The following is a 43,117-nucleotide window of genomic DNA, read 5'->3' on the forward strand; positions in this document are numbered from 1 at the left end:
CTCGCGTGTGGTTTTGTTTTACTTTGGTCCCCCCCCCCCCGGGGGCCCCCGCCCCCCCCCCCCCCCCCGCCGGGCCCCCCCCCCCCCCCCGGGCGCCCCCCGGCCCCGGCTTCGTGCTGTCCGGCGGTCCCGCGCTTCGTGCCGTCCGGTGGTCCCGTGCTTCGTACCGCCCTGGTTCCGTGGGGTGGCGGCGCACTGGGAGGATAGGAGTTCAGGAAGTTCAGCCGGTCGAAGTCGGCCGGACGGGGCCACGGGGGCATAGAACCTGAGACGCGCCCCGGGACCAGAGGGAGGAAAGGACAGCCATGAGTGTCACGCTCGCCAAGGGCGGCAACGTCTCGCTCACCAAGGCCGCGCCGAATCTGACGCAGGTGCAGATCGGCCTCGGCTGGGACGCCCGCTCGACCACGGGCGCGCCGTTCGACCTCGACGCGAGCGCCCTGCTCAGCTCGGGGGGCCGGGTGCTCGGCGACGAGTACTTCGTGTTCTACAACAACCTGAAGAGCCCCGAGGGTTCGGTCGAGCACCAGGGCGACAACCTCACCGGCGACGGGGACGGCGACGACGAGGTCGTCGTGGTCAACCTGGAGCTGGTCCCGGCCCAGGTCGACAAGGTGGTCTTCGCGGTGTCGATCTACGACGCCGAGGCCCGGATGGAGAACTTCGGGCAGGTCCGCAACGCCTACATCCGGGTGGTGAACAACGTGGACGGGCAGGAGATCGCCCGCTACGACCTCACCGAGGACGCCTCCAGCGAGACCGCCATGATCTTCGGCGAGCTGTACCGCTACGCCGGCGAGTGGAAGTTCCGCGCGGTGGGCCAGGGGTACGCCTCCGGCCTGCGCGGGATCGCCCTCGATTTCGGCGTCAACGTACAGTAACCGCCAAAAACTGAATCGAAAGGTAACCAACTCCCGTGCTCCTGCGCACATTCGGCTGGTCGTTCGCGGTCACGGCCGTCGGTCTGATCGTCTCCTACATCCTCTGGGGTGCCGAGGGATTCGGCATCGTGCTGATCCTGTCGATCCTGGAGATCTCGCTCTCGTTCGACAACGCGGTGGTCAACGCCACCGTGTTGAAGCGGATGAACCCGTACTGGCAGAAGATCTTCCTGACCGTCGGCATCCTGATCGCCGTCTTCGGCATGCGCCTGATCTTCCCGCTGCTGGTCGTCGGGCTGACCGCCCACCTGTCGCCCGGCACCGTCATCGACCTGGCGCTGCACGGCGACAAGACCTACGAGGGCCAGACCTACGCCCAGTACCTGGAGGCCGCCAACCCGGCCATCGCGGCCTTCGGCGGCATCTTCCTGCTGATGATCTTCCTGGACTTCATCCTGGGGGAGAAGGACTTCCACTGGCTGCGCTGGGTCGAGCGCCCGCTGGAGAAGGTCGGCAAGCTGGAGGCCTTCTCCACGGTCGTCGCCCTGGTCACGCTGGCCCTGGTGGCCAACTTCTTCGCCGGTGACAACGCCGAGACCGTGCTGCTGGCCGGTCTGCTGGGCCTCGCCACCTACCTGGCGGTCAACGCCCTCTCCAGCGTCTTCGAGGACCGCCTGGAGGAGGACGCCGAGGCCGAGGAGGAGGCCGAGAAGGGCGGCAAGTCGATCGTCCAGGTCGGCGGCCGGGCCGCGTTCTTCCTCTTCCTGTACCTGGAGGTCCTGGACGCCTCGTTCTCCTTCGACGGTGTGGTCGGCGCCTTCGCCATCACCAGCGACATCTTCGTGATCACCATGGGCCTCGGCATCGGCGCCATGTACATCCGGTCGCTGACGGTCTTCCTGGTCCGCAAGGGCACCCTGGACGACTACGTCTACCTGGAGCACGGCGCCCACTACGCGATCGGCGCGCTGGCGCTCATCCTGATGGTGGGCATCGAGCACCACATCCCGGAGATCGTCACCGGCCTGATCGGCGTCGGCTTCATCGCCCTCGCCCTGGGCTCCTCGATCCTGCGCAACCGCCGGATCGCCGCCGAGGGCGGCGAGGGCGGCGAGGAGGAGAACGAGCCGGCCTCGCTGGCCAAGTAGCCTCCGCCGCCCCCGCGGCCCGCACGACGAAGGCCGCCCCCGCACGATGCGGGGGCGGCCTTCGCGTTGTCGCTCGGGCGTCTCAGCCGAGCTGCTGCTCGATGGCGCGCAGCTTGCGCTCCAGCGAGTCCAGCTTCGGCATCGACAGGGTGTCGTCGTCCGCCGTCAGGTCGACGGCCGAGGAGCTCCGGTAGGACGAGGAGCCGTACGAGGAGGACGATCCGCTGTCGTACGAGGAGGACGAGCCGTACGACGAGGAGGACGAGCCGTACGAGGACGAGCCGCTGTCGTACGAGGAGCGGTAGGAGCTCTCCGAGGAGGAGCGGCCGGAACCCGTGGCCGAGGACGAGGAGGAGCCGACGGCGGCGCGCGGACGGCGGCCGGCCTCCAGGGCGCTCAGCGGGGCGGCTTCGAGGGCGGGGGCGGCGTCGGAATCCGCGGCTAGGGCAGGCTCCGTAGCGCTCTGGCCGTCTCCGGCAGACGTGAGGGCGGGCACCTGGCGGCCGCCGCGGGCCCGGGCGAGCATGCCGCCCTGACGGGCGATGGCCTTCAGCTCGGCGCGCTCGCGGCGGTCGGCGGTACGGGCGCGCAGCTTCGCGTCCTGCTTGGCCTGCCGCTCCTCGCGCACCTCCTCGACCGCCTCGTCCAGGCTGCGGACGTTCTCCAGCAGCATCAGCGACCAGGCCGCGTAGGTCTCGCGGGGGGCGCGCATCCAGCGCACGATGCGGATCTGCGGCAGCGGGCGCGGCACCAGGCCCTGCTCGCGCAGGGCGGCCTTGCGGGTCTGCTTCAGCGCGCGGTCGAACAGGATCGCGGCCGAGATGGACATACCGGAGAAGAACTCCGGGGCGCCGTCGTGGGCGAGACCGCGCGGCGCGTGCACCCAGTTGAACCAGGCCGAGGCGATCGCGAACACCCAGACCAGCAGGCGCGAGCCGAGTGCGGCGTCACCGTGGCTGGCCTCGCGCACCGCGAGCACCGAGCAGAACATGGCCGCGCCGTCCAGGCCGAACGGGACCAGGTACTCCCAGCCGCCGGAAAGGCCGAGGTTCTCCTTGCCGAAGCCCACCAGTCCGTGGAACGACAGCGCGGCGGCGACGCCCGCGCAGCAGAACAGCAGGACGTAGGAGGAGATCCCGTAGATCATCTCCTTGCGGCGCCGGCGCTCCTCGCTGCGCTCCCAGGAGTCCGTGATCTCCTCGGACTTGTTGTTGCTCTTGAAGCGCAGGGTCGCCACCAGGATGGCGGTGAACAGCAGGGCTGCGCCGCCGACGACGGTCCAGACCAGCTGTATGGAGGTCAGGTTCATTGCGGGTCGGGCCTCGGCTTTCCGCAGGGACAGGGCTGTGGTGCGACACAGGAGCGGTCAGGTGCCGTCGGGGGCGGCGGTCCTGACGGAGCGTCGCCGCCGTCGGGGCGCGCCCACCGTACCCGTCCGGGGTGAACGGGACACCTGTGCGGCAAGACGATATCGCGTCCGAGGAGGCGGCATCGTACGGGAGGGAAGTTCGGTCCGCCAATCGCCCCGCCGGGGTGGCCGGGATGCGTCGCCGGGGTGGGGTGGGGTAGGGGATCCGGGTACCGGTCGGCGGGCTGATGACCGATCATGGATCGGCGGACCGCCGGAGCGCCCGGCGGTGCTGGGGGAGGACTGGATGGCCTCGATTTGGGAGTACCTGCGCGGGGATCGCAACGCCTTCGACTCCGGCGGGCAGTACAAGATCACGCTCACCAAGTCGTCGCCGCAGCACGCGATCACCGGCGCGGCGGCCACCACCGGCTTCCTGTACATCAACCTGTACTGGCAGAACCGGGTCTCGGGCCCGGCCCCGACCGCGGGCGAGTCGCTGCGCCGCTGGTTCAGCCCGCGCATCCTCAGCCCCCAGGAGCCGGACGCCCAGCCGGGCCAGGTCAACGTCGACCTCGACCTCGCCTGCATGTACGAACTCGCCGACGGCTCCCGGGGCGTGGTGCAGCCGCTCGGCGGCTACTTCGGCGACCTCCAGAAGCCGCCCTTCGTCAAGCTCAGCGGTGACGACCAGTACGGCGCGCCCTCCGGCGAGACGATGTACGTCAACCTGGAGAAGAAGGACCAGTTCAAACGGCTGCTGGTGTTCGTCTACATCTACGACGGCACGCCCGCCTTCGAGCAGGCCAACGCGGTCGTGACGATCGTGCCGCAGACCGGTCCGCGGATCGAGATCAAGCTGGAGGAGCGGGCCAGGGCGGCCCGCTCCTGCGCGGTGGTGCTGATCGAGAACGTCGGCGACAACCAGCTGCGGGTGCGCCGCGAGGTGCGCTACGTCAACGGCTTCCAGGCCGACATCGACCGGCTGTACGGCTTCGGCATGCAGTGGCAGCGGGGCTACAAGGCGGAGTAGCGGCCCGACCGTGGCCGGTCACCACTCGGGGACGGGCGGTGGCGGGTCACGGTCCGGGTGGGGGCGGCCGGTGCGGGAGGGATCAGCGCGGCTGGAACTGCGGTCCCTGCGGCGGCAGCGCGAACTCCTCCGCGCCCGGCGACGGCTGCACGGGCGGCGGGGGCTGCTGGGTGTGCTGCTGCTGCGGGTAGCCGTAGCCGGAGTGCTGCGGAGCCTGCTGCTGCGGCGGATAGCCGTACGAGGGCTGCGGCTGCTGGGGCTGCGGCTGGGGGTACGGCGGCTGCTGGGGCGCCTGCTGCGGCGGGTAGCCGTAGGAGGGCTGGGGCTGCGGCTGGGGGTAGCCGTAGCCGCCCTGGGCGGAGGTGGGCTGCGGCTGCGGCCGGGGCGGGTAGCCGTACGAGGGCTGCGGCGCCGGCGGGGCCGGGGGAGTCGGCGGCAGGGTGGGCGGCAGCGAGGGCGGCGGGGGCGTGGTGGTGGGCACCGCGGACGGCGCCTGCTGGGGGGCCGGCGGCTGGGCGGGCGCGGCCGGCTGCGGGGCGGACTGCGGGACGGCCGGGGCCAGGGTGTACGTGCCCGGCTCGGGCCGGGCGGCCGGCATGGGGGCCGGGGTGCTGCGCGGGTCCACGGGGGCCCGGGTCGGGGCCCGGCCGGCGTCGGTGGCGCCGTCGCTCTCGTCGTCGACGGTGATCCCGAAATCGGTGGCCAGGCCGATCAGGCCGGAGGCGTAGCCCTGGCCGACCGCGCGGAACTTCCAGGCGCCGGCCCGGCGGTACAGCTCACCGGCCAGCAGCGCGGTCACGTCGTCGGCGTCCGTCATCGCGAACTCGGCCAGCGCGGGCGCGCCCTCACCGGCCGCGGTGTCGTACAGCAGCACCCGCAGCCCGGTCACCGAGCGGAACGAACCGCCCTCGGAGGAGCCGGCCAGCACCACCCGGTCGATGTCGGCGGGCAGCTTGCCCAGCTCCACCTCGACCGTGTCGGCGATCTCGGCGCCGCCGGCGGTCTGCTGCTTGGGCAGGTGGCGCACCAGGCCCGACGGGTGCCGGGGCTGGTTGTAGAAGACGAAGTCGGCGTCCGACCGGACCCGCCCGTCGGGTCCGAGCAGCAGCGCCGAGGCGTCCACGTCCGGCGAGCCGGGCGCTGCGCTCCAGCGCAGCACGGCGCGGACCGCCGCCACCGGCAGTGCGATGTTGGCGCCCTTGGCCATCACGTGCGTCATAGCCGACCATCCTGCCTGTTCGCCACCCCTTCGGACAACGTGACCGAAGGTGGCGGAAGCGTGGGGGACTTTGCCAACGCTTGCGCTTTGTGAAGCGGACGGTAACCTTCCGAGAATTCGACGTTTCGGAGGCGCGTTCGGCCGGACGCGGTCCGTACGATGGCGGCCGGAAGGCCCCGGGGGGCGCGGGCGGGGGGTTCGACGATGCACGTCCCGGAGCGCGGCGCGGGAACCACCGCGCGCGGCGGATTGTTCCTCCTCGTGACACCCCCCTGGTCCCGGGACCGGCCCCGCCGTCGCGGCCGCCACCCCGATCCCCGGCATCCCGTCCGTCCGTCCGCGTACCAGCGAGCCGCCCCCGCGGCCGCCAGCACCCCCTGAGGAGAGCACCATGCGCCACTTCGGCCACCTCCCCGACTCCGTGCGCGACCGGCTCTTCCACGAACAGCCCCGGGCCTTCACCCCGGGCAGCGAGGCCGCCGTGCTGTCCACGGCGCTCGGCGCGACCCTCTACAGCCCGGCCACCCGGACCACCCTGGCGGCCGACATCCGCAAGCAGGCCGCGCGCGGGGTGGTCTCCATGGTGCTTTGCCTGGAGGACGCGATAGCCGACCACGAGGTGCCCGCCGCCGAGGCCAACCTGGTCGCCCGACTGGGTGAGATCCACGCCGAGAATACCGACCGCGGCGGTGAAATCTCCACCGGTTGCGCACAGGATCTGCCCCTGCTCTTCATCCGGGTCCGCGCCGCCGGGCAGATCACCGACCTCGCCGAGCGGCTCGGCCCGGCGATCGGCCTGCTCACCGGGTTCGTGCTGCCCAAGTTCACCGAGGACAGCGGCGGCGCCTTCCTGGAGGCCCTGGCCGCCGCCGAGGACGCCACCGGCCACCGGCTGTTCGCCATGCCCGTCCTGGAGTCGCCCGAGCTGGCCCACCTGGAGACCCGCCGCGATCAGCTGTTCGGCGTCGCCCGGCTGCTGGACAAGTACCGCGAGCGGATCCTCGCCGTACGCCTGGGCGTCACCGACCTCTGCTCCGCGTACGGACTGCGCCGCTCGCCCGACCTCACCGCCTACGACGTGGCGCTGGTCGCCGCCGTGATCGGCGACGTGGTCAACGTGCTCGGCCGCGCCGACGGCACCGGACACACCATCACCGGGCCGGTCTGGGAGTACTTCCCCGTCCAGGAGCGGATGTTCAAGCCCCAGCTGCGCCGCACCCCGTTCGCCGAGGCCGAGCCCTCCGGCGAGGCCGTCCGCCAGCGGATCATCGAGCACGACCTGGACGGCCTGATCCGCGAGATCGAACTCGACCGCGCCAACGGACTGCTGGGCAAGACCTGCATCCACCCCAGCCACGTGCCCGCCGTGCACGCCCTCTCGGTGGTCACGCACGAGGAGTACAGCGACGCGCGCGACATCCTCGACCAGGAGCGCGGCGGGGGCGGCGTGCTGCGCTCGGCGTACACCAACAAGATGAACGAGGCCAAGCCGCACCGGGCCTGGGCCGAGCGGGTGCTGCTGCGGGCGGAGGTGTTCGGGGTCGCGCGCGAGGACGTCAGCTTCGCCGAACTGCTCTCGGCCTGCCTGTGCGCCTGAGCCCGCCCGACCCTTCCGGCCTCGTCGACCTACCGATGAAGCAGCGCCACCCAGTACCACCGAAAGCGGGACCAGTAGTGACAGCACAGCGAGAGTGGACCGGCCGCTGGGTCGCCGACCGGGCCGGCATCGCCCTGACCGGGTCCGACCGGCTGCCCGGCCTGGTCGGCCTGGCCCTGCGCGAGAACCGCAAGCGGGCCCACCTGCTGGTCTCCAACGTGCTCGGCAAGCACGTGCCGCAGCGGCCCTCGGTGGTGCACGGCGCCGGCCTCGAACTCGGCCGCCGCGTACGTGAGTTGCTGGGCGCGGAGGCGGCGGCGCGGGCCGTCGTGCTCGGCTACGCGGAGACCGCCACCGGCCTCGGCCACAGCGTCGCCGACGGCCTGGATGCCCCGTACCTGCACTCCACCCGGCGCCCCGTGCCCGGACTGGACCCGGTCGGCGGCTTCGAGGAGGAGCACTCGCACGCCACCTCCCACCTGCTGCTGCCCGCCGACCCCCGGCTGCTCGCCGGGGACGGGCCGCTGGTGCTGGTCGACGACGAGTTCTCCACCGGTAACACCGTGCTCAACACCATCCGCGCCCTGCACGCCCACCACCCGCGCGCCCACTACGTCGTCGTCGCACTGGTCGACCTGCGCGCCGACACCGACCGGGCCCGCCTCGCCGACGCCGCCGCCGAACTCGGCGCCCGGCTCGACCTGGTCGCCACCGCCGCCGGCGGCGTCGACCTGCCCGCCGACGTCCTCGACCGCGCCGAGCGCCTGATCGCCGAGATCGGCCCGGCCCCCGAGCCCGCCCCCGCCGCCGCGCCCGCCCGGGTCGTCCGCGTCGAGCCCGACTGGCCGGCGGACCTGCCCGACGGCGGACGGCACGGCTTCACCGCCGAGCACCGGGCCGGGCTCGAAGCCGTCCTGCCCCGGGTGGCCGGGCGGATCGCCGAGGCCCTGGACGGCGCCGAGCGGCGGATCCTCGTCCTCGGCTCCGAGGAGCTGATGTACGCCCCGCTGCGCCTGGCCGGCGCGCTCGCCGACCACCTCGGAGACGGCGGCGAGGAGCGCGTCCGCTTCTCCACCACCACCCGCTCGCCGGTCCTCGCGGTGGACGACCCCGGCTACGCCATCCGCACCCGGCTGGCCTTCCCGGCCCACGACGACCCGGCCGACGACGCCTCGCGCGAGCGCTACGTCTACAACGTGGCCCCCGGCGCCGACCCGGGGCGCCGCTTCGACGCGGTGGTCCTCGTCGTCGACAGCCACGGCGACACCCCCGCCCTGCACGAGGGCGACCGGGCCCTGCTCACCCAGCTGCGGCAGGTCACCGACCGCGTCGTGCTCACCGTCCTGCCCTCGCACCGGCCTGTCCCGCCACTCCTGGAGCCCGCTGTGCCGACCTCGCCGACCGTGACGCCTCCGGTCGTCCCCTCGACCGTGACTCCTCCGGTCGCTCCGCCGACCGTGACCCCTCCGAGCGCCTCTCCGTCGGGTGCGCCCCTGAGCGGCGCGCTGCCCACCCCGCTGCCCACCCCGCTGCCCACCCCGCTGTACGGCCCCGCGTTCTCCTCGTACGCCGCCGAGGAGGTGGCCTGGCTGCTCAAGGACCTCTCCGACGTCGCCCTGGAGGCCCCCACCGAGGAGCGCGAGGAGGCCGTGCAGAACGGCGGCGCCCACTACGCCGAGTCGCTGCCCGTCGAGTACCAGCCCAGTCCCGAGTACCAGGAGCTCTTCCACCAGGCGCTGCGCACCTCCGCCCGCCGGATCGCGCTCGCCGTCGGCACCGTCGCCGAGACCCTGCTGCGCGAGCGCGGCCAGGGCCTGGTGCTCGCCTCGCTCGCCCGCGCCGGCACGCCCGTCGGCATCCTGATCCGCCGCTACCTCCGGCTGGCCCACGGCCTGGACGTCCCGCACTACGCGGTCTCCATCGTCCGCGGCAAGGGCATCGACCCGGTCGCCCTGCGCTACCTCGCCGCCCACCACCATGCCGGCGACGTGGTGTTCGTCGACGGCTGGACCGGCAAGGGCGCGATCACCCGCGAACTCGCCGAAGCCCTGGCCGGCACCGGCTTCGACCCCGACCTCGCCGTCCTCGCCGACCCCGGCCGCTGCGTGCGCACCTACGGCACCCGCGACGACTTCCTCATCCCGTCCGCCTGCCTCAACTCCACCGTCTCCGGCCTGGTCTCCCGGACCGTCCTGCGCGACGACCTGATCGGCCCCGACGACTTCCACGGCGCCAAGCACTACACCGAGCTGGCCGGCGCCGACGTCTCCGACGCCTTCCTGGCCACCGTCGCCGACCACTTCCCCGACGTCCGCGACCTCGCCGTCGAGGCCTGCGCCGACCTGTCCGGCGCCGCCGACCGCGAACCCGACTGGGCCGGCTGGGCCGCCGTCGAGCGCATCAGCGCCGAGTACGGCATCGACAACGTCAACCTGGTCAAGCCCGGCGTCGGCGAGACCACCCGCGTGCTGCTGCGCCGCGTCCCCTGGCGGGTGCTCGCCCGCCGCGGCAGCGGCGCCGACCTCGACCACGTCCGTCTGCTCGCCGCCCAGCGCGGCGTCCCCGTCGAGGAGGTCGACGACCTGCCGTACACCTGCGTCGGCCTCATCCACCCCCACTACAGTCGGGGAGCGACCGGTGCCGACGGCACCGCCGTCCCGCTGAAGGAGTTCTGATGACCGGCCCGGCCGCCCCGCGATTCGTGGTCGCCAGCGACCTCGACCGCACCCTGATCTACTCCAACCGGGCACTCGCCCTCGACGTGCCCGACCGGCTGGCCCCGCGCCTGCTCTCGGTCGAGGTGCACGACGGCAAGGCGCTCTCGTTCATGACCGAGCGGGCCGCCGAGCTCCTGGTCGAGCTCTCCCGCGAGGCCGTCCTCGTCCCCGCCACCACCCGGACCAGGACCCAGTACGAGCGGGTCAACCTGCCCGGCCCGACGCCCGGTTGGGTCCCCGCGTACGCGATCTGCAGCAACGGCGGGCAGCTGCTCGTCAACGGCGTCCCCGACGAGGACTGGCGCGCCGAGGTCACCGGCCGGCTGACCGCCGCCTCCGTGCCGCTGAGCGAGGTCGTCGAGCACCTCGCGCTCACCGCCGACCCCGAGTGGACCCACAAGCGCCGGGTCGCCGACGACCTGTTCGCCTACCTGGTCGTCGAACGCGCCGAACTGCCGGCCGGCTGGCTGGACGAGCTCACCGGCTGGTGCGCCGAGCGCGGCTGGACGGTCTCCCTCCAGGGCCGCAAGGTGTACGCGGTGCCGGCGCCGCTCAGCAAGAGCGCCGCCCTCGCCGAGGTCGAACGGCGGGTGGGCGGCGCGACCGTGCTCGCCGCCGGCGACTCGCTGCTCGACGCCGATCTGCTGCTCGCCGCCGACGCCGGCTGGCGCCCCGGGCACGGCGAACTGGCCGACAGCGGCTGGACGGCCCCCGGGGTCACCGTCCTGGACCTGGTCGGCGTGGCGGCCGGTGAGGAGATCGTCCGGTGCTTCCTGGACCGGGTGCGCTCGGGCGTCGGGGAGAGCGTGCCGGTGGCGTAGCCCCGGTTCCTCGTTCGGCTCCCTGCTTCCTCCTGGTTCAGCCGCAGCAGCCGCCCCCGCAGCAGCCCCCGCCACCGCCGGCGGACTGCTGTGGGGCGGCGGCCGCACCGCCGCCGACACCGGTGACGGCGACGGTGGAGAGCAGCTTCACGGTGTCCTCGTGCCCCTGCGGGCAGACCGCGGGGTCGTTGGCCTGCGCCATCGCGCGGCGGAGTTCGAAGGTGGCCCCGCAGGTGCGGCAGCGGAAGTCATAACGTGGCATGCCCCGCAGCGTACCCGCGTCGCCGGGCCGGCGGACCTACGCCTGCGCGGGGGTGCGCTCCTGCCGCTCCTGCTGTCCGTTCTGCTCGGTCACCCGGCGCTTCTCCCGGACGTACACCTGCTTGCGCACCCGGGCGACCACCGAGCCGTCCGCGGCCAGGACGTCGGTGTCGAACCAGACGAGGGCCTTGCGACCGTCCCGGGTCAGCTCCCGGATCTCCTCCAGGCGCTCCTCGGTGAGGGTGAAGTCGGCGAAGACGTCGCCGCGTCCGGGCGCCACGAAGTCGATCTCGCCGGCCGAGTCCCAGACCACGTAGTCGCGGCCGAGGTTCTGCATCACCAGCAGCATCCAGAACGGGTCGGTCATCGCGAAGATCGACCCGCCGAAGTGCGTACCGACGTAGTTGCGGTTGAACCGTCCGAGCCGGAGCCGGACGCGGGCGTGCCGGTAGTCCTCCGAGAGGGACAGCACCCGGATGCCGGCGAACAGGAACGGCGGCCAGAGGTTGATCCCGCGACGGAAGGTGGCGGCGGACATGCTGCGCTTACGAGCCATGGCGGTGACTCTAGCCGAAGATGTTACCCGTGAGTAGCTTCTGCTTCCGCGGCCCTTCTCTTGGCCCGCCTTTTCCCTTCCCCGCCCTTCCCCGTCGTTCTCCTGGCCGCCCTTCCCCTGGTCCGTCCTTCCCTTCCCCGTCCTCCTCCTGGCCCGGCTCCCGCTACGGCCGGTGACCGCCGAGGTCCTCGCGGATCAGCTCCACCACCCGCGCCGACGTCTCCCGCACGGCCGCCAGCTCCGACAGGAAGCGCCAGTAGTCGGGATGCCGTCCGGCCGCCTCCAGCTCCGCCACCGCCCGGTCCAACCGCTCCACCGCGGCGTCCAGCGGGGCGGCGTGCCGGGGATCCGGTGCCTGCCGGCCGGACATCGCCAGCCGCTGCGCGTCCCGCAGGGCGAAACGCGTCCGCTCGACCTCCCGCTGGGGGTCGTGCTGCACCTCGTTCAGCTGCCGCAGCCGCTCGTTCACCGCGACCACCGAACCGTCCGCCGCCTCCAGTAGCGCCCGTACCGTTCCGATCGCCCCGGTCGCGTCCGCCCAGCGCTGCTCGTCCCGCGCCCGCGCCGCCTCCACCAGCTTCTCCTGCGCGGCCCGCCCGGTCTCCGCGACCTGATCCGGCACCCGCTGGAGGTCCTGCCAGCACGCCGTGCTGAACCGTCGGCGCAACTCGCTCAGCGCCGGCTCCACCGTGCCCGCCTTGGTCTCCAACGCCTGGATCCGGGTCCGCAGGCTCGCCACCCGCCGGTCCAGCTCCCGCGCCCGCTCCGGCAGCTGCCCGGCGTCCGCCGCGATCGCGTCCGCCCGCTGCGCCACCCGCTCCGCCCGCTGCAGCGTCTCCGCCACCCCGTGCCGCGCCGCGCCCTCGTTCAGCCGGGCCAGCTCCGGCGCCAGCTCGGCCAGGCGGGACGCCAGCTCGTCCGCCCGCAGACCTGCCGCGCGGACCGCCTCCAGCGCGTTCGTCGCGGCCAGCAGCGAACGCTTCGCCCCCTCCACCGCCGGCGTCACCCGCATCAGCTGCGACTCCGCCTGCTGGATCGCCGGCTGCAACCGCTGCAGGAACGCGTTCAGCTCCCGCTGCGCCGCCCCCAACTGCCCGGTCACGTCCTCCAGCCGGCGCCGCGCCCGCGCCGCCACCCCGGACTCCAGCTCCTCCGCGTCCAGATCGTGCGCGTCCAGGGCCTCCAGGTAATTCACGCTCACCTGGTCGACCCGCCCCGAGATCTCCCGGAAGTCCGCCAGCGCCCGCTGCGCCGTCGGCCCGTCACCCGCCGCGCGCACCGTCTCCACCGCCAGCTGCACCTCGCGCTGCGTCGAGTCCAGCTCGTAGAACGCCTGCTGCGCCGTGTCCCGCGCCGCCTTCGCGTCCGCCCGCTGCCCCTCACCCCGCCGGAACCAGCCGCCGCGGCCGCCCCCGAGCCCGCCCAGCGCCGACGCCCCCGCCGCCCCGAGCATCCCGGCCACCACCAGCGGCAGCACCAGCGCCTCGACCGCAGCACTCCCCGGCCGCCCCCGCCGCCGCCCGCTCCCGCCGGACACCCTCACGCCGCGCTCCCTGATCCGACCGCCACTCCACCGCCCATTCTTCCCGATCACCCCCACCCCCCGGCACCCCACCCGTCCCACTCCCCGACCACCTGCGCCCGACCACCCACCGGACCAGGTACTCTTGGCACTCGTCGTGCCCCCACCGGGCCACGCCGAGGGCGCGTAGCTCAGCGGTAGAGCGCTGCTCTTACAAAGCAGATGTCGGCGGTTCGAAACCGTCCGCGCCCACCAGCACAAACGCCCCGGACCGATGTCGGTCCGGGGCGTTTGACATCTCAGACTGACATCAGTGACGACGCTTGAGCAGCCGGTCCATGTTCCCGAGGGCCTCACGCTGGGTGTCCTGCGCGACGTGGGTGTAGACGTTCATCGTCAGCCCGATCTGGCTGTGGCCGAGGATCTCCATCACCACCCGCGGCGGCACCCCGCAGGCCACCAGCAGCGTCGCGCACCCGTGCCGGGTGTCGTGCAGCCGGATCGCCGGGACGTCGGCGGCCTTGGACACCCGGACGAACGAGCGGTAGAGGTTGGTCGGCTCGATGGGCCGGCCGGACCGGGTGGTGAAGACGTAGCCGGTCTCCTCCCACTTCTCGCCCGCCGCGCGCCGGGCCTCGTCCTGCCGCATCCGGTGCCAGCGCAGGGCCGCCACACAGATCCGGGGGAGCGGCACGGGCCGGCGCTTGCCGCTCTTCGTGGTGTCCGCGTACAGCTCGCCGCGGACCCGCTGCACCTGCTCGCGGACGACCAGGACCCGGTAGTCGAGGTTGACCTCCGACCAGCGGAGCCCGACGATCTCCCCGCGCCGCATGCCGAGCGCGATGGCCAGGACGAACGCGGCGTAGAGCGGGTCGGTGCGGGCAGCCGAGAGGAAGGTGAGCGTCTGGTCGAGCGTCCACGGCTTGACCTCACGGCTCGTCACCCGGGGCGGCGGGACCAGCATCGCGACGTTCCGCACGATCAGCTCGTCCCGGCACGCGGCGCTCAGCGCCGACCGGAGCACCCGGTGCGACTCCTTCGCCGTGGCGGCGCTGGACTGCGCGGTGACCTTCGCCAGGAACGTCCGCACGTCGCGCGGGCTCAGCGACTCCAGACCCTTGGAGCCGAGCAGCGGGACGAGGTAGAGGCGTACGTGCGTCTCGTACTTGGCGGCGGTGGTCCGCTTCCTCTGGGGGGCGATGAAGTGTTCCAGCCAGTACGGCAGCCACTCGGAGAGCTTCGCCGACCGGGTCGGGGTCGCGATGCCCTGCTTGGCGCGCTCCACCAACTCCTTGCGCTTGCTGTCGCACTCGGTCCAGGTCGACCCATAGGCGAACTTGCGGGCCCACGTCCCGTCGGGCTGCGGGACGTATACGGCGGCCTGGTAGCGCCCGTCCTTGCGCTTGGTTACGGTGCCGGCGCCGTTCGGGTTGCGCTTGGCCATCAGGCGTTCTCCTCCATCTTGGTGCGCAGGTAGTCGTGCAGGGCGGTCACGGGGATGCGGCGGAGGCGGCCCTCCGTGAAGCTGTCGAGCTTCTTGGTGCGGATGAGGTCGTAGACCTTGCTGCGGCTCATCCGCAGGGCCGCCATGACTTCGGGGACTTCCAGGACGAGGGGCGGGATGGTGGTCACGGTGGGGCTCCTCCCGGGTTCACAGGTGGGGTGCTCGGTGGCGCCGGTCGTCAGGTGTGTGGTGGCTTCTCGCGATGCGCGCGTGTCCGAGGCGGGGATTTCTGCGTCACCGCGTCATCAGCGTCATCCAGGTCTCTGACCTGCGCTTTTGGGTGACGCGACGGTCGGCGGGTGCGTCACCGCTGTGTCATGGGCTGCGTCATCGGATGACGCAGGTGACGCAGGATGACGCAGAAGCCGCCGTCTGCGTCACCGGTCCCGACGCAGGTCAGGGGCTGTTTTCTGGCCCGCGTGACGCAGGTGACGCAGCGTCTTCCTACTTAGGACAAAGGCGGGGGTGTCTGTGGTGGTGAGGTGCGCCTCAGAGCGTGAAAGGAGCCGCGCGCGGCGCGGCCCTCTCGCGGCTTCGCCGAACAGCAAGAGGAGCACCCGGTCCCGCCGACGGGTGCTCCTCTTGCCGTTCGAACGCACGGCAGGTCAGTGCAGCCGCGGCTCCTCGTGCGGGGCCTTGGCGGCCGGGCGGGCCATTTCGAGGTAGCGGCCCTCTTTCGTGCGGCCGGTGTCGATGAGGACCCCCCGGGCCGCAAGGGTGGGCTGCAGACGCTTGAGCCGGTCGGAGAGGACCTTGCCGGTGGTCGGCCAGCCCTTGGGCAGGGAACGGAGTTCGTCGCCGCTGTAGAGGCGGCTGAGGCAGTTCAGCCACTCCGTGGACGTCATGCGCTGCGCGGTGCCCGGGGCGATGGTCTCGGCGTGCTTGAGGACGGTCTGCGCGAGGAGGTCACCCTCGATGACGTCGTCGTTCAGGTCGTCCACACTGGCCCGGTACGCGGCCAGAGACCCCCAGCCGGTCGCGATGTCCAACTGCGCGCACAGGTGGGCGAAGTCCGCCATCCGCAGGTCGGTCGGGGTCTCCGCCTCGGCGGCGCGGACCGTGACCGTCAGGTCCAGCAGCGACCCGAGCACGACGGGGAGCACGTCCGCGTACTCGGCCCACAGTTCCGCTTCTGTGCGGCGGACGCGGGGCCGCTCCAGCCGCAGGGGCAGGAGGCGTTCGGCGAGGTCGGGGCGGATGACGCCGACGTCGATGCCGGTCAGGAGCAGGGGGCGGCGGTAGGCGGAGCGGTGGACGTCGCCGTCGGTGAACAGGGCGCGCTTGACGCTCTCGGCGCCGGTCACGATGCAGCACATGGCGTCGGACAGGTCGGGGGTCATGTGGGAGAGGTTGTCGAGGGCGGTGACCCATCCGGCCGCGACGGCGGCGATCAGACTGTCCTCGTCCTTCGGCGGCCTGCGCAGGTCGCCGCTCATGCCTTCGATGATCCGGGTCAGCATCCGGCCGGCGGTGGACTTGCCGGCGCCCTGCGGGCCGGTGAGGAATGGGGCCGGGACCGGCACGGACGGCCCCAGGCAGCCGATCAGCCACGCGATGGCCAGGCACTCGGAACTGGCGCTGGCGAAGTTCGTCAGCCGCAGCAGGAGGTCGATGCCCTTGCCGTCGGTGTCCTTGGCCGGCACCGGGAGTTCACCGGTGAGCTGGGTGCGCCGCCAGCACACTTCCCGCGGGTCCGGGACGACGGTGTCCCAGCCGGTGGGGTGGATGCGCACGGACAGGCCGTCCGCGCGGCCCAGGTCCAGCCACGTCGCCCCGTCGAACCCCGGGGCGACACGGATGTGGACGGGCTGCACGTCCTCGTGCAGGGCGAGCGCTTCGATCAGGTCCAGCGCCTCCTTGAGAGCGGTGCCGTTGAACACGCCGACCCCGTCGCGGTACAGGCCGACGATGAGTTCCTGGCGGTGGCTCCCGGTGGTGCCCTGCGAGCGGATCGGACGGGCCACCGGGTGCCCGGTGCGCTGTGCGTACACGGTGCCGTCGGCGGTGCGGAAGTACCGGAAGTGCGCCTGGGCGTAGTCGGTGATGATCTCGCGGGCCGGGGTCTTCTCGTCCTCGGCCACGACTACACCCCCAACCGGGTCAGGGCGTTGGCCCACGCTTCCGTGCAGTGCCGGGCGGATTCGCCCTTGGCCTGCGCCGCAGCGAACAGCCGCTCCGTGTGCGCCTCGGTGAGGCACCCGCATCGGCCGTGCGTCGAGAGCACCGCGAGGAACGCCCCGAACACCGTGGCGTGCACCGCGCCGGTGGCCTCGGTGATGCGCTGCTCGGCCATGGCGATGCCGCGCTCCAGGAAGGTGGGCGTGCGGTGGGGGCACTTCCCGCCCCCGGCCGGTGCGGGCACCGCGACGGCCGTCGGCCGGACCGGGGCGGGCTCCTTCACGACCAGGGCCCGGACGACGTCCGGCAAGGCCGCCCAGGTGCCGGTGCCCGGTCCGAGCCACCGCGCATAGGCCATGGCGGACTTGATGTCCACGCCGGGCCGCACCGCGTTGGCGGAGGACATGGCGCCCCGGTAGAGCCAGTGCTCGCCCCGGGTGGTGGCGACGGTCCGGGTCGCGGGCAGGTTGGCGTGGGCCCACGCGATGGCGTCCGCGTCGTCGAGGTCCACGACGGTCACGCCCGCGCCACCGGGGTGGTAGGCCACCGCCGCCGCCTCCCGCCACGCCGATGCCCACGCGGGAGACGCGATGACGCTGGGGTCGGTGGTGGCGGCGGCCCAGCCGTGGCACGGCGCCGGGCAGGTGCAGGGGCCGGGGGTCTTCATGTTCGGCCGGCCGCCGCACGCGTTGCTGGCGCAGTGCCGGCAGTTGCCGAACGGCAGCTTCCCGGCCCGCAACGGCAGCACGGGCACGCCGCCGGCCGCCAGGGAGAGCGCGGCGGACAGGTGCTCTCCCCGGATCTCGGTCGGATGGGTCATGCTGGGCGTCTCCTCGTCTCGATGGGCGGGGGACCGGAGCGGCCGGGTTCCTTGGCTGGGTATGCCGGCCGCTCCGGAGCGAAGTCAGTTCTTGTCGGGTCCGCAGAGGCAGTGCTCGGGGTCGGCGCCCTGTCCGATCCGGCAGGCACAGGCGATGAGCCCGATCGGGGTCTCGACGGGGTCGCCGCCGGTGCAGTGGTCGCACTCGCCGGGCTGCCAGTCCCCGGAGTCGTCGCTGTCGAAGTCGTCGTACTCGTCGGGGTCGTAGTTGTCGTAGTCCACGGTGTTCTCCTGTGGTGGTGTCAGGCGGCGCGGCGGTCGCGCTGGGCGGGGAAGGGAATGACGGTCGCCAGCCGCGCGGCCTGCTCGGCGACGGGGGCGGGAGCACCCTCGCCACCGTCCGGCGGGGCCGCGCCGTCGACGGCCACGCGGGCGGCGCGCTCGGCGGCGGACTCGGCGAGTACCTGCTGAATGGCGGCGGAGTCGGTGGCGGCGCCGCGCCAGGTGTGGGCGATGGCGGCGGCGCCCGCGATGCCGGGGCCGAAGAGGACGGCGGCGGTGATGAGGTCGGTGGTGGTGCTCACGGGGTACCCCCTCGGGCGGCGGTGGCGAGCAGGTCGATGAGGTCGGCGCCGAGCAGCGCGGCGCGCTGCTCGATGGCGGTCCAGGACTCGGCGTCGATGTGGAGCAGGGCGGCGAGCGCGGCGGCCGGTTGCTGTTCGGCGGCGGCGGTCAGCGCTTCGCGCAGGTGCACGGCGGCCAGCGGCCGGATCGCGGCGGGGGTGGTCATCGCGGGCGCCGGGTCAGTGGTTGCTGACGGCGGTGGCGACGGCGGCGAGGAAGCCGTTGACGGGTCCGGCCAGGCCGGTGGAGGCGGCGGTGAGGCCGGAGAGCCAGATGACGGCGGCGGATCCAGCGCCGACGCGCTTGGTCCACACGAGGACGACGGTGACGACGCCGGCGATGAGGGCGACGGACAGGGTGACGGCCATTGCTGTTCTCCCGGGTTCGGCGGTGCGGGGGCGGATTAGTTGGTGCCGGAGTGCCAGGTGCGGTTGGCCACGTTGTAGAGGTGGCGGCCGACGCGGATGCGCTTGCCGACGCCACGGCAGCGGCGGCAGTGCTTGCCGCGCTTGGGCTTGCCGCGCCGGTCGGTCTTGAGCTGGAAGCCGAGGCCGTCGCACTTGCGGCAGTCGCCGAACGGGCTGGCCGCACACAACGCGGCGTAACCGAGCGTGGCCAGCAGCAGCGCAGCCATAGCGGCCGGTATCAGGGGGGTCAAGGCGGTCTCCAGAGCAGGTTCGGGGCGCGCGAAGACCAGGGCGCTAGCCACTAGCGCCCTGATCAGGGCATGTTTGGTGTGCTAGCGGGGGTGCTAGGTCTAGCGGGGGTGCGCGCTAGACCTAGCACCGGTGCTGGGCTATCCGGCGGGCCGGTTGCGGTCGCGCTCGGTGACGGCGCGGATGATGTCGGCGCGCGTGATGCCGCGCCGGTTGGCGCCCTTTCCGTCGCCGGTCGTGCCCCAGACCTGTCCGGTGGTGATGCCGTAGGGCCGCAGCGCGCTCACCAACTGGTCGGCGCGCGCCCGGCCCTCCAACTCGCCCCACGGGCCGTAGGCGTCCGGGCGCAGGTCGGCCAGGCGGGTGACGATGGTCTCGGACCAGAGCTTGGGCTCGTCGGGGCCGATGACGGCGAGGATGTCGGCGAGCAGGTCGTAGGCGGGGGCAGCCGCGGCGGCCGTCTGGTCGCCGCCGGCGGCGTGGCCGGTCAGCAGTCCTGCGTGCTCGCGCGCGGTGCGCCCGCGCTGGGCGATGGCTTCGGCGTTGGGGGCGTCGACGAACACCGAGCGCACGATCTGCGCGTCCGCGCCCTCGCCGCCGATGTAGTAGGCGATGCCCCGGTCGGTGCGGGCGAAGCTGGTGGCCTTGATACCGCGCTTGTAGGCGCCAGTGCCCAGCACCATGTCGTTCTCGATCTGGCCCATGACCTTCAGGCACAACCGCAGGATCGCGTTGGCGCTGATGCCGGTCGGGAGGGACTTGGAGTCGGGGCGCTGGGTGGCCAGCAGCAGCACGATGCCGGTGGCGGGTCCGCGCTTGACGAGGTCGGTGCAGATCTCCTCGAACTCGGCCCCGTACTTGGGGTGTTCGAACCAGACCTGGCACTCGTCGACGCCGACGACGACCGGGTGCAGCCGCAGGGACGGGTTGTTGGCCAGGTCGCTGGTGACCTTGGACTCGGGGCAGATGTCGCGGGGCAGGGAGCGGATGACCTTGGTGCGACGGCGCAGTTCGGCGCGCAGTTCGCGCATGTCGGCGATGGCGTACTCGATGTCCTCGTCGTCGTCGCCGGCGCGGTGGCGGTGGGAGACCTTGTCGCCGACGGGGTCGAGGTCGCCGGTGCCCTTGAGGTCGTAGGTGTGCAGTTCGGCGCGCGGGTCGAGGGCGGCGATCAGCAGCAGCAGACGCAGCAGGAACGTCTTGCCCATGCGCGGGACGGCACCGATCACCCCGGCGATGAACATCAGGGTGACGGTCACCCAGGTGCCGCGTTGGTCGGTGGCGAAGGGGATCGGGTTGAACAGGTCGACGGCGCCGGCCTTGGCGAGCGGCCACGCGGGCTGCTTGGCCTTGGCCATGTCCTGATCGCCGACCCACAGGATCATGCGGCCGGTGTGCTCCCCGGGCGCGGCCTCGGGCCACACCGTGCCCAGCGGGCGCCGCAGACCGGAGGCGAGGCGATCGCGGCGGTCCATCACGTCCGCCACGGTCACGCCGTGCGGCAGCTCCACGTCCGCGCGCCAGCCGGGGCCGTCGCGCATGATCGGGGCGGCGAAGGTGATGGCCGACCCCTTCGACTTCGCGGAGGTGATCCCGCCGATGCCCAGCGCTTCCAGGGCTCGGATCACCATGTCGCTGGTGAGCTTGGGCGCCTTGGCCTTGACCACAGCGCGGGTGATCAGCGGCTCGTCGGCCGGAGCCCCGGCGAAGCCGAGGGCCAGCACCACGGCCGAGGCCAGCGCGACCAGCGTCGCGGTGCCGGCCATCACGAGCAGGACGATGACGGCCGCGAGTCCGAACACCGAGGCGCACATGGTGATCAGGCCGCGCAGCCGCACCCGCGCGTCGCGCTGGCGGCACAGCTTCAGGTAGAGCTCGGCGTCCTCGCGGCGGGCGGCGGCCGCGCGCAGCGGCTGCCCCTCGGCGTCCGAGGTCCATCGGCCCAGGAAGTTCATCGTGCGGGCGGCGCCGCGCGGGGCCCGCAGCGCCAGGCGCCCGGCGTACAGCGGGCAGCGGATCGCGTGGTAGGCGACCGTGTGCCCCACCAGATCGGCGGTGTAGGTGAGTTGGGTGCGCAGCTCCTCGCGCGAGAGCAGCCACACGGGCAGGATCGGGCGGCGCGTGCCCACCGGCAGCGGCAACGGCAGTGCGGTGGGGGCGGGCGGCAGGTCGACGTAGAGGGGCGGCTCGTCGTCGCCGTCGCCGTCGGCCAGCGAGGTGGTGGCGCGGCGCTCGGCGCGCGCCTTGCCGAGGTCGACCACATCCGCGCCGTCGGCGGCCATCTCGGCCGCCAGGCGCTCGAACAGGTCGTCCTCGGCGTCGTCACCGGGCACCGGGCCCGGGGTGTGGTGGTTCACTGGTGCTTCCTTCCTCACAGGTCATGCGGGGCAAGGGAGTCCCGGGGCGGCCGTCGTGCCGGCAAGCTGGGCAGCCGCCCCGGGGCATGGGTTGTGGTCAGCGGCCCGTGGGCCGCAGCTCGTACGGGTGGCACAGGACCGGGGCGATCAGCCACCCGATCCGGCCCACGGTCCAGCGGCCCTGCGTGAGCGGGCCCGGCGGCACCTCATCGACGATCCGGCCCGTGCGGCCGACCGCACGCGGGTCGTCCTCACAAGCCACGATCAGCACCTCTTCACCGGCGACGAACGTCACGGCGTGAACTCCTTCGTTCTCGGGTCAGGCCGCGAGCGCGGCCGAGTCGGAACAGGGCAGGCAGACGCCCAGGTGCGCGGGCAGCACGTACCCGGCATCCCGCCCGCAGGCCGGGCAGGTGCGGCGGGCGGCGTTCGCCTTGGCGAGCGCGGCGGCCCGTCCGGGTGTCATGGGGCGTACGGGCTTGGCGTGGGTGAGGCGGTAGAGGTAGGCGGTGCGCACACCCCGGCGGGTGCTCCACAGGATCTGCGCGGCGACGTCCTGTCCGCCGGGCCGCAGGCCCCGGGCGCGCAGTTGTCGGCGGGTGAGCAGGCCGGCCGGGGCCATCCGCCACGGGTAGGTGGGGGTGCCCCCGAACCGGCTGCCGTCGGGGTTTCAGAACCGCGGGCGGCCCACGGCTACTTGCCGTCGCTGTCGGCGGGCTCGGGCAGCTCGAAGAAGCCGTACAGGGCGATGGGGACGCCGCTGTGCGTGCCGGAGACCGTGAGCCAGGCCGTGGTGCCGTGGACGGCCTGCTTGCTATCGACGGCGGCGGGGTCCAGGCCGAGGGCGGCGCGCCACTGCTCGAACTGGTCGAGGCCGTCGTGCAGCGAGATGTTCACACCCCACGCCATGTAGTGCGGCTCGGGGGCGTCCAGCAGCTGGAGCCTGACGTCCGGGGTGGGCAGGGCGGCGTGGGCGGTCAGGATGGCCAGCAGCGTGCCGGCGGCGCGGATCTGTCCGCCGGCGGTTGCGGTGGCGGTGTCGATGATGGTGGTGGTCATGATGCCTCCTTGGTCGCGCCGCTCTCGGCGGCGTCCGAGGTGCTGGTGTCGGTGGTGTCGGCCGGGCCGTCCTGCTCGGCGACGGGGGCCGGGGCGGGGGTGGGGTCGGGCACGGCGTGCAGCGCGGGCCGCTCGGCCACCTCGGCACCGGCGACGCGTTCGGCCTTGAGCGCGTCGCGCAGGGTCCGGGCCTTGTCGGCGGACGTGCGCACGGCCGAGCGAATGCGGTCGGCGGTCAGCTGCTCGTCGGGCCAGTCGGTGGTGGCCGACCGCGCCTCGTTGAGCAGTTGCTCCGGCGTGCGAGTCGGTCGGGCGGCGCGGGCCGACTGCGGCACCGGCCGGGTGGGTCGAGCGGCCCGACCCGACCGCGCCGCCACCGGCTGCACGGCGGGGATGGTCGGTGCCGTCTCGGCGGGCGGTTCGGTCGGCTCCACCAGCAGCGTGACCGGCGCCGGGGCGGGCGGAAGGTCGGCCGACTCGTACAGCGGCCAGTCGACTTCGCCGACCTCGGGTTCGGGCAGGTCAGACCCCGACCGATTCACCCGACTATCAGCCGTTTCATTCGCCTCGGGTCGGTGGTGGAGCACCTTGGCGACCAGTTCCGACCCGTAGTAGATCGAGCCGACCGGCAGGCTGCTGGCGAGCAGGACCAGGGCCCAGTGGGCGGGCGCCCAGTCGGCCAACCGTCCGCCGTCGCTCTCGTGCAGAGTCGGCACCAGGCCGTGCACGTAGTTGAGCACCAGAGAAGCGGCCGTGTACCCGGCCAGGACCCGCAGTGCCAACCGGCGGTCCCGACCAGTCAGCACCAGCGCGGCCACCAGGGCCAGCGCCATCAGTCCGTCGACCACCAGCGGATAGACCGTGGCGGCGGTCGGGTCGGCCCCGATCGCCCCGGCCACGTCCTTGAGCGCGTTCCAGGAGACCCGGAACGCCAGCGCGACGACGGCCAGCAGCGCGGCCACCATCCAGAACTTCGCCCACCGGCTCACCCGGCACCCGCCGTCCTGCGGCGCATGCCGCCGGCCGTGCGCCGCTCCGACTCGTTCCCGGCGGTGTCCACCACCAGGACCGCGACGACCAGCACCCCCAGCGCCACCCGCACGGCCGCCCCGGGCTGCCAACCCAGCAGCCAGCCCAACCCCGCCGCAGCCAACGCCAGCCGCACCCGGGCGACCAGCACCAGCACCACATCCGAGCGCTTCACGCCGCAACCCCCGAACGCGGCCGGCGCCGGACGCCCACCGCGCGGTGCAGCGGCACCGGGGCCGTCCGCAGCAGCTCGGCGGCGACCTCCGCCGACTCCGGGTCCACCTCGTACAGCTCCGCCAGCACCTCCCGCGCCACGTCCGTGCGGGCCGCCCACTCCTGCGCGCTCTCACCGGCCACGCCGCCGAACAGCGCCCCGAACGGGTCGCTGTCGACGCCGAGCGCCAGCTCCGCGTACTCCAGGGCCGAAACAGCCCTCTGTCCTGCGACAATCAGCTTCACGGGTTCACCTCTTCACTCGTTGGTGGGTGGGCCCCAGGGTCGCCGCGCTCCGGCCAAGGACTGCGCGGCGGCCCGACTCATGCGGGCCCGGGGCAACTCGTCACGTCGCGAGAAGCCATGGGCCCCGACCCGCGCCCGCAGTCATGGATGCGGAGGCGGATCGGGGATCAAAGACGCTCGAAACAGGGCTTCGCCGAACCGTCGTTGCGCGACGGCCGGCCCCGAGCCCTCGATCGGGTGCGCCATGGTCACTGCTCTGGCGCCAGCAGGGCGACGCGCAGCGGGTGGCACCCCGCGAGCGGGGTGTTCTCCAGAGCCGGTGCGCCGAAAGTGGTCGCCGACGGCATCACCCGGCCGCCACGGGGGCGGGGTCGAGCCCCGCCTTCAAGTCACTCTGTTCAGTTCTCAAGGACCGCCGGTTCCGGTGATCCGTGGGCGTGCGACAACGTCGCCTTCCCCTGCAATCACCGGCCGCTGGGCATAAAGGACGGAGCCTCATTGCTCATAATGAGGTCTTGTCCTCAACTCCTCTTTAGGAGCTGTGGAAGACTATGACGGGTTCTCAGGTAGTCGTCAACTCCTCTTGAGGACTTATGCTGAGCGGGCCAACAATCAGGGACGGTGGAGCCACCATGGCGAAGGTGTACGAGCGGATCGCTGACGGACTGCGGCAGGACATCCGCGCAGGTCAGCTCAAGTCCGGCGAGCGGCTGCCCCCCGAAACGGCCCTGGCGCAGCGGTACGGCAAGAGCGTCCCCACCGTGCGGCAGGCTCTCGGCGTGTTGGAGGCTGAGGGGCTGATCGAGAAGGTGCACGGGCGTGGCAACTTCGTCCGCCGGCCGCGCAAGCGGGTCGAGCGCACCAACGAACGCCACCAGTGGGAGAAGGACCGGGCGCGCCAGCCGGAGGCGGCTCGCCGGGCGACCGGCGCCACCGAGCACGACACCGGCCTGACCATCGACGACCTGGAGTTCAGCGCGAAGTACCAAGAGGTGGCGGCCTCTGCAGACCTGGCAGAGGTCTTTGGCGTTCCGGAAGGGACGAAGATGCTTGAGCGGCTCTACCGGACGAGCTACCGGGAGGAGGGATTCCCGTTCAACTTGGTCCGCTCCTACCTCGTACATGACGTTGTGGCGGCCAATCCTGATCTCCTTGATGAGGAACAGGAGCCGTGGCCGGGCGGCACGCAGAACCAGCTCTACACCCTGGGTATCGAGCTGGGACAGATCACCGAGCGGGTCACAGCTCGTCCGCCAACGGCCGAGGAAGCCGAGGAACTGGGCATCAAGGCGGGCGTGTCGGTGCTCGTTCTCCGGAAGACTTCGATCGACACCAGCGGGCGTGTGGTCGAGTTCTCCGAGGTCACGTTGCCGGGCGACCGAACCGAGATGGTGTTCACGACTCCCCTGGACAGGTGGTGAGCATGACCAACGTCATCTCCGTCATCACGGCTGTGCACGGCCCTGCGGCCGAGTACCTGCCCGATGCGTACAAGTCGCTGCTGGACCAGCAGCTTCCAGCTGGCTGGGACTGGCAGTGGGTCATCCAGCAAGACGGGGAGACGGACGACGTCGCCCCCCACGTCCCGGACGACGCGCGAATCAGCTTCGGTCAGGGACGGCACGGCCGGGCGGGCATGGCGCGAACGATGGGCCTCTCCCGGGTCACGGGCCAGTTCGTGAAGGTGCTCGATGCCGACGACATGCTGCCGCCAGGGACTCTCGCCCGCGATGCCGCCGTGCTTTCCGCGCGGCCGGACGTGGCGTGGACGACATCGCGCGTGCTGGATCTTCTCCCGGATGGGAGCACCGTCGGGTTCGACCAGGACCCGCCGGCCGGGCCCATTGAGCGTGGTGAGGTGCTTGCCCACTGGAAGGCGCACGACTTCCGTGCCCAGGTGCACCCGGCGACGCTCTGCGTCCGACGGGACCTGCTGATTGCCCTCGGCGGGTGGATGGCGCTGCCGGCCTCCGAGGACACTGGCCTCCTCATGGCGCTCAACGCGGTGAGCCGCGGGTGGTTCTTGGCGGAGACGGGACTGCTCTACCGGAAGTGGCCGGGGCAGAGCACTCACCATGCAGCACACAGCCACGAGGTTGAGCGTGAGGCCCGCATGGCGGTCGTCCAAGCCCGGGCGGAGGCGCTTCTCGCTCTGGAGAACTGGCGGCTTGACGTGGCGTGATGCGCCCAAATGTGGTCGGCCCCGGCGGACTTCCGCCGGGGCCGATCGCGTCAGCTCAACTCTGATCCGCCGATGCTTCAGCGGCGCGGGAGCCTGGCAGCAGGAGTCCGCGAGCGGTGTGTTGGTCACCCTCAAAACGGCCTCCGACTCCGAGGTCGGCTCTTGCGGCCTCATGGAATCGGTTGATCGCCTTGAAGGCACTCGCGTGAAGTGCTCGCCACTCCTCCAGCGTGCCCTCCACAAGCCCGCGAGCCTGCCAGCCGATCGCGGCGGCGGCTTCCTGGACAGCATGAGCCGCCTCAATCACGTCGTCCCCGCCAAGCAGCATGACCCGCTCGAAGGTCATCGCTTGAGTGCCGCCAGCGTCCGCGAGATCCATCAGTAGCTCGTGTTCGGCGCGTGGCATCCGCCGGAGGTCTTCGCGCACCTCGTACAGCATGATCGCCGCATGGAGCGTGGTTCGAACCTGCCCCACGTACTCGGCGTAGGCATCGAGCTTCTTCTCGTCCCAGCGAACCCGTAAGCCATCCTTTCGCCGGCTCCGCTCCATAAGGGCGTTCGTGGCGTATGTCGTCAATGCGCCGAGGACCACCGCTGCGATGGTCACAAGCTGGGCAGTTGTATCCATGTCCCCCACGCCGATGAGATGAGCAGTCCTTATCTTGAGCTGCTGATCATAGACCGCGGAATGGCGCGGCGAGCGCCGTCATGGCATGCCTTCTGGTGCGCAAGACTACTCGGTGGAGTCGAACAGCGATGGCTGGTCAACCTGGGGGCGGCGTCTCTTTGTCTTTTTGGGTTCTAGTTCTTCGATTGGTCCGAGAATTCGCATTACAGTAGCATTGTAAAGCCAGCTGAGATTCCCCTCCTTCTCCAGCCGGCCGCTCACCTGCAGAGCCAAATCTTCCTCATGCGCGCGGATGGCCGCGTGGTAGTCCTCTTCGTCGGCGAGCCTGACTCGGACCTTTCTGGGGCTTCCTGTGGAGATTGACTCCACGCCGAAGACCCCTGGGCTACCCGCCTGCTTCTTTGCAAGGAGGTGGACTCGGCCGACTACTGTTGCATATTGCGGTCCGTCATCCTCTGCCAGATGCTGGGCGGCCTTGCTCAGGACTTCGGCATCGGACCCCTGCAGCTCGAATCGGAGAGACGCCGATCCCGCTACTGGCACAGCCGGGTCCCAGTCGACAGTTATGTCTGCCCCATCTGACATTGAAGTCATTTCAAGTAGGGCGCTCGTCATCTCATATGAAACACCATTTGGGACTCCGTCGAGGAATCCCGAGAAGCTTCCCTGGCTCTTGAAGTGGTCTACAGCTTCAATCGTCGCCTCCACCGCCCTGACCACTGCCTGGCTGACAGAGCGCGAGGAGGCTGCCCCAAGGCCCTCCAGTGCCGGTTCGACATGAGCCTTCAGTGGCACGTCAACAGACGGAGGAACGAATGCGGTGACGATGTAGCTGCCAGGCGCTGTTTGCCCCATTAGGACTTGATCTAGGTAGCGGTTGGCAAATCGGCCATGCCGGTTTACGAAATGACGCTCGGGGCCTAGGTAGAACTTCGCGCCAGCTAGCATGGCGCGGCGCGCGGAATCGATGAGCCGCTCACCGCTTCGCCAGTGAATAAGCCCGCTGGGTGCGGCTGACTCGCGTCGAAATCGGAACTCGTCGGAACTGCTTACCGCGAGCTTAGGAAAGACCACCCGGCTCCAGAAATCGTGATTCTGGGCGATTTGCTCAAGGGCGGCAGCCATTACTTCTAGGAAGTCGGGATCCTCTTGGTCTAGCGGTAGGAGAAGGCCGGCCGCGCGAGACCAGATCGGGTTATCGCCCGGTGGGGAAAGTCGAAGGTAGACCCCTCGGCGGCCCCCAGCGAGCTTCCAGCCCGAGTCTTCGAGGAGGACAGCGAGCTTTTCGGGGTCAACTCGCTCCGCCAGGGCGGCGGCAGAAGGCTCAGCCATGAAGCGGATCACCCCTATCAACTCGGTCCATAAGCTTAATCAGGGTCTGTGCGTCGAAAATATCGCTGGTTGAGATCCTGATGCTGGGCTTCTTCACCCCAGGATCAACCTGCATTCCTTCCAGGTGCTTCCAATAGCAAGCCCGCCTCGTCAGCAAGCCGCTATGTGTCGCTTCCGTCCACTCGGCTTGGGTGGTCGGTGCGGTCATAACGACCAGGATCGACTTGAAGTTACGGCGAGGCTTGGCCAGGTGATCGAAGTACTGGCGCTTGGTGAACTGGTAGCTGAAGGTGTCCTTCGTCGCGTCAGGCACCAACTGAGTAGTGCACTTGAGCTGAGCCAGGAGCATCACCTCCTCTTCCAGTGGGGTGGCAGGCGGCCTCACGAAGGTGACGTCCATGCCCCAGAGGTCGGCGCCCACGCGCTCGATGGTGCATCCAGCAGTAGCGGCCACGCTCGTCACATACCCGAGCTGGAGCAGCTCCATCATGTCTGTGACCGTCTTGGGGTCGATGGCCTGAATGTGGCTTTCGCGCGGCTTTCTGGTGCTTCCCGCCTTGCTCGCCGTCGCCATAGGCCCACCTCCCGGCGGAAGCCTAGATCACGGGGGGTGCGCGGTAGCTAGCTTTTCCGATATTCGCCATGGTCGAACACTAGTGCGGTCCACTGACAGTGGCCAGACCTGGAGTCTGGCTTCTGGAGTGGGGCTGGACCGTTGGCCAGCCGTGCGTGACGGGCACCTGGATGGAGTCAGGCTTGAGCGGCGGTCTGTGTAGCTGTTGCTTGCTGGAGTGCGAGATGGCGGTGGCTTCGACATCAGTGGCTGACATCAACGGTGACGGACGCGAGTGATCGGCGTGAGTCACTTGGGGACCGCCGAGCCCGCAGTCTGCCGGTGAGCCGCTCGTGTGAGCGTTTGCTGATCGAACTTACAAAGCAGATGTCGGCGGTTCGAAACCGTCCGCGCCCACCAGCAGGGAAGCCCCGCAGCGATCACGCTGCGGGGCTTTTGGCTGCAGCGATTGACGGCAACGGCTGATGTCGGCCGGGTGGCCCTCGCCGCCTCAGCGCGTGGTCTGCGCGGGGCGGATGGCGAGGGGCGGGCCGGGGTTCGAGGGGCGGGGGGGCGGGAGCTGTGTTTGTGTGGGGCCAAACCGTCCAGGAGAGGTGATCCCACCGTGACGATGCCCCCGTTCGGATCGAACGATCCGTTCTCCGATCTGTTGAGCCGGTTCTTCGGGATGAGCCCGGTGGCGGCCCCGCCCGCGGTGCAGCGGGTGCCGATCGGACGGCTGCTCAGCGAGTCCGCGCAGGAGCTGCTCGCGCTGGCCGCGCAGCGGGCGGCCGAGGACGGGAGCACTGACCTCGACACCGGGCACCTGGTCTGGGCCGCCACCCGGGTGGACCCCTCCCGGCGGATGCTGGAGCGGGCCGGCGTCGATCCGGACCGGCTCGCCGACGACCTGCGCAAGGCCCTGCCCGCCGCCGATCTGGCGGAGGGGCCGGGGCGCCGTTCGGCGCTGACCCCGTCCGCCAAACGCGCGCTGCTCGACGCGCATGCCCGTTCCCGGGCGGCCGGCGCCTCGTACATCGGGCCGGAGCACATCCTGGGCGCGCTGCTCGGTGCGGAGCGCTCCGGGGAGGGTGGGGTCGACAGGGCGGGCGGCGCCGGCGGGGCGGGCGCGGTGCTGCGCGACGCGGCGCCCTCGCAGGAGGCCCTGCGCACCGTGCTGGACGGGCGTGGCGCGGGCGGCGGGCGCGGCGCCGCCGCGGCGCGTCCGAGCGCGACGCCGACCCTGGACGCGTACGGCCGCGACCTCACCGAGGACGCCCGGGCGGGCCGGCTGGACCCGGTGGTCGGGCGGGCCGAGGAGATCGAGCAGACGGTGGAGATCCTCTCCCGCCGCACCAGGAACAACCCGGTGCTGATCGGTGAACCGGGTGTCGGCAAGACCGCGATCGTGGAGGGGCTGGCGCAGCGGATCGTCTCCGGTGACGTGCCGCGCAGCCTCAAGGGCAGGCGGGTGGTCACCCTCGACCTGACCGCGCTGGTGGCCGGCGCCAGGTACCGGGGCGAGTTCGAGGAACGGCTGAGGAGCGTGATCGACGAGGTCACGGCCGACGGGCGGGGCGTGGTGCTGTTCCTGGACGAGCTGCACACCGCGGTCGGCGCGGGCGCCGGCGGCGAGGGCGCGATGGACGCCGGCACCGTCCTCAAGCCGGCGCTGGCGCGGGGCGAGCTGAGCGTGGTCGGCGCGACCACCCTGGACGAGTACCGCCGCCACGTGGAGAAGGACGCCGCTCTGGAACGCCGTTTCCAGCCGGTCCTGGTGCCCGAGCCGGGTGTGGAGGAGACCGTCGGGATTCTGCACGGGCTGCGCGACGCGTACGAGGCGCACCACCAGGTCCGTTTCACCGACGAGGCGTTGGACGCCGCGGCCGCGCTCTCCGACCGCTACGTCGGTGACCGCTTCCTGCCGGACAAGGCGATCGACCTGCTCGACCAGGCCGGGGCGCGGGTGCGGCTGCGCAGCCCGGGTTCCTCCGCCGAGGTGGCTCCGGTGCGTGACCGGATCACCAAGCTGCGCCGGGAGCTGGAAGCGGCGGTGGCCGACGAGGAGTTCGTGCGCGCGGCCAACCTGAAGTCCGAACTGCGGCACACTGAGGCTGAGTTGGCGGCCGTCGGGGAGGAGCGCGAGGAGGTGGCCGCGGTCACAGCCGACGACATCGCCCAGGTGCTCTCGGGCCGCACCGGCATCCCGGTCGCCGAGCTGAACGCGACCGAGCGCGAGCGGCTGCTCCACCTGGAGGAGCACCTGCAGGAGAAGGTGATCGGCCAGGACCGGGCGGTCGCCGCGGTCGCCCGGGCGGTGCGCCGGGGCCGGGCCGGGATGGGCGACCCGGAGCGTCCGACCGGCTCGTTCCTCTTCCTCGGCCCGACCGGCGTCGGCAAGACCGAGCTCGCCAAGGCGTTGGCCGGCCGGCTGTTCGGCGGCCCGGACCGGATGATCCGCTTCGACATGGGCGAGTTCCAGGAGGGGCGCGCGGTCTCCCGGCTGGTCGGCTCCCCGTCCGGTCACGTCGGCCACGAGGAGGCCGGGCAGCTGACCGAGGCGGTCCGCCGGCGCCCGTACGCCGTGCTGCTCCTCGACGGGGTGGAGAAGGCCCACCCGGACGTCCTCGACCTGCTGCTCCAGGTGCTGGACGACGGCCGGCTGACGGACTCCCGGGGCCGGACCGTGGACTTCCGCCACACCGTGGTCATCATGACCAGCGACGTCGGCTCGCAGCGGATCCTCGACCACCGGGGCGACGTGGACGGGATCCGCGACGAGCTGATGGCGGACCTCGGCCGGAGGTTCAGGCCGGAGTTCCTCGACCGGATCGACGAGGTGGTCGTCTTCCACGCGCTCACCCGTACGGACCTGCTCCCGGTGGTGGACCTGCTGCTGGAGCGCGGCCGGCGACGGCTGAAGGCGCAGGGCGTCCGGCTGGAGGTGACCGACGGGGCCCGGGAGTGGCTGGTGGACCGCGGTCACCGGCCGGAGTCCGGGGCCCGGCCGCTGCGCCGCGTCATCCGGTCGGAGCTGGACGACCGGATCGCGAACCTGCTGCTGGACGGCACCGTCCGGGAGGGCGACACGCTGCTCGCCGAAGTGCGCGACGGCGAACCGGTGGTGACGGCGGTCCGCCCGGAGTCCCCGGCCGCGATCACGGCGGCGGACGCCACCTGACACCCGCCCCTGTCAGAGCCCCCGCCGGAACACCCGTAGACGCCCCGGCCGAGCCGAAAGGCCGGCCGGGGCGTCGGCCGTCAGGCCCCCGGGAACACCTCGCGCAGCAGCGGCTCGGGCAGCCCGCGGCGGCGCCACTCGCGCGGGTAGCCGAGCGACACCTCCTCGAAGCGGACGCCGTCGTACTCGGTGACCCGGGGGATGTGCAGGTGCCCGTAGATCATCGCGGCGGTGCGGAACCGCCGGTGCCAGTCGGCGGTGAGCTCGGTGCCGCACCACTGGGCGAACTCCGGGTACCAGAGCACCTCGGTGGGGTGACGGACCAGCGGGTAGTGGTTCACCAGCACCAGCGGCACCGCCGGGTCGCACTCCGCGAGCCGCCGCTCGGTGATCCGCACCCGCTCGCGGCACCAGGAGTCGCGGTCCGGGTACGGGTCGGGGTGGAGCATCCGCTCGTCGGCGCAGACGACCCCGCTCTCGTACGCGGCGGCCAGCGACTCCTCCTTGGTGGTGGTGCCGGGTGCGCGGAAGCTGTAGTCGTACAGCAGGAAGAGCGGGGCGACGGTGACCGGGCCGCCGGCGCCCTCCCAGACCGGGTACGGGTCCTCGGGGGTGATCACGCCGAGGGTGCGGCAGAGTTCGACCAGGTGCTCGTAGCGGGCGACGCCGCGCAGCTGGACCGGGTCGGTCGGGTGGGTCCAGAGCTCGTGGTTGCCGGGCGCCCAGACCACCTTGGCGAAGCGGTCGGCGAGCAGGCCGAGGGCCCATGTGATGGAGGTGGTCAGCTCGGCCACGTCACCGGCCACGATCAGCCAGTCGTCGGGGGAGGAGGGCCGTAGCCTCTCCACCAGCTCGCGGTTCTCCTGGTACGAGATGTGCAGGTCGCTGACGGCGAGCAGACGGCCCGTCCGCTCCGGCTCTCCGGTCGTCGTCATCGCGTGCCCGTTCCCGTCCCTGTCCTCGTCGCCGTCCCGGTCCGGTGCCGTCGCGGCCCGGTGTTCGCGCGTGTGTGCGGCCGAGGGGGCCGCTGCCGCCACAGTACGTGTGCGGGTGGGGCGTGCGGGGCAGGATGGCGGGATCGACGGCCTGTCCGGAACGAATTCCCGCGATCGGCCCGGATCCGTACGACTATTGACTTCTCGTCATGTACGCGCCAGCTTTGACGCACCCCCACGACGAGAGGTCTCTCATGAAGAAGCCGCTCATAGCCACGTTCGCCACGCTCCTGTCCGTCGGGGCGACCGCCCTGGCCGGAGCCGCCCCCGCCACCGCCGCACCGGCCCCCGAGGGCCCGGACCAGGCGTCGGCGGCGGCCGCGGTGAGCTTCGCCGGGACGGTCGCGCTCAGCAACTGCTCCGGCTCGCTGGTACGACTCCCGGCGTCCGCCCCCAACGACCCCGCGCTGGTGCTCTCCAACGGGCACTGCATCGAGACCGGGATGCCCGGTCCCGGGCAGGTGCTCGTCAACAAGCCGTCCAGCCGCACCTTCTCGCTGCTGAACGCCTCCGGCGGCAAGGTCGCCACGCTGCGCGCCTCGAAGCTGGTCTACGGCACCATGACCGACACCGACGTGTCGCTGTACCAGCTGAACACCACCTACGCGGCCGTCCAGTCGCAGTACGGGATCGCGCCGCTCACCATGTCGGCCACCCATCCGGCGCAGGGCACCGCGATCAAGGTGGTGTCCGGCTACTGGAAGAAGATCTACTCCTGTTCGGTGGACGGCTTCGTCTACCGGCTCAAGGAGGGCGACTGGACCTGGAAGGACTCGCTCCGCTACACGTCCAGCTGCAACACCATAGGCGGCACCTCCGGTTCGCCGGTGGTCGACGCCTCCAGCGGCCAGGTCGTCGCCGTCAACAACACGGGCAACGAGGACGGCCAGTCCTGCACCGTCAACAACCCGTGCGAGGTCGACCAGAGCGGCCGGGTGACGGTCCGCAAGGGCATCAACTACGCCCAGCAGACCTACCACATCCCGGCCTGCTTCGCCCCCGGCAACAAGCTCGACCTGACCCGGGCCGGCTGCACCCTGCCGCGCCCCTGACCGGTACCGATTCCTGACCGGTACCGATCCCTGATCCGTACCGGCCGATCCGTACCGATGCCCTCGGTGGGCCACCCGCGACCCGCGGGTGGCCCACTCGGCCGTCCACCGGCGGCCGGAGATCCCCGACACCGTTGACACGATGGAGAGTCGATGCCCACCAGGCTCAGGCGGCTGCTGACCACGACACTGCTGATACCGATGCTCGCCCTCGGCCTCGCGACGCCCGCGCTCGCGGCGCCCGCCCCCGACCGGCCGCAGGCGCCCGCGTCCGCCGCGGTGGGCGACGTCAAGGACCGCCTCGCGGCGATCCCCGGGATGGCGGTGACCGAGGAGAAGCCGACCACCACCGGCCACCGCTACTTCCTGCTGACCTACACCCAGCCGGTCGACCACTTCCGCCCCTGGCTGGGCACCTTCCAGCAGCGCCTGAGCGTGCTCCACCGCGGTGAGGACCGGCCGACCGTCTTCTACACCAACGGCTACACGCTCGGCACCAACCCCTCGCGCACCGAGCCGACCCGGCTGACCGACGGCAACCAGGTCTCCATCGAGTACCGCTACTTCACGCCCTCCCGGCCCGAGCCGGCCGACTGGTCCAAGGCCGGCATCCGCCAGGGCGCCGCCGACGCGCACCGGGTGATCACCGCGCTCAAGCGGATCTACCAGCAGGAGTGGATCTCCACCGGCGCCAGCAAGGGCGGCATGTCCTCGGTCTTCCACCGCCGCTTCTACCCGGACGACGTGACCGCCACCGTCGCCTACGTCGCGCCGAACGACGTGGACAACCGCGAGGACTCCGCGTACACCGAGTTCTTCGCCACCGTCGGCACCCCGGAGTGCCGGGCCGCGCTCAATGCCGTGCAGCGCGAACTCCTGGTCCGCCGCGACCGGTTGGCCGCCCGCTACGCCGCCGACAACACCGCCGCCGGCTCCACCTTCACCACCGTGGGCAGCGCCGACCGGGCCTACGAGGCCGGTGTGCTCGACGTGGTCTGGGCGTTCTGGCAGTACAGCACCGTGGCGGACTGCGCGGGCGTTCCGGTGGCGGCCACCGCGACCGACGACGCGCTGTACGCCTTCCTCGACGCCCAGGTCGGCGTCACCGGCAACAGCGACCAGTCGCTCGCCCAGTACACCGCGTACTACTACCAGGCGGCCACCGAGCTGGGCGCCGGCACCTTCGACGTCTCCCACCTGGACGGCGTGCTGCGCTACGACTACGCCGAGCTGTACGCGCCGCGCAACTTCGTGCCGAAGTCGATCCGCACCAGGTTCGACCCCTCCGCGATGCGGGACATCGACCGCTGGGTGAAGCGCTCGGCGGAGCGGATCCTCTTCGTCTACGGCCAGAACGACCCGTGGGGCGCCGAGCCGTTCGCCCTCGGGTGGGGCAGCGAGGACAGCTACGTCTACACCGCGCCGGGCGCCAACCACGGCGCCAAGATCGGCTCGCTGAAGGCCGACGAGGCCGCGGCGGCCACCGCCAAGCTGCTGGAGTGGGCGGGCCTCGGTGACAGCGCCCGCTCGCTGGCGCCGACGCACGTCATCCCGCCGTTCGGCGAGCTGGACGCCGAGGGGCTGAAGCTGGAGCGGCACCGGCTGTAACCGTCCGGGCCCGCGGGTACGGGGGCCGTCCGCCGGGTGTCGGCGGGCGGCCCCTCGCCGTGCCCTTGCCCCTCGCCGTGCCCTTGCCCCTCGCCGTGCCCTTGCCCCTCGCCGTGCCCTTGCCCCCTGCCGCGCCCCTCGCCCCCGTCCGAGCCCCGCGCCGTCCGCCGGTCGTCCGTACGCGCCCCCTCCCTGAAGCGGTGAATCTCTGCTTCAATGCTTGCCATGGCCTACCGCCGCACCCCCGCCGTGCAAGCCCGCCTGGACGCCCAGCGCGAGGCGGTCCTGCAGTCCGCCGTCGCCCTGCTCGCCGAACGCGGCTACGGCGGCTGCTCGATGGCCGCGGTGGCGGACCGCGCCGGGATCGCCACCGGCAGCCTCTACCGGCACTTCGCCAACAAGGCCGAGCTCTCGGTCGAACTGTTCCGCCGGGTGGTCACCCGCGAGATCGCGGCCGTGCACGAGGCCGTCGCCCGCCGGGACACCCCGCAGCAGCGGATCGCGGCGGTCGTCGAGACCTTCGCGGGCCGTGCGCTGCGGGCCCCCCGGCTCGCGTACGCGCTGCTCGTCGAACCCGCCGACGCGGTGGTCGACACCGAACGCCTGGTGTTCCGACGGGCGTTCCGCGATGTGATCGCCACCGAGATCGCCGCCGCCGTCGCGGCCGGCCGACTGCCCCGGCAGGACCCGGAGTTGACCGCCGCCGCAGTGGTCGGCGCGGTCGCCGAGGCGCTGGCCGGCCCGCTCTCGGCGGCCCCGGCAGCCATGTCGACAGCCGCACCCGCACCCGCCACATCGATAGCCGCACCCACGGAAGCACCCGCACCCGCACCGATTCCCGTACCCACGGCCGACGGCACCGCGCCGGCCCCCGGGGACGACCCCGACGGAGTGGTCCCCGCCCTGGTCTCCTTCACCCTGCGTGCCCTGGGAGGACGCGATGACAGCGACGCATGAGGTCACCAACCAGGTGCCCCCGCCGTACGGCCACGACACCGCCGCCGACCCGGCCCTGCTCGCCGCCCTGGAGCGGGCCGGCGCCGGCTGGGCCGAGCCGGAGCTGCGCGGGCTCGGCCGCCTGGCCGGCTCCGAACAGGCCGCCGAGTGGGGCCGGTTGGCCAACGAGAACCCGCCCGTGCTGCGCACCCACGACCGCTTCGGCCACCGGATCGACGAGGTCGAGTTCCACCCGTACTGGCACGAGCTGATGCGCACCGCGGTCGGCCACGGTCTGCACGCCGCGCCCTGGCGCGACACCCGGCCCGGCGCGCACACCGCCCGGGCCGCCAAGTTCTACGTCTGGGGCCAGGTCGAGGCCGGCCACACCTGCCCGGTCTCGATGACCTACGCCGCGGTGCCCGCCCTGCGCGCCACCCCGGAGCTGGCCCGCGAGCTGGAGCCGCTGCTGGCCTCCACCGAGTACGACTTCGGGCTGCGCGAGCCGCACACCAAGCGCGGGCTGATCGCCGGCATGTCGATGACCGAGAAGCAGGGCGGCTCCGACGTCCGCACCAACACCACCGCCGCCACCCCGAACGCCGACGGCACCTACCGGCTCACCGGCCACAAGTGGTTCACCTCGGCACCGATGTCGGACCTGTTCCTGACGCTCGCCCAGGCGCCCGGCGGGCTCAGCTGCTTCATGCTGCCGAGGGTGCTGCCCGACGGCAGCCGCAACCGCATCCACCTCCAGCGGCTCAAGGACAAGCTCGGCAACAAGTCCAACGCCTCCGCCGAGATCGAGTACGACGAGGCGGTCGGCTGGCTGGTCGGCGAGGAGGGCCGGGGCGTGCCGACCATCATCGAGATGGTCAACATGACCCGCCTGGACTGCACCGTCGGCGCCGCCTCCGGGATGCGCCTGGGTGCCACCCGGGCCGTTCAGCACGCCCTCCACCGGCGGGCGTTCGGCGCCGCCCTGGTCGACCAGCCGCTGATGCGCAACGTCCTCGCCGACCTGGTGGTCGAGTCCGAGGCCGCCACCACCGTGGCGATGCGCCTCGCCCAGGCCACCGACCTCGCCCTGGCCGGGGACGCGACGGAGACCCTGGTGCGCCGGCTGGGCCTGGCCGTCGCCAAGTACTGGGTCTGCAAGCGCGGCCCGGCGCACGCCGCCGAGGCGCTGGAGTGCCTGGGCGGCAACGGCTACGTCGAGGAGTCCGGGATGCCCCGGCTCTACCGCGAGGCGCCGCTGGTCTCGATCTGGGAGGGCTCCGGCAACGTCGCCGCCCTGGACACGCTGCGCGCCATGGCCCGGCGCCCGGAGAGCGTCGAGGCCTTCCTCGGCGAGCTGGACGCGGCCGCCGGCGCCGACCGCCGCCTCGACGCGGCCGTCGCCGACCTGCGCAAGCAACTCGGTGACCACGGCGAGCTGGAGTACCGCACCCGCCGGCTGGTCGAGTCGATGGCCCTCGCCTTCCAGGGCTCGCTGCTGGTCCGGTACGGGCACCCGGCGGTCGCCGACGCCTTCTGCGCCTCCCGGCTCGGCGGCGACCACGGCGCGGCCTTCGGCACCCTGCCCACCGGCGTGGACGTCGGGGCGATCATCGACCGGGCCCGGCCGGTGCCGGCGTGACCGGGCCCGCGGCGCCCGCGGTGGCGGGCGCCCCGGCGGGGGAGGCGGCCGCGGTCCGGGCGTTCTGGCAGGGCCTCGGACTGCCCGGCCTGGTCGACGTGCACACCCACTTCATGCCGCAGAACGTCCTCGACAAGGTGTGGGCGTACTTCGACGCGGCCGGCCCGCTGGTCGGCCGGCCCTGGCCGATCGTCTACCGCCAGGCCGAGGCCGAACGCGTCGAGCGGCTGCGGGAGTTCGGCGTCCGGGCGTTCACCGCGATGCTCTACCCGCACCGGCCGGGCATGGCCGCCTGGCTGAACGGCTGGGCCGCCGACTTCGCCGCCCGCACCCCCGACTGCCTGCACACGGCGACCTTCTTCGCCGAGGCCGGGGCCCGGGACGACGTCGAACGGGCCCTGACCGCGGGCGCCCGGGTGTTCAAGGCCCACGTCCAGGTCGGCGGGTACGATCCGGCGGACCCGCTGCTGGACGGGGTCTGGGGCCTGCTCGCCGACAGCGGCGTCCCGGTGGTCACCCACTGCGGCTCCGGCCCGGTGCCCGGCAAGCACACCGGCCCCGGCCCGGTCGCCGAGGTGCTGGCCCGCCACCCCCGGCTCACCCTGGTGGTCGCCCACCTGGGCCTGCCGGAGTACGGGGACTTCCTGGACCTCGCCGAGCGGTACCCGAACGTCCATCTGGACACCACCATGGCCTTCACCGACTTCACCGAACGGGACTCGCCGTTCCCGCCCGCCGAACTGCCCCGGCTGGGCGCCCTGGGGGAGCGGGTGCTGCTGGGCAGCGACTTCCCCAACCTCCCCTACCCGTACCTCCACCAGCTGGAGGCACTGGCCGGCCTCGGCCTGGGCGAGGACTGGCTGCGCGGGGTCTGCCACCACAACGCGGCCCGGCTGTTCGGCCTCGGCTGACCGCGGCCGCCGTGCCCGTTCGGCGACTGCGGGGGTCGATTACCTGAGGGGTAATCGACCCCCGCCCCGCCGCCCGGCAGAGTGGGGTTCACCGGGAGGGGCGGCTTCGAGCGGCCCCGGACCCGGACCACCCCACCACGCCCCGGAGGTTGATCCGCCATGTCCGTGAACGCCCTCGCCGCCACCGCCGCCCCCCGCACCGCCGCGCAGACCCTGCTGCGCCGCTGGCTCGCCCTCGACGCGGTCGTCACCGGCGGCAACGGCCTCGCCTACCTCGCGTTCTCCGGCCCGCTCGGCGACCTGCTCGGCGTCGACGCCGGCGCGCTGACCGAGATCGGCGCCTTCCTGCTGCTGTACGGCCTGGGGGTCGGCCTGCTGGCCGCACGCCGCCGGCCGCCGGTGCTCGGGGTCCGCGCGGTGATCGACGCCAACCTGGTCTGGCCGGTGCTGAGCATCGTCGCGATGGAGCTGTGGCTGGAGCCGACCACCGCCGGGCTGGTCTGGATCCCGATGCAGGCCGCCACCGTGCTGGGCTTCGCGGTGCTGCAGTTCCTGGCGCTGCGCAGGGCCCGCGAGGCCTGAGGGCCGACCGGGGGCCCTATGGCGCCGTCGCCTCCTGCAGGAACGCCATCGTCTCCGGGTCGGCCGGGAGGAACGTCTCCATGGCCAGCTCGGAGACGGTCACGTCCATGGGCGTGTTGAAGGTCGCGATGGTGGAGAGGAAGGACAGCACCCGCCCCTCGTGCGCGACCAGCATCGGCAGTGCGAACGGGAACAGCTCGAAGGCGTCCTCGCTGACCTCCGGCAGTGCCGGGTTCTCCGGCGCCGGGTAGACGCTGACCTCCTCGTACAGCGCGCGCAGCGGCTCGGAACGGACCAGCGCGATCTGGCGCTCCATCTGCTCCAGCAGGTGCCGGCGCCACTGGCGGAGGTTGACGATGCGCGGGGCCAGGCCCTGCGGGTGCAGGGTGATCCGCATCGCGTTGAGCGGCGGCTCCAGCAGGTGCGGGGCGACCCCGGCGAGCAGGATCGCGATGCTGCGGTTGGTGGCCAGTACCCGGTAGGTGCCGTCCACCACGATCGCCGGGTACGGGTCGTGCGCCAGCAGCAGCCGCTCGACGCCGGCCCGCAGGGCGTCCAGCGCGGGGTCCTCCAGCGGGGTCTCGGCGTAGTGCGGGGCGTACCCCGCGGCCAGCAGCAGGGTGTTGCGCTCGCGCACCGGGACGTCCAGGTGCTCGGCGAGCCGCATCACCATCTCCTGGCTGGGCCGGGAGCGCCCGGTCTCGATGAAGCTGATGTGCCGGGCGGAGGAGTCCGCCTGGAGCGCCAGTTGCAGCTGGCTCAGCCGCCGCCGCTCGCGCCATCCGCGCAGCAGTGCCCCCACGCCCGCACCCGTGGTCGTACCGGTGTCCGTCCCCGCGATCGTCATACCGCGACGGTACCGGCGATCATGCTCCGGTGGTGGACCCGGGACGGATGACCATGAGGACCGTGACCACCGCCCAGAGCAGGTTGAACAGCCCGGCGGTCATCGGCAGCGTCTTCAGCCCCCGGACGGCCTTGGCGTGGTCCGGCTGCTCCGCGTCCAGCTCCAGCGCGTCCACCGCGGCCTGCTGCGCGGGCAGGACGAACAGCAGCAGGGAGAGCGCCGCCAGGGCGGTCAGCACCATCGAGGCGATCAGCCAGGCGTCGCCCATGATGTCCATCACCTGAGCGACGCCTATGCCGAGGATCGGCACGGCGAGCCCGAGCATCGCGTAGACCTGGGTGATCCGGTGCAGCAGCCGCAGCATCCCGGCCTCCGAGGCGCGCTCCGCCCCGCCGGCCAGGGCCGCGGCGGCCCGGCGGGGGAACATGCTGACGGCCACCGCGACCGGGCCGATGAACAGCACCGCGGCGAGGACGTGCAGGCTCAGCAGGAACTTGGCCATGGTTCGGGGACACCCTGTTCTCCGTCGGGGCCGCCCGTGCGCGGACGACCGGGGCGTCCGGTTCCGGAACCCCGAGCGAAGCTAACACCGCTTACGGGGCCGCCCCGGGGCCGGGTGCCAGGTCCGCCACCCCGACCACCCGCGGCGCCGCGGTGCTCACGGCCGCCACGGCCGCGTACCGCTCCGGGCCGTCCGCCGGCGCCTCGGGCGGGGCGGGGACAACCGCAGTCCAGTCGAGCACGTACAGGTCCTGGTGGCGGCCGAGCAGCGGCGGGCCCGGTGGGACGTCGAGGGGCAGCGCGGAGAGGTCGGTCTCGGTGAGGTGGTCCAGGTCGGTGCGGCCGATCTTGATCAGGGCCTCCTTGCGCACCCACAGCCGCAGGAAGGCGGGCCCCGGCTCCGGGTGCGCCTCGATCAGCGCCCGCTCCGGTCCGGCCAGCACCCGCCGCATCACCTGGGGCGAGCCGCCGCGTCCGGCCAGCTCCACGTCCACCCCGACCGGGTGGAGCCCGGCGGCGGCCGCGACCACGCCGCGGGTGTGCGAGAGGCTCACGTGGACCTCCGGGTGGTCCGGCAGGTACGGCTTGCCGTGGTCGCCCTTCCCGCAGTCGGGGCAGTGCTGGGCGAGCTCCAGCCGGGCGGCCGGGACACCGAGCAGGTGGGCGGCGCAGAGCCGGACCAGGACGTGCCCGGCGATGAAGTCGACCCGCCCGCTCTCGTGGCGGAAGCGCGCGGCGCGCTCGCGTTCGACGGCGGTCAGCAGGTGCTCGCCGGCCCCGGGGTGCCGCAGGACGTCGTCGGCGGCCGCGACGGTGGCGAGGGGCCCGTCGGATCGGGCCTGGTCGGAAGTCATGCCCCCAACCTAATCGGCGCGGCGGGGCCCCATCCGCTCGCCCGGTCGGATGACTTTCCGATCGGAGCCCGGCTCCCGGGGCGGGCCGGCGGGCCGATCTGGGATTGGATGACCCGGATCGACCGACAAGTGATGGATTGTCCGTTACGGGTTGATTCGGGACTGCTCCACGCGTGGAGGGAAGTGGCGATGGGTCAGGGCGGCGGCATGCCGGAACAGAGGACGACCGCCGAGGGGCGGCGCGCCCGCCGGCGCGGCGCCGTACGGCTCGCGGTGGCCACCGCGGTGGCCGCGCTGCCGATGACGGCGGTCCTGGCCGCCGGCTCGGCCGCGCCGCCGGCCCCGCCGCTCGGCCCCTGCGGCGGCCCGGACTGCCCGGGCGCCTGGCCCCCGGTGCACAACGGCGACTTCTCCGGCCGGGACGCCACGATCAGCGTGTTCACCGGCGGCGACCTCACGGTCAAGGGCCGTGCCGCCGAGGCCGAGGGCAAGATCGTCGTGCTGGGCCGGGTGACCGTCGACAAGGACCTCTCGGCCGGCCCCGGCGGCGCGTACGCCATGGCCGTGGTCGGCGTCGGCTCACGGGTCGTCCCCCCGGACGGGACCGACTTCGTCACCGTCGGCGGCCCCGTGGACGTCAGGAGCGGCAACACCCTGTACGTCGGCGGCCGGGACTCGCGGGGCACCGCGTACGGCAACCTGCGGCACGGCGGGACGCTCACCGGCGCCGCCGACATCGCCCCCTCCGGCCTGGCGATCCGGGACGACGGGGCGGCCGCGCCGTTCCGGTCGGTGCTCACCCGGATCGAGGAGCTCTCCGCCTGCGTCGGCCGGGCCCCCGCCACCGGCACGGTCACGGTGACCGACCGCGACGCCACCTTCACCGGCGACGGGATCGGCATGCGGCAGGTCTTCGAGGTCACCGGGAACCTCGGCGAGGCCGGCCGGCAGATCGGCCTGAACTTCGACGGCATCCCCGCCGGGGCCACCGTCGTGGTCAACATGCTGGCGGACGACCCGGTCATCAGCACCTACACCGGGACGGGCCTGCCCGGGGACCCGACCACCGAGCTGCGCCCCCGGCTGCTGTGGAACTTCCCCACCGCGACCACCGCGCGGATCCTCGGCGGGGCGCAGTTCCAGGGCTCGGTGCTGGCCGGCAACGCGGCCGGCACCACCACCGTCGCGGTGCCCGGCCTCAACGGCCGCGTCCACCTGGCGGGCAGCCTGATCCACACCGGCGGCGGCGGGTACGAGATCCACAACTACCCGTTCGACGGTGAGCTGCCGGAGTGCGAGGCCGGCCCGAGCCCGTCGCCCACCTCGTCCGTCCCGCCCACCTCGCCCGTCCCACCCCCGGAGCCGACGGCCTCACCCGTGGACTCCGGGGCCGTCCGGCCGACGGCCGGTCCCACCCGCAGTCCCGGCGGCGGCCCGATCAGGCAGCGGCCCGTCGGCCGGCCGCCGGCCGCCGGCCACGTGGACGGTGGCGGGGAACCGTCGTCCGGCGGCTCCGTCGTCGCCGATCGGGAGAGCGTCGGGGTGGGGAAGAGTGTATTACGGTGGGTGTAGATATAGGTGGGGGCC

Annotated in this window: 43 protein-coding genes, 1 tRNA gene and 1 pseudogene; 17 read left to right on the forward strand and 28 right to left on the reverse strand. The window is 72.4% G+C overall.

Annotated features, from left to right (window positions below):
• The first annotated feature begins 305 nt into the window (after nt 1–305).
• A complete protein-coding gene (locus ACWEQL_RS19315) occupies nt 306–881 on the forward strand; it encodes a TerD family protein (RefSeq protein ID WP_452151470.1) in 576 nt (191 codons plus the stop codon).
• A gap of 35 nt (nt 882–916) precedes the next feature.
• Nucleotides 917–2,029, forward strand: a complete 1,113-nt coding sequence (locus ACWEQL_RS19320; protein ID WP_452151471.1) for a DUF475 domain-containing protein — start codon at nt 917–919, stop codon at nt 2,027–2,029.
• An 82-nt stretch (nt 2,030–2,111) separates the two neighbouring features.
• Here the strand turns inward: ACWEQL_RS19320 and ACWEQL_RS19325 are convergent, their stop codons facing one another.
• Complete coding sequence (locus ACWEQL_RS19325; RefSeq protein ID WP_452151472.1) at nt 2,112–3,338, reverse strand: DUF2637 domain-containing protein; 1,227 nt, start codon at nt 3,336–3,338, stop codon at nt 2,112–2,114.
• A 346-nt stretch (nt 3,339–3,684) separates the two neighbouring features.
• On the opposite strand from ACWEQL_RS19325, the gene ACWEQL_RS19330 reads away from it, so the two are divergent.
• A complete protein-coding gene (locus ACWEQL_RS19330; RefSeq protein WP_452151473.1) occupies nt 3,685–4,410 on the forward strand; it encodes a Tellurium resistance in 726 nt (241 codons plus the stop codon).
• An 82-nt stretch (nt 4,411–4,492) separates the two neighbouring features.
• Here the strand turns inward: ACWEQL_RS19330 and ACWEQL_RS19335 are convergent, their stop codons facing one another.
• Nucleotides 4,493–5,629, reverse strand: a complete 1,137-nt coding sequence (locus ACWEQL_RS19335; protein WP_452151474.1) for a TerD family protein — start codon at nt 5,627–5,629, stop codon at nt 4,493–4,495.
• Between the two features lie 391 nt (nt 5,630–6,020).
• Between ACWEQL_RS19335 and ACWEQL_RS19340 the strand changes: the two genes are divergently transcribed.
• From ACWEQL_RS19340 to ACWEQL_RS19350, 3 genes are all read left to right on the forward strand, one after another.
• Nucleotides 6,021–7,226, forward strand: coding sequence for an HpcH/HpaI aldolase/citrate lyase family protein (locus ACWEQL_RS19340; RefSeq protein ID WP_452151475.1), 1,206 nt, complete (start codon nt 6,021–6,023; stop codon nt 7,224–7,226).
• Between the two features lie 77 nt (nt 7,227–7,303).
• Nucleotides 7,304–9,901, forward strand: a complete 2,598-nt coding sequence (locus ACWEQL_RS19345; RefSeq protein ID WP_452151476.1) for a phosphoribosyltransferase — start codon at nt 7,304–7,306, stop codon at nt 9,899–9,901.
• The gene (locus ACWEQL_RS19350) at nt 9,901–10,764 is read left to right on the forward strand and encodes an HAD family hydrolase (protein WP_452151477.1); all 864 of its coding nucleotides are present in this window, start codon (nt 9,901–9,903) and stop codon (nt 10,762–10,764) included. Before ACWEQL_RS19345 ends, ACWEQL_RS19350 begins: the two co-directional genes overlap by 1 nt.
• 37 nt (nt 10,765–10,801) lie before the next feature.
• On the opposite strand, the gene ACWEQL_RS19355 is transcribed toward ACWEQL_RS19350, so the two are convergent.
• From ACWEQL_RS19355 to ACWEQL_RS19365, 3 genes are all read right to left on the reverse strand, one after another.
• Entirely contained in the window at nt 10,802–11,026 is a 225-nt protein-coding gene (locus ACWEQL_RS19355; protein ID WP_452151478.1) for an FmdB family zinc ribbon protein, read from the reverse strand.
• 36 nt (nt 11,027–11,062) lie between these two features.
• On the reverse strand, nt 11,063–11,581 hold the full coding sequence (locus ACWEQL_RS19360) for a DUF4442 domain-containing protein (protein ID WP_452151479.1): 519 nt from the start codon (nt 11,579–11,581) through the stop codon (nt 11,063–11,065).
• Between the two features lie 163 nt (nt 11,582–11,744).
• The gene (locus ACWEQL_RS19365) at nt 11,745–13,034 is read right to left on the reverse strand and encodes a hypothetical protein (protein ID WP_452151510.1); all 1,290 of its coding nucleotides are present in this window, start codon (nt 13,032–13,034) and stop codon (nt 11,745–11,747) included.
• A gap of 249 nt (nt 13,035–13,283) precedes the next feature.
• Here ACWEQL_RS19365 and ACWEQL_RS19370 point away from each other — a divergent pair.
• Nucleotides 13,284–13,358 (forward strand) — tRNA-Val (locus ACWEQL_RS19370).
• A 55-nt stretch (nt 13,359–13,413) separates the two neighbouring features.
• Here ACWEQL_RS19370 and ACWEQL_RS19375 read toward each other — a convergent pair.
• From ACWEQL_RS19375 to ACWEQL_RS19450, 16 genes and pseudogenes are all read right to left on the reverse strand, one after another.
• Nucleotides 13,414–14,547: a site-specific integrase gene (locus tag ACWEQL_RS19375; RefSeq protein WP_452151480.1), complete on the reverse strand. Its 1,134-nt coding sequence runs from the start codon at nt 14,545–14,547 to the stop codon at nt 13,414–13,416.
• Nucleotides 14,547–14,735, reverse strand: a complete 189-nt coding sequence (locus ACWEQL_RS19380; RefSeq protein ID WP_452151481.1) for a helix-turn-helix domain-containing protein — start codon at nt 14,733–14,735, stop codon at nt 14,547–14,549. Before ACWEQL_RS19380 ends, ACWEQL_RS19375 begins: the two co-directional genes overlap by 1 nt.
• A 477-nt stretch (nt 14,736–15,212) precedes the next feature.
• On the reverse strand, nt 15,213–16,688 hold the full coding sequence (locus ACWEQL_RS19385) for an ATP-binding protein (RefSeq protein WP_452151482.1): 1,476 nt from the start codon (nt 16,686–16,688) through the stop codon (nt 15,213–15,215).
• A gap of 2 nt (nt 16,689–16,690) precedes the next feature.
• Complete coding sequence (locus ACWEQL_RS19390; RefSeq protein WP_452151483.1) at nt 16,691–17,545, reverse strand: bifunctional DNA primase/polymerase; 855 nt, start codon at nt 17,543–17,545, stop codon at nt 16,691–16,693.
• An 84-nt stretch (nt 17,546–17,629) separates the two neighbouring features.
• Complete coding sequence (locus ACWEQL_RS19395; RefSeq protein ID WP_452151484.1) at nt 17,630–17,827, reverse strand: hypothetical protein; 198 nt, start codon at nt 17,825–17,827, stop codon at nt 17,630–17,632.
• Nucleotides 17,828–17,847: 20 nt separating this feature from the next.
• Nucleotides 17,848–18,129 (reverse strand): hypothetical protein, encoded by a 282-nt coding sequence (locus tag ACWEQL_RS19400; RefSeq protein WP_452151485.1) that lies wholly within the window; start codon nt 18,127–18,129, stop codon nt 17,848–17,850.
• A complete protein-coding gene (locus ACWEQL_RS19405; protein WP_452151486.1) occupies nt 18,126–18,335 on the reverse strand; it encodes a hypothetical protein in 210 nt (69 codons plus the stop codon). The genes ACWEQL_RS19400 and ACWEQL_RS19405 overlap by 4 nt, the downstream gene beginning before the upstream one ends.
• A gap of 13 nt (nt 18,336–18,348) precedes the next feature.
• Nucleotides 18,349–18,537 (reverse strand): hypothetical protein, encoded by a 189-nt coding sequence (locus ACWEQL_RS19410; RefSeq protein ID WP_452151487.1) that lies wholly within the window; start codon nt 18,535–18,537, stop codon nt 18,349–18,351.
• Nucleotides 18,538–18,572: 35 nt separating this feature from the next.
• Complete coding sequence (locus ACWEQL_RS19415) at nt 18,573–18,803, reverse strand: hypothetical protein (protein WP_452151488.1); 231 nt, start codon at nt 18,801–18,803, stop codon at nt 18,573–18,575.
• A gap of 162 nt (nt 18,804–18,965) precedes the next feature.
• Nucleotides 18,966–21,107 (reverse strand): cell division protein FtsK, encoded by a 2,142-nt coding sequence (locus tag ACWEQL_RS19420; RefSeq protein WP_452151511.1) that lies wholly within the window; start codon nt 21,105–21,107, stop codon nt 18,966–18,968.
• Nucleotides 21,108–21,279: 172 nt separating this feature from the next.
• Complete coding sequence (locus tag ACWEQL_RS19425) at nt 21,280–21,477, reverse strand: hypothetical protein (protein WP_452151489.1); 198 nt, start codon at nt 21,475–21,477, stop codon at nt 21,280–21,282.
• Between the two features lie 24 nt (nt 21,478–21,501).
• Nucleotides 21,502–21,852: pseudogene (locus tag ACWEQL_RS19430) on the reverse strand (RRQRL motif-containing zinc-binding protein); the annotation flags it as partial.
• A 23-nt stretch (nt 21,853–21,875) separates the two neighbouring features.
• A complete protein-coding gene (locus ACWEQL_RS19435) occupies nt 21,876–22,241 on the reverse strand; it encodes a hypothetical protein (protein ID WP_452151490.1) in 366 nt (121 codons plus the stop codon).
• Nucleotides 22,238–23,230, reverse strand: a complete 993-nt coding sequence (locus ACWEQL_RS19440) for a DUF2637 domain-containing protein (RefSeq protein ID WP_452151491.1) — start codon at nt 23,228–23,230, stop codon at nt 22,238–22,240. Before ACWEQL_RS19440 ends, ACWEQL_RS19435 begins: the two co-directional genes overlap by 4 nt.
• Nucleotides 23,227–23,445: a hypothetical protein gene (locus ACWEQL_RS19445; RefSeq protein ID WP_452151492.1), complete on the reverse strand. Its 219-nt coding sequence runs from the start codon at nt 23,443–23,445 to the stop codon at nt 23,227–23,229. The genes ACWEQL_RS19440 and ACWEQL_RS19445 overlap by 4 nt, the downstream gene beginning before the upstream one ends.
• On the reverse strand, nt 23,442–23,729 hold the full coding sequence (locus ACWEQL_RS19450; RefSeq protein ID WP_452151493.1) for a hypothetical protein: 288 nt from the start codon (nt 23,727–23,729) through the stop codon (nt 23,442–23,444). The genes ACWEQL_RS19445 and ACWEQL_RS19450 overlap by 4 nt, the downstream gene beginning before the upstream one ends.
• A gap of 632 nt (nt 23,730–24,361) precedes the next feature.
• Between ACWEQL_RS19450 and ACWEQL_RS19455 the strand changes: the two genes are divergently transcribed.
• On the forward strand, nt 24,362–25,150 hold the full coding sequence (locus ACWEQL_RS19455; RefSeq protein ID WP_452151494.1) for a GntR family transcriptional regulator: 789 nt from the start codon (nt 24,362–24,364) through the stop codon (nt 25,148–25,150).
• A gap of 2 nt (nt 25,151–25,152) precedes the next feature.
• On the forward strand, nt 25,153–25,911 hold the full coding sequence (locus ACWEQL_RS19460) for a glycosyltransferase family A protein (RefSeq protein ID WP_452151495.1): 759 nt from the start codon (nt 25,153–25,155) through the stop codon (nt 25,909–25,911).
• 55 nt (nt 25,912–25,966) lie between these two features.
• Here ACWEQL_RS19460 and ACWEQL_RS19465 read toward each other — a convergent pair whose 3' ends face one another.
• From ACWEQL_RS19465 to ACWEQL_RS19475, 3 genes are all read right to left on the reverse strand, one after another.
• On the reverse strand, nt 25,967–26,518 hold the full coding sequence (locus ACWEQL_RS19465; protein WP_452151496.1) for a hypothetical protein: 552 nt from the start codon (nt 26,516–26,518) through the stop codon (nt 25,967–25,969).
• A gap of 126 nt (nt 26,519–26,644) precedes the next feature.
• Complete coding sequence (locus ACWEQL_RS19470; protein WP_452151497.1) at nt 26,645–27,871, reverse strand: hypothetical protein; 1,227 nt, start codon at nt 27,869–27,871, stop codon at nt 26,645–26,647.
• Nucleotides 27,864–28,445 carry a DUF4365 domain-containing protein gene (locus ACWEQL_RS19475; protein WP_452151498.1) on the reverse strand — a complete coding sequence of 194 codons (582 nt, stop codon included), beginning with the start codon at nt 28,443–28,445 and terminating at the stop codon, nt 27,864–27,866. Before ACWEQL_RS19475 ends, ACWEQL_RS19470 begins: the two co-directional genes overlap by 8 nt.
• Nucleotides 28,446–29,055: 610 nt before the next feature.
• Here ACWEQL_RS19475 and ACWEQL_RS19480 point away from each other — a divergent pair.
• Entirely contained in the window at nt 29,056–31,605 is a 2,550-nt protein-coding gene (locus tag ACWEQL_RS19480) for an ATP-dependent Clp protease ATP-binding subunit (RefSeq protein ID WP_452151512.1), read from the forward strand.
• 80 nt (nt 31,606–31,685) lie between these two features.
• Here the strand turns inward: ACWEQL_RS19480 and ACWEQL_RS19485 are convergent, their stop codons facing one another.
• Nucleotides 31,686–32,540: a metallophosphoesterase family protein gene (locus ACWEQL_RS19485; RefSeq protein WP_452151499.1), complete on the reverse strand. Its 855-nt coding sequence runs from the start codon at nt 32,538–32,540 to the stop codon at nt 31,686–31,688.
• 254 nt (nt 32,541–32,794) lie between these two features.
• Between ACWEQL_RS19485 and ACWEQL_RS19490 the strand changes: the two genes are divergently transcribed.
• The 6 genes from ACWEQL_RS19490 (at nt 32,795) to ACWEQL_RS19515 (ending at nt 39,328) form a co-directional block, all read left to right on the forward strand.
• Nucleotides 32,795–33,652 (forward strand): S1 family peptidase, encoded by an 858-nt coding sequence (locus ACWEQL_RS19490; RefSeq protein WP_452151500.1) that lies wholly within the window; start codon nt 32,795–32,797, stop codon nt 33,650–33,652.
• Nucleotides 33,653–33,805: 153 nt separating this feature from the next.
• Nucleotides 33,806–35,260, forward strand: coding sequence for a S28 family serine protease (locus ACWEQL_RS19495; protein ID WP_452151501.1), 1,455 nt, complete (start codon nt 33,806–33,808; stop codon nt 35,258–35,260).
• A 225-nt stretch (nt 35,261–35,485) separates the two neighbouring features.
• Nucleotides 35,486–36,217, forward strand: coding sequence for a TetR/AcrR family transcriptional regulator (locus ACWEQL_RS19500; protein ID WP_452151502.1), 732 nt, complete (start codon nt 35,486–35,488; stop codon nt 36,215–36,217).
• On the forward strand, nt 36,201–37,835 hold the full coding sequence (locus tag ACWEQL_RS19505) for an acyl-CoA dehydrogenase family protein (RefSeq protein ID WP_452151503.1): 1,635 nt from the start codon (nt 36,201–36,203) through the stop codon (nt 37,833–37,835). The genes ACWEQL_RS19500 and ACWEQL_RS19505 overlap by 17 nt, the downstream gene beginning before the upstream one ends.
• A complete protein-coding gene (locus ACWEQL_RS19510; RefSeq protein WP_452151504.1) occupies nt 37,832–38,746 on the forward strand; it encodes an amidohydrolase family protein in 915 nt (304 codons plus the stop codon). Before ACWEQL_RS19505 ends, ACWEQL_RS19510 begins: the two co-directional genes overlap by 4 nt.
• Before the next feature lie 159 nt (nt 38,747–38,905).
• A complete protein-coding gene (locus tag ACWEQL_RS19515) occupies nt 38,906–39,328 on the forward strand; it encodes a hypothetical protein (protein ID WP_452151505.1) in 423 nt (140 codons plus the stop codon).
• Nucleotides 39,329–39,344: 16 nt separating this feature from the next.
• Here ACWEQL_RS19515 and ACWEQL_RS19520 read toward each other — a convergent pair whose 3' ends face one another.
• The 3 genes from ACWEQL_RS19520 to ACWEQL_RS19530 all read right to left on the reverse strand — a co-directional run bounded on the left by ACWEQL_RS19520 (nt 39,345) and on the right by ACWEQL_RS19530 (nt 41,530).
• Nucleotides 39,345–40,175 carry a helix-turn-helix domain-containing protein gene (locus ACWEQL_RS19520; RefSeq protein ID WP_452151506.1) on the reverse strand — a complete coding sequence of 277 codons (831 nt, stop codon included), beginning with the start codon at nt 40,173–40,175 and terminating at the stop codon, nt 39,345–39,347.
• 19 nt (nt 40,176–40,194) lie between these two features.
• Nucleotides 40,195–40,677, reverse strand: coding sequence for a hypothetical protein (locus tag ACWEQL_RS19525; protein WP_452151507.1), 483 nt, complete (start codon nt 40,675–40,677; stop codon nt 40,195–40,197).
• Between the two features lie 91 nt (nt 40,678–40,768).
• Entirely contained in the window at nt 40,769–41,530 is a 762-nt protein-coding gene (locus tag ACWEQL_RS19530; protein WP_452151508.1) for a 4'-phosphopantetheinyl transferase family protein, read from the reverse strand.
• 207 nt (nt 41,531–41,737) lie between these two features.
• On the opposite strand from ACWEQL_RS19530, the gene ACWEQL_RS19535 reads away from it, so the two are divergent.
• Nucleotides 41,738–43,102: a choice-of-anchor A family protein gene (locus ACWEQL_RS19535; RefSeq protein ID WP_452151509.1), complete on the forward strand. Its 1,365-nt coding sequence runs from the start codon at nt 41,738–41,740 to the stop codon at nt 43,100–43,102.
• The last annotated feature ends 15 nt before the right edge of the window (nt 43,103–43,117 follow it).

This window comes from Kitasatospora sp. NPDC004240, assembly GCF_053603215.1.

Coding starts and splice junctions, on each gene's coding strand:
- ACWEQL_RS19420 (WP_452151511.1), bottom strand. CDS start 21,107: ATGGCCGCCGACGGCGCGGATGTGGTCGACCTCGGCAAGGCGCGCGCC.
- ACWEQL_RS19360 (WP_452151479.1), bottom strand. CDS start 11,581: ATGGCTCGTAAGCGCAGCATGTCCGCCGCCACCTTCCGTCGCGGGATC.
- ACWEQL_RS19475 (WP_452151498.1), bottom strand. CDS start 28,445: ATGGCGACGGCGAGCAAGGCGGGAAGCACCAGAAAGCCGCGCGAAAGC.
- ACWEQL_RS19505 (WP_452151503.1), top strand. CDS start 36,201: ATGACAGCGACGCATGAGGTCACCAACCAGGTGCCCCCGCCGTACGGC.
- ACWEQL_RS19410 (WP_452151487.1), bottom strand. CDS start 18,537: ATGGCCGTCACCCTGTCCGTCGCCCTCATCGCCGGCGTCGTCACCGTC.
- ACWEQL_RS19495 (WP_452151501.1), top strand. CDS start 33,806: ATGCCCACCAGGCTCAGGCGGCTGCTGACCACGACACTGCTGATACCG.
- ACWEQL_RS19460 (WP_452151495.1), top strand. CDS start 25,153: ATGACCAACGTCATCTCCGTCATCACGGCTGTGCACGGCCCTGCGGCC.
- ACWEQL_RS19500 (WP_452151502.1), top strand. CDS start 35,486: ATGGCCTACCGCCGCACCCCCGCCGTGCAAGCCCGCCTGGACGCCCAG.
- ACWEQL_RS19390 (WP_452151483.1), bottom strand. CDS start 17,545: ATGACCCATCCGACCGAGATCCGGGGAGAGCACCTGTCCGCCGCGCTC.
- ACWEQL_RS19325 (WP_452151472.1), bottom strand. CDS start 3,338: ATGAACCTGACCTCCATACAGCTGGTCTGGACCGTCGTCGGCGGCGCA.
- ACWEQL_RS19530 (WP_452151508.1), bottom strand. CDS start 41,530: ATGACTTCCGACCAGGCCCGATCCGACGGGCCCCTCGCCACCGTCGCG.
- ACWEQL_RS19535 (WP_452151509.1), top strand. CDS start 41,738: ATGCCGGAACAGAGGACGACCGCCGAGGGGCGGCGCGCCCGCCGGCGC.
- ACWEQL_RS19365 (WP_452151510.1), bottom strand. CDS start 13,034: ATGCTCGGGGCGGCGGGGGCGTCGGCGCTGGGCGGGCTCGGGGGCGGC.
- ACWEQL_RS19455 (WP_452151494.1), top strand. CDS start 24,362: ATGGCGAAGGTGTACGAGCGGATCGCTGACGGACTGCGGCAGGACATC.
- ACWEQL_RS19520 (WP_452151506.1), bottom strand. CDS start 40,175: ATGACGATCGCGGGGACGGACACCGGTACGACCACGGGTGCGGGCGTG.
- ACWEQL_RS19405 (WP_452151486.1), bottom strand. CDS start 18,335: ATGACCACCCCCGCCGCGATCCGGCCGCTGGCCGCCGTGCACCTGCGC.
- ACWEQL_RS19340 (WP_452151475.1), top strand. CDS start 6,021: ATGCGCCACTTCGGCCACCTCCCCGACTCCGTGCGCGACCGGCTCTTC.
- ACWEQL_RS19435 (WP_452151490.1), bottom strand. CDS start 22,241: ATGACCACCACCATCATCGACACCGCCACCGCAACCGCCGGCGGACAG.
- ACWEQL_RS19415 (WP_452151488.1), bottom strand. CDS start 18,803: ATGGCTGCGCTGCTGCTGGCCACGCTCGGTTACGCCGCGTTGTGTGCG.
- ACWEQL_RS19335 (WP_452151474.1), bottom strand. CDS start 5,629: ATGACGCACGTGATGGCCAAGGGCGCCAACATCGCACTGCCGGTGGCG.
- ACWEQL_RS19480 (WP_452151512.1), top strand. CDS start 29,056: ATGCCCCCGTTCGGATCGAACGATCCGTTCTCCGATCTGTTGAGCCGG.
- ACWEQL_RS19315 (WP_452151470.1), top strand. CDS start 306: ATGAGTGTCACGCTCGCCAAGGGCGGCAACGTCTCGCTCACCAAGGCC.
- ACWEQL_RS19330 (WP_452151473.1), top strand. CDS start 3,685: ATGGCCTCGATTTGGGAGTACCTGCGCGGGGATCGCAACGCCTTCGAC.
- ACWEQL_RS19375 (WP_452151480.1), bottom strand. CDS start 14,547: ATGGCCAAGCGCAACCCGAACGGCGCCGGCACCGTAACCAAGCGCAAG.
- ACWEQL_RS19350 (WP_452151477.1), top strand. CDS start 9,901: ATGACCGGCCCGGCCGCCCCGCGATTCGTGGTCGCCAGCGACCTCGAC.
- ACWEQL_RS19515 (WP_452151505.1), top strand. CDS start 38,906: ATGTCCGTGAACGCCCTCGCCGCCACCGCCGCCCCCCGCACCGCCGCG.
- ACWEQL_RS19470 (WP_452151497.1), bottom strand. CDS start 27,871: ATGGCTGAGCCTTCTGCCGCCGCCCTGGCGGAGCGAGTTGACCCCGAA.
- ACWEQL_RS19525 (WP_452151507.1), bottom strand. CDS start 40,677: ATGGCCAAGTTCCTGCTGAGCCTGCACGTCCTCGCCGCGGTGCTGTTC.
- ACWEQL_RS19355 (WP_452151478.1), bottom strand. CDS start 11,026: ATGCCACGTTATGACTTCCGCTGCCGCACCTGCGGGGCCACCTTCGAA.
- ACWEQL_RS19490 (WP_452151500.1), top strand. CDS start 32,795: ATGAAGAAGCCGCTCATAGCCACGTTCGCCACGCTCCTGTCCGTCGGG.
- ACWEQL_RS19485 (WP_452151499.1), bottom strand. CDS start 32,540: ATGACGACGACCGGAGAGCCGGAGCGGACGGGCCGTCTGCTCGCCGTC.